The organism is Rhodovulum sp. BSW8 (genome assembly GCF_003314725.1).
Lineage (GTDB): Bacteria > Pseudomonadota > Alphaproteobacteria > Rhodobacterales > Rhodobacteraceae > Rhodovulum > Rhodovulum visakhapatnamense.
On sequence record NZ_QNVX01000038.1, the window covers coordinates 1 to 56,771 of the forward strand.

The 56,771-nt window shown below is 69.5% G+C and carries 46 protein-coding genes, 3 tRNA genes and 1 pseudogene (1 of these 50 running past the window's edge); 30 read left to right on the top strand and 20 right to left on the bottom strand.

The window, feature by feature from the left end; all coding sequences use genetic code 11:
* Positions 1–117: 117 nt before the first annotated feature.
* The 7 genes from trxC (at position 118) to DSD19_RS15480 (ending at position 7,957) form a co-directional block, all read left to right on the top strand.
* Entirely contained in the window at positions 118–561 is a 444-nt protein-coding gene (trxC, locus tag DSD19_RS15455) for a thioredoxin TrxC (protein ID WP_113670246.1), read from the top strand.
* A gap of 35 nt (positions 562–596) precedes the next feature.
* Positions 597–672, top strand: a tRNA-Ala gene (locus DSD19_RS15460).
* A gap of 280 nt (positions 673–952) precedes the next feature.
* Positions 953–2,716: a hypothetical protein gene (locus DSD19_RS15465; protein ID WP_133260450.1), complete on the top strand. Its 1,764-nt coding sequence runs from the start codon at positions 953–955 to the stop codon at positions 2,714–2,716.
* A 346-nt stretch (positions 2,717–3,062) separates the two neighbouring features.
* Entirely contained in the window at positions 3,063–4,727 is a 1,665-nt protein-coding gene (locus tag DSD19_RS15470) for a glucan biosynthesis protein (RefSeq protein WP_113670248.1), read from the top strand.
* Positions 4,724–4,894: a hypothetical protein gene (locus DSD19_RS21865; protein WP_158272371.1), complete on the top strand. Its 171-nt coding sequence runs from the start codon at positions 4,724–4,726 to the stop codon at positions 4,892–4,894. The genes DSD19_RS15470 and DSD19_RS21865 overlap by 4 nt, the downstream gene beginning before the upstream one ends.
* 11 nt (positions 4,895–4,905) lie before the next feature.
* Positions 4,906–6,675 carry a glucans biosynthesis glucosyltransferase MdoH gene (mdoH, locus tag DSD19_RS15475; protein WP_243628043.1) on the top strand — a complete coding sequence of 590 codons (1,770 nt, stop codon included), beginning with the start codon at positions 4,906–4,908 and terminating at the stop codon, positions 6,673–6,675.
* On the top strand, positions 6,662–7,957 hold the full coding sequence (locus DSD19_RS15480) for an OpgC family protein (RefSeq protein WP_113670249.1): 1,296 nt from the start codon (positions 6,662–6,664) through the stop codon (positions 7,955–7,957). The genes mdoH and DSD19_RS15480 overlap by 14 nt, the downstream gene beginning before the upstream one ends.
* Before the next feature lie 97 nt (positions 7,958–8,054).
* On the opposite strand, the gene DSD19_RS15485 is transcribed toward DSD19_RS15480, so the two are convergent.
* The 5 genes from DSD19_RS15485 to DSD19_RS15505 form a co-directional block, all read right to left on the bottom strand.
* Positions 8,055–8,723, bottom strand: a complete 669-nt coding sequence (locus tag DSD19_RS15485; protein WP_113670250.1) for a D-lyxose/D-mannose family sugar isomerase — start codon at positions 8,721–8,723, stop codon at positions 8,055–8,057.
* Positions 8,720–9,379, bottom strand: a complete 660-nt coding sequence (locus DSD19_RS15490; protein WP_113670251.1) for a nucleoside/nucleotide kinase family protein — start codon at positions 9,377–9,379, stop codon at positions 8,720–8,722. Before DSD19_RS15490 ends, DSD19_RS15485 begins: the two co-directional genes overlap by 4 nt.
* Entirely contained in the window at positions 9,376–10,155 is a 780-nt protein-coding gene (locus DSD19_RS15495) for an ATP-binding cassette domain-containing protein (RefSeq protein WP_113670252.1), read from the bottom strand. Before DSD19_RS15495 ends, DSD19_RS15490 begins: the two co-directional genes overlap by 4 nt.
* On the bottom strand, positions 10,152–11,231 hold the full coding sequence (locus DSD19_RS15500) for an ABC transporter permease (RefSeq protein WP_075785252.1): 1,080 nt from the start codon (positions 11,229–11,231) through the stop codon (positions 10,152–10,154). Before DSD19_RS15500 ends, DSD19_RS15495 begins: the two co-directional genes overlap by 4 nt.
* A 77-nt stretch (positions 11,232–11,308) precedes the next feature.
* Positions 11,309–12,340 carry a sugar ABC transporter substrate-binding protein gene (locus DSD19_RS15505; protein ID WP_113670253.1) on the bottom strand — a complete coding sequence of 344 codons (1,032 nt, stop codon included), beginning with the start codon at positions 12,338–12,340 and terminating at the stop codon, positions 11,309–11,311.
* A gap of 166 nt (positions 12,341–12,506) precedes the next feature.
* On the opposite strand from DSD19_RS15505, the gene DSD19_RS15510 reads away from it, so the two are divergent.
* The 5 genes from DSD19_RS15510 to DSD19_RS15530 all read left to right on the top strand — a co-directional run bounded on the left by DSD19_RS15510 (position 12,507) and on the right by DSD19_RS15530 (position 17,469).
* Positions 12,507–13,712, top strand: coding sequence for an ROK family transcriptional regulator (locus tag DSD19_RS15510; RefSeq protein ID WP_371412615.1), 1,206 nt, complete (start codon positions 12,507–12,509; stop codon positions 13,710–13,712).
* Positions 13,713–13,776: 64 nt separating this feature from the next.
* Positions 13,777–14,421 (top strand): CerR family C-terminal domain-containing protein, encoded by a 645-nt coding sequence (locus DSD19_RS15515; protein ID WP_113670254.1) that lies wholly within the window; start codon positions 13,777–13,779, stop codon positions 14,419–14,421.
* Positions 14,418–15,407, top strand: a complete 990-nt coding sequence (locus tag DSD19_RS15520) for an HlyD family secretion protein (RefSeq protein ID WP_113670255.1) — start codon at positions 14,418–14,420, stop codon at positions 15,405–15,407. The genes DSD19_RS15515 and DSD19_RS15520 overlap by 4 nt, the downstream gene beginning before the upstream one ends.
* Positions 15,404–16,348, top strand: coding sequence for an ABC transporter ATP-binding protein (locus tag DSD19_RS15525; RefSeq protein ID WP_113670256.1), 945 nt, complete (start codon positions 15,404–15,406; stop codon positions 16,346–16,348). Before DSD19_RS15520 ends, DSD19_RS15525 begins: the two co-directional genes overlap by 4 nt.
* On the top strand, positions 16,348–17,469 hold the full coding sequence (locus DSD19_RS15530) for an ABC transporter permease (RefSeq protein ID WP_113670292.1): 1,122 nt from the start codon (positions 16,348–16,350) through the stop codon (positions 17,467–17,469). The genes DSD19_RS15525 and DSD19_RS15530 overlap by 1 nt, the downstream gene beginning before the upstream one ends.
* An 18-nt stretch (positions 17,470–17,487) precedes the next feature.
* Here the strand turns inward: DSD19_RS15530 and DSD19_RS15535 are convergent, their stop codons facing one another.
* The 4 genes from DSD19_RS15535 to DSD19_RS15550 all read right to left on the bottom strand — a co-directional run bounded on the left by DSD19_RS15535 (position 17,488) and on the right by DSD19_RS15550 (position 21,041).
* Complete coding sequence (locus DSD19_RS15535) at positions 17,488–18,846, bottom strand: TRAP transporter large permease (RefSeq protein ID WP_113670257.1); 1,359 nt, start codon at positions 18,844–18,846, stop codon at positions 17,488–17,490.
* Positions 18,839–19,330 carry a TRAP transporter small permease gene (locus DSD19_RS15540; RefSeq protein ID WP_113670258.1) on the bottom strand — a complete coding sequence of 164 codons (492 nt, stop codon included), beginning with the start codon at positions 19,328–19,330 and terminating at the stop codon, positions 18,839–18,841. Before DSD19_RS15540 ends, DSD19_RS15535 begins: the two co-directional genes overlap by 8 nt.
* Positions 19,327–20,370, bottom strand: a complete 1,044-nt coding sequence (locus DSD19_RS15545; protein WP_113670259.1) for a TRAP transporter substrate-binding protein — start codon at positions 20,368–20,370, stop codon at positions 19,327–19,329. The genes DSD19_RS15540 and DSD19_RS15545 overlap by 4 nt, the downstream gene beginning before the upstream one ends.
* Before the next feature lie 464 nt (positions 20,371–20,834).
* Complete coding sequence (locus DSD19_RS15550) at positions 20,835–21,041, bottom strand: cold-shock protein (protein ID WP_075785262.1); 207 nt, start codon at positions 21,039–21,041, stop codon at positions 20,835–20,837.
* A 387-nt stretch (positions 21,042–21,428) separates the two neighbouring features.
* Here DSD19_RS15550 and DSD19_RS15555 point away from each other — a divergent pair, with 387 nt between their 5' ends.
* From DSD19_RS15555 to DSD19_RS15565, 3 genes are all read left to right on the top strand, one after another.
* Positions 21,429–22,580, top strand: a complete 1,152-nt coding sequence (locus DSD19_RS15555; protein ID WP_113670260.1) for an efflux RND transporter periplasmic adaptor subunit — start codon at positions 21,429–21,431, stop codon at positions 22,578–22,580.
* Between the two features lie 12 nt (positions 22,581–22,592).
* The gene (locus tag DSD19_RS15560; RefSeq protein WP_113670261.1) at positions 22,593–25,697 is read left to right on the top strand and encodes an efflux RND transporter permease subunit; all 3,105 of its coding nucleotides are present in this window, start codon (positions 22,593–22,595) and stop codon (positions 25,695–25,697) included.
* Between the two features lie 365 nt (positions 25,698–26,062).
* The gene (locus DSD19_RS15565) at positions 26,063–26,752 is read left to right on the top strand and encodes an NnrU family protein (RefSeq protein ID WP_113670262.1); all 690 of its coding nucleotides are present in this window, start codon (positions 26,063–26,065) and stop codon (positions 26,750–26,752) included.
* Between the two features lie 14 nt (positions 26,753–26,766).
* Here DSD19_RS15565 and DSD19_RS15570 read toward each other — a convergent pair whose 3' ends face one another.
* The 7 genes from DSD19_RS15570 to DSD19_RS15600 form a co-directional block, all read right to left on the bottom strand.
* The gene (locus tag DSD19_RS15570; protein ID WP_113670263.1) at positions 26,767–28,284 is read right to left on the bottom strand and encodes a tripartite tricarboxylate transporter permease; all 1,518 of its coding nucleotides are present in this window, start codon (positions 28,282–28,284) and stop codon (positions 26,767–26,769) included.
* Positions 28,285–28,294: 10 nt separating this feature from the next.
* The gene (locus DSD19_RS15575; protein WP_113670264.1) at positions 28,295–28,732 is read right to left on the bottom strand and encodes a tripartite tricarboxylate transporter TctB family protein; all 438 of its coding nucleotides are present in this window, start codon (positions 28,730–28,732) and stop codon (positions 28,295–28,297) included.
* A 115-nt stretch (positions 28,733–28,847) separates the two neighbouring features.
* Positions 28,848–29,813, bottom strand: a complete 966-nt coding sequence (locus DSD19_RS15580) for a tripartite tricarboxylate transporter substrate binding protein (RefSeq protein WP_075785268.1) — start codon at positions 29,811–29,813, stop codon at positions 28,848–28,850.
* A 141-nt stretch (positions 29,814–29,954) separates the two neighbouring features.
* Positions 29,955–30,029, bottom strand: a tRNA-Gly gene (locus tag DSD19_RS15585).
* Between the two features lie 169 nt (positions 30,030–30,198).
* Positions 30,199–30,273: transfer RNA gene (locus DSD19_RS15590), tRNA-Gly, on the bottom strand.
* A gap of 183 nt (positions 30,274–30,456) precedes the next feature.
* A complete protein-coding gene (locus DSD19_RS15595; RefSeq protein WP_113670293.1) occupies positions 30,457–33,900 on the bottom strand; it encodes a pyruvate carboxylase in 3,444 nt (1,147 codons plus the stop codon).
* Positions 33,901–34,101: 201 nt separating this feature from the next.
* Complete coding sequence (locus DSD19_RS15600) at positions 34,102–34,428, bottom strand: hypothetical protein (protein WP_075785269.1); 327 nt, start codon at positions 34,426–34,428, stop codon at positions 34,102–34,104.
* Between the two features lie 139 nt (positions 34,429–34,567).
* On the opposite strand from DSD19_RS15600, the gene DSD19_RS15605 reads away from it, so the two are divergent.
* From DSD19_RS15605 to murD, 13 genes and pseudogenes are all read left to right on the top strand, one after another.
* Positions 34,568–37,009, top strand: a complete 2,442-nt coding sequence (locus DSD19_RS15605; RefSeq protein WP_113670265.1) for an ATP-dependent helicase — start codon at positions 34,568–34,570, stop codon at positions 37,007–37,009.
* Positions 37,010–37,132: 123 nt separating this feature from the next.
* Positions 37,133–37,369: a hypothetical protein gene (locus DSD19_RS21870; protein WP_165828151.1), complete on the top strand. Its 237-nt coding sequence runs from the start codon at positions 37,133–37,135 to the stop codon at positions 37,367–37,369.
* Positions 37,366–38,220, top strand: a complete 855-nt coding sequence (locus DSD19_RS21875; protein WP_165828152.1) for a Hint domain-containing protein — start codon at positions 37,366–37,368, stop codon at positions 38,218–38,220. Before DSD19_RS21870 ends, DSD19_RS21875 begins: the two co-directional genes overlap by 4 nt.
* 442 nt (positions 38,221–38,662) lie before the next feature.
* Entirely contained in the window at positions 38,663–39,745 is a 1,083-nt protein-coding gene (locus DSD19_RS15615) for an Mrp/NBP35 family ATP-binding protein (protein WP_113670266.1), read from the top strand.
* A 667-nt stretch (positions 39,746–40,412) separates the two neighbouring features.
* Entirely contained in the window at positions 40,413–40,937 is a 525-nt protein-coding gene (gene mraZ, locus DSD19_RS15620; protein WP_113670267.1) for a division/cell wall cluster transcriptional repressor MraZ, read from the top strand.
* 4 nt (positions 40,938–40,941) lie between these two features.
* On the top strand, positions 40,942–41,937 hold the full coding sequence (gene rsmH, locus DSD19_RS15625; RefSeq protein ID WP_113670295.1) for a 16S rRNA (cytosine(1402)-N(4))-methyltransferase RsmH: 996 nt from the start codon (positions 40,942–40,944) through the stop codon (positions 41,935–41,937).
* Positions 41,938–42,219 (top strand): annotated as a pseudogene (locus tag DSD19_RS15630) (cell division protein FtsL); the annotation flags it as partial. It lies immediately after the preceding gene.
* 179 nt (positions 42,220–42,398) lie between these two features.
* Complete coding sequence (locus DSD19_RS15635; RefSeq protein WP_113670268.1) at positions 42,399–44,177, top strand: penicillin-binding protein 2; 1,779 nt, start codon at positions 42,399–42,401, stop codon at positions 44,175–44,177.
* Between the two features lie 13 nt (positions 44,178–44,190).
* Entirely contained in the window at positions 44,191–45,678 is a 1,488-nt protein-coding gene (locus DSD19_RS15640) for a UDP-N-acetylmuramoyl-L-alanyl-D-glutamate--2,6-diaminopimelate ligase (protein ID WP_113670269.1), read from the top strand.
* A complete protein-coding gene (gene murF / locus DSD19_RS15645) occupies positions 45,675–47,123 on the top strand; it encodes a UDP-N-acetylmuramoyl-tripeptide--D-alanyl-D-alanine ligase (protein WP_113670270.1) in 1,449 nt (482 codons plus the stop codon). The genes DSD19_RS15640 and murF overlap by 4 nt, the downstream gene beginning before the upstream one ends.
* Complete coding sequence (mraY, locus tag DSD19_RS15650; RefSeq protein WP_075785279.1) at positions 47,123–48,208, top strand: phospho-N-acetylmuramoyl-pentapeptide-transferase; 1,086 nt, start codon at positions 47,123–47,125, stop codon at positions 48,206–48,208. The genes murF and mraY overlap by 1 nt, the downstream gene beginning before the upstream one ends.
* Before the next feature lie 31 nt (positions 48,209–48,239).
* Positions 48,240–48,641, top strand: a complete 402-nt coding sequence (locus DSD19_RS15655; RefSeq protein ID WP_075785280.1) for a hypothetical protein — start codon at positions 48,240–48,242, stop codon at positions 48,639–48,641.
* A gap of 195 nt (positions 48,642–48,836) precedes the next feature.
* Positions 48,837–50,240, top strand: a complete 1,404-nt coding sequence (murD, locus tag DSD19_RS15660; protein WP_113670271.1) for a UDP-N-acetylmuramoyl-L-alanine--D-glutamate ligase — start codon at positions 48,837–48,839, stop codon at positions 50,238–50,240.
* 6 nt (positions 50,241–50,246) lie between these two features.
* On the opposite strand, the gene DSD19_RS15665 is transcribed toward murD, so the two are convergent.
* Positions 50,247–51,179, bottom strand: a complete 933-nt coding sequence (locus tag DSD19_RS15665) for an L-lactate dehydrogenase (RefSeq protein WP_075785282.1) — start codon at positions 51,177–51,179, stop codon at positions 50,247–50,249.
* A gap of 331 nt (positions 51,180–51,510) precedes the next feature.
* Here DSD19_RS15665 and DSD19_RS15670 point away from each other — a divergent pair, with 331 nt between their 5' ends.
* Complete coding sequence (locus DSD19_RS15670; RefSeq protein WP_371412617.1) at positions 51,511–52,683, top strand: type III PLP-dependent enzyme; 1,173 nt, start codon at positions 51,511–51,513, stop codon at positions 52,681–52,683.
* Here DSD19_RS15670 and DSD19_RS15675 read toward each other — a convergent pair.
* Genes DSD19_RS15675 through DSD19_RS15685 form a run of 3 tightly spaced genes read right to left on the bottom strand, consistent with a single transcriptional unit; the run spans position 52,629 to position 56,233 of the window.
* Complete coding sequence (locus DSD19_RS15675; RefSeq protein ID WP_113670273.1) at positions 52,629–53,315, bottom strand: ATP-binding cassette domain-containing protein; 687 nt, start codon at positions 53,313–53,315, stop codon at positions 52,629–52,631. The genes DSD19_RS15670 and DSD19_RS15675 overlap by 55 nt on opposite strands.
* Positions 53,312–55,000, bottom strand: coding sequence for an ABC transporter permease (locus tag DSD19_RS15680; protein WP_113670274.1), 1,689 nt, complete (start codon positions 54,998–55,000; stop codon positions 53,312–53,314). The genes DSD19_RS15675 and DSD19_RS15680 overlap by 4 nt, the downstream gene beginning before the upstream one ends.
* Positions 55,001–55,003: 3 nt before the next feature.
* Complete coding sequence (locus DSD19_RS15685) at positions 55,004–56,233, bottom strand: ABC transporter substrate-binding protein (protein ID WP_113670275.1); 1,230 nt, start codon at positions 56,231–56,233, stop codon at positions 55,004–55,006.
* 146 nt (positions 56,234–56,379) lie between these two features.
* On the opposite strand from DSD19_RS15685, the gene DSD19_RS15690 reads away from it, so the two are divergent.
* A protein-coding gene (locus DSD19_RS15690; RefSeq protein WP_113670276.1) for an MOSC domain-containing protein crosses the window boundary here: on the top strand, positions 56,380–56,771 show its 5' portion. 151 nt of this gene lie beyond the right edge of the window; only the first 392 of its 543 coding nucleotides appear in the window; the start codon lies at positions 56,380–56,382; its stop codon lies beyond the right edge, outside the window.

The window sequence follows — 56,771 nt, forward strand, 5'->3', positions numbered from 1 at the left end:
CTTTCGCATGCGTCTGCTCCTTCGCGGTTGAGCAGACTCTACATCAGACTGAGGGATCTCGCGGGGGGCAGGTCACCCGATATATTCACAACACGGAATGTCTCGGAGGCTCGCCCGATGGCCGATGCGCTGAAACTGACCTGCCATGCCTGCGGAACCGCCAACCGACTGCCCGCCGACCGGCTGGACGCGGCGCCCAGATGCGGCGTTTGCGGCACCCGGCTGGCCGACGGGCGGGTGCACGAGATCGACCTCGCCACGCTCGAGAAAAGCCGCAAGGACGATCTGCCGTTGCTGGTCGATTTCTGGGCCGCCTGGTGCGGGCCCTGCCGGATGATGGCGCCGCAATTCTCGGCCGCGGCGCGGATGCTGCTGCCCGAGGCGCGGCTGGCCAAGCTCGACACCGAGGCCCATCCGGGGGCGTCGGACCGTTACGATGTGCGCGGCATTCCGCTTCTGATCCTGTTTCACCGGGGCCGCGAGGTCGCCCGGCTGGCCGGGGCGCGGCCCGCGGAGGAGATCGTGAAATTTGTGCGCCATCACGTGGGGCAGACCGCTTGACATCCCCGGCGGCATACTGCAAATGACCGCTCACCGGGGCCGTAGCTCAGTTGGGAGAGCGCGTCGTTCGCAATGACGAGGTCAGGGGTTCGATCCCCCTCGGCTCCACCAGATCACCCGCAGAATTTTGGCAGATCAAGCCCCTCGGGGCTCGTCCGGCAGGTCGCTGCCGGTCAGCGTTGCGCTTTTGCGCCTTGTTCCGCTTATCGGACGGCGCAGCGCATGACGCGTCTTTGCCGAGGTCCCGTCCTGTGCTTTGCTGATGCCGGTTCGGCCGCGTCGGCACCCCCTGCCATCGGGCCGGACCGGGGCGCCGGTGCGGCAGGCCCCAGTTTTGCCTTAGCCGAGTTGCCGTGTTTTTGGACCCTCAGACAGCCGCGGATCGCCAGCCATGACATACCCTTCCCGGGAGGGCGGAGCCGTGGTGCCATTGCGCCATGAGGCGGTGCTTGAGGCGGTGGCGGCCATCCGTGCCGCCGGAGTGCTCGGGCGCAGCCCGCGCCGCGCGCGCCTGCTGGATTACCTGATCGACCGCGAGCTTTCGGGCCATGGCGAGGATATCAAACCCCATGCCATCGCGGTCGAGGTGTTCGACCGCGACCAGCGCTTCGACCCCGGCCGCGACAGCATCGTGCGGACCGAGATCGGTCGGCTGCGCGAGGCGCTGGCGCGGTTCTATGCGCTGGCCGATCCCGAACTGCCGGTGATCGAGATCCCGAGGGGCAGCTGCCGCCCGACGCTTCGGCCCGGGCCGGGCGAATCCGGGCCGCCGCCGTCGCCCTGGCCGCGCCGCTTCGTGGCTCTGGCCGGGCTGGCGATGCTGATCGTGATCGTGCCGATGCTGTGGCAGGCCCATGTCCGCCACGCGCAGGAGCGGGTCTTTGCCGCTGCGGCGCGCCCGATCGAGGAGGCGCCCTATCGGGTGCTGCGGGTCGCGGTGCTGCCGTTCCGGGCCGAGGGACGGCTCGCCGGGATCGAGGATCTGGCCTACGGCTTCGGGGCCGAGATCGCCACCGACCTTGCCGCCCATCCCTGGATCGCGACCAGCGCGCCGCGCGATGCCGCGCGGGCGGCCGAGACCGCCGACTATCTGCTGCGGGGGCGGCTGATGTGGCGCCGCGACACGCTGCTGGCCCAGCTCGAGCTGATCTCGTTTCCCGGCCGCCGCACGGTCTGGACCACCTTCCAGCGGGTCGGCGACTCGGCGGGCGCGCTGCAGGAGACCGAACGCACGGTGCTGGGGCAGATCGTGCGGCGGCTGGGGGCGGCGCATCGCGTGAGCCCCGAGCTGATGCGCGCGCCGCCCCAGCGCTATGCCGAGTCGGACCTGCCCGACCTGTCCTGCCTGATGGGCATTCACCGCTATCTTGCCGCCCCGGCCGCGCCCTCGCATGCGGCGCTGAGCAGTTGTCTGGGGCGGGTCGTCGACAGCCATCCCCGCTATGGCGAGGCCTGGGCGGCGCTGGCGCTGCTGCGGCTGGACGAGGCGCGGTTCGGGCGCAACCTGCGGTCCGGTCCGGGGGCGGTGGCCTCGGCCTGGGGCGATGCGGCCCGGGCGACCTCGCAGGCGCTGCGGCTGGCGCCCCAGGGGCTGATGACCCTGCACGCGGCCGCGGGGCTGGCGCTTGAGGGTCCGGGGCGCGACACGGAGGCGTTTCAGGCCCATGCCGCGCGCCTTCTGGAGCTGTACCCGCACCATCCGCCGAGCCTCGCGCTGGTGGGCTCGGGGCTGGCCGCCCATGAGGGGCGCTGGGACGAGGGGCTGGCGCTGGTCGCGCAGGCGCTGCGGCTTGAACCCGATGCGCCGGGCCGGTTCCATGTCGCGCCTGCGTTGAAGGCGCTGATGGGGGCCGACGATGCCGCCGTGTCGGCGGCGGTCGCATCGCTCGATCCGGCGGGCTCGCGGATCGAACGTCTGCTGGTCGCGCTGGCGCGGGCGCGGCTGTCCGCGGGCGCCCCGGCCGGGCCGTCCGCCGCGCCGGCCCCGAACGCGACCGCCACCGACGCGCTGCCTGTTTTGGCGGGCACGTTCGACCGCGCCGAGGCCGAAGCCTTCGTGCGCGGGCGGCGCTATACGCCCGGGCTCGAGACCGCATTGCTGCGCCAGATTGCCGCTGCCGACCCGGTTCCGGCCACGACTGCGGCCTTGCCGTGACCGGGGGCGCGCGCCTCGCGGCCCGAGGCCGGTGCTGCGGCTCGTGGCGGGGCCTTTCGGTCCCGGACGGCGGCGGCGTTCCGGCGCATTGAAGTCGGCAATTGTGTGCTTATTATTTTCGCGCTATGGCAGAGTCTTGCGCATCCGGCGTATGGCGATGACTGGAAATCCGCTTGCCGCCGTGCGGGGGAATTGCAGCCGTTGTCAGATGCTCCAGATTCTGCGTAAGCATCGGTTTTTTCCGGCATGATTCTGCCACGCAGCACCCCCGTGGTGCGGCGGGTCGGGACAAACGGAGAGTAAGGTGGCAATCAAGAATGACGAGCCTTGGTTAAGGGGTCCATTAATGTTTCCAGTCAGTTCCAGTACTGCGGTCCGTTCCGGACGTTTCGGACCGTCCCGTCGTCGCCTGCTGGCGGCGCTGGCTGGCTCTGCTGCGTCCGTTGCCTTCGGTCTTCCGCGTTTCGCTGCGGCGCAGGAGGCGCCGCCCGAGCCCGAACCCGAGGCGCCCCCGCCGGTCCCCGAAGCCGCGCCCGAGCCGGTGCCCGAACCGGTCCCGTTCTCCTTTGACGTGTTGAGCGACCAGATGCAGGCCCGGGCAAAGGAGGCCCACAAGGCCGCCTCGCTGCCCGAGGGGCCGCTGTCGGGGCTCGATTACGATGCCTACCGGTCGATCCGCTTCCGGCCCGATCACGCGCGCTGGGCCGGGGACGGGTCGTATTTCCAGCTGCACGCCTTCCATCCGGGCTGGCTGTACAAGGAGCCGGTCGAGATCTTCGAACTGGTCGAGGGTATCGCCCAGCCGCTGCATTTCTCGGGGGCCGATTTCCAGTATGACGGCAAGGCCGCCGATCTGATCCCGCCCGATTTCGAGATGCCGGGCGTCGCGGGCTTCCGGCTGCATGCGCCCATCAACCGCGCCGACACCTTCGACGAGGTCGTGGTGTTCCAGGGCGCCAGCTATTTCCGCGCCCTCGGCCGGGCCAATGTCTACGGGCTGAGCGCGCGCGGGCTTGCCGTCAACACCGCGTCGGGCAAGACCGAGGAATTCCCGCGCTTCAGCACCTTCTGGCTGGAACGCCCGGCGCCCGGTGCGACCTCGATCACGATCTATGCCGCGCTCGACAGCAAGTCGCTGACCGGCGCCTACCGGTTCATCATCACCCCCGGCGCGACCACGGTGATGGACGTGACCGCGCGCCTCTTCATGCGCGAGGATGTCGATCAGCTGGGCATCGCGCCGCTGACCTCGATGTTTCTGCTGGGCGACAACGACCGCGGCGATTTCGACGATTTCCGCCACCGGGTGCATGACAGCGAGATGCTGATCCTGAATACCAGCGAAGGCGGCACCTTCGTGCGGCCCTTGAACAACCCGCCCCGGCTGGCCAGTTCCTATTTGGCCGCCCGCGATCCGGAAAGCTTCGGGCTGATCCAGCGCAACCGGAACTTCGATGACTATCTCGATGCCGGCGCCCATTACGAGCGCCGCCCCTCGATGATGGTCGAGCCGGTGGGCAACTGGGGCCGCGGCACCGTGCGGCTGGTCGAGATCCCGTCGGATCTCGAGGCCAACGACAACATCGTCGCCTTCTGGGTGCCCGAAGAGAAGGCGCGCAAGGGCGACGCGATGGAATACGATTACCGCCTGCACTGGGGAACCAACCCTCCCGGTGCGGTCGGGGAACGCGCCCATGTGGTGCGGACGCTTGTGGGACGGGGCGGTGTCGCAGGCGCCGCCAGCGGTCCCGGACTGCGGAAATTCGTGGTCGATTTCGAGGGGGGAACGCTCGGGGAACTTCCCGACGATGCGGACGTTAAGGCTGATGTATACGCAAGCACGGGACGAATGGAGAAGCCCGTCTTCAGCCGAATTCCGGGGTCTGATACCTGGCGTCTCGTCGTCGATATAACGGCCGACACGGGCGCTCTGGTTGAACTTAAGGCCGAAATAACGGGGTACGGGCAGACCTTGACTGAAACCTGGCTCTACCAATGGATCAACGAATGAGTGCAGATTCCACCTTCGATGCGCAGAACGCGATTGCGGTAGAAGGCCCGCATTGGGCCCCGCCGGTCGCTCCGATGGACATGCCCCAGCAGGTGCTGGAGGCGCGGCGCGAGCTGCGCCTGCCGATCTGGCTGGCCCGTCTGATGCGGCCGCTGCAGCTGGGCTGACGGCGGACCAGATGTCCCGCATCCTTGCGTCCGGCCTCCGGACCCGCGTGCTTCGCGGGCTCGCGATCGGCTTTTCCCTTGCAGCCGCGACCGTGGCCGCGTCGCTTCTGGCAGAGGCCTCCACGCAGGATGGCGTCGATGCCTGGGATGTGGCGCGCACGACGCTGATCTTCATCACCACGGCCTGGCTGGCCTGGGGCGCGGCGGGGGCCTTTATCGGCCTGCTCGGCCATCTGCGCCGCGCGCCCGAGCCGCAACTGCGGCTGCCGCACGAACCGACGGTGGTGCTGGTCCCGATCTGCAACGAGGACCCGGTGACGACCTTCGCCCGGATCGCCGCGATGGACGGGTCGATCCAGGCCGCGGGGCTGCGCTGCGACATCGCCGTCCTCTCGGACACCCGCGATCCGGTCAACGCGGCGCGCGAGCGCGACGCCTTCGCCCGGCTTCTGGCCGAGACCGGCGGGGCCGGGCGCATCTTCTACCGCCGCCGGACCGACAATCGCGGGCGCAAGGCGGGCAATATCGAGGACTTCATCCAAAGCTCGGGCGGCGCCTACGAGTTTGCCCTGATCCTCGATGCCGACAGCCTGATGGAGGGGGTGACCGTCCGCCGGATGATCGCGCGGATGCAGGCCGATCCCAGGCTGGGCCTGTTGCAGACGCTGCCGAAGATCATCGGTGCAGGCTCGCTGTTCGGGCGGGCGATGCAGTTCTCGGCCAGCTTCCATTCGCCGGTCTTCGCCCGGGGGCTGGCGCGGCTGCAGGGCAATACCGGGCCGTTCTGGGGCCATAACGCCATGGTGCGGGTCCGCGCCTTCGCCGAAAGCTGCGGCCTGCCCGCGCTGGAGGGCAAGCCGCCCTTCGGCGGCCATATTCTCAGCCATGACTATGTCGAGGCGGCTCTGCTGGCGCGGGCCGGATGGCGCGTGAAGCTCGACGAGACCATCGAGGGCTCGTTCGAGGAGGGCCCCGACAACATCCTCGCCTATGCCAAGCGCGACCGCCGCTGGTGCCAGGGCAACCTCCAGCACATGCGTCTTTTGCTGGCGCCGGGGCTTGCGGCCTGGAGCCGCTTCGTCTTCGTGCAGGGGATCTTCGCCTATCTCGTCTCGCTTCTGTGGGGGGCGTTCCTCATTGCCTCGCTGCTGGCCACGGTCTTCGCGCCGGCGCCCGACTACTTCCCCGAACCCTATCAGCTGTTCCCGGTCTTCCCGTCCGACCGCACGAAAGAGATCATCACCCTGGTGATCGGCATCTGCGGGCTGCTGCTTCTGCCCAAGCTGTCGATCCTCGCAGGCGCGATCGTCACGCGCCGGGCGCGGGGCTTCGGGGGCGGAGTGCGGGCCTCGGCCTCGGTGCTGACCGAAATCCTGCTCAGCTCGCTTCTGGCGCCGGTGATGCTGATGTACCAGTCGCGCGCGGTGCTGCAGGTGCTGTCGGGCAGCGATGGCGGCTGGCCCGCGAACCAGCGCGGCGAGGGCAAGCTGACCGTCCTGCAGGGGCTGCGCGCCGGGCTCTGGATCTCGCTGACCGGGGCGGCGGCGCTGGCGCTCGTCACCCGGATCGCGCCCGGCCTGACGGTCTGGATGCTGCCGGTCTGCCTGCCGATGCTGATCGCGCCGCTTCTGATCGCCTGGACCTCGCGCCCCCTGACCCACACGCTCTTCGCCGTTCCGCAGGAAGCCGACGCGGCCCCGGTCATCCGGGCCTACCGCGACTGTGTCCGCCGCTGGATCGCCGAGGACGCCCGCAAGGAGGCTCTGGATGCAGCGGCCTGACACGGTTTCCGTGCCGAAGAAGCGACCGCGCGATCCGCGGATCGACGCCTTCCGCGGCCTCGCGCTGGTGATGATCTTCATCGACCATGTGCCCGGCAACCCCTATGAAAACTGGACGATCCGGAATTTCGGCTTTTCCGACGCGGCCGAGGCGTTCTTCGTGATGTCGGGCATCGCCGCGGGGATGGCCTATTCGGGCCGCTTCGCCGCGCCGCAGATCCGGCTGAACGGGCTTTGGGCCGCGATCCGGCCGATCTGGGGCCGGTCCTGGACGCTTTACATCGTGCATGTGCTGCTGAGCGCCTGGGCCATCGCCATCTTCGCCTGGGGCGCGATGGCGTTCGACGTGCCGGACCTGCTGACCAAGATCAACCTGCGCCAGGTCTTCGAGAATACCGGAGAGGCGCTGATCGGCATTCCGCTGCTGACCCACCAGTTCGGCTATGTGAACATCCTGCCGGCCTATTCGGTGCTGCTGCTGTTCGCGCCGCTCGCGATCCTGATCGGCATGCGGGCGCCGCTTCTGATGGTGTCGATCTCGATCGCGATGTGGTTCGTGGCAGGCATGTGGCGGATCGACCTGCCGAACTATCCCAATCCCGGCGGCTGGTTCTTCAACCCGCTGTCCTGGCAGATCATCTTCGTGCTGGGCCTGTTGACCGGCATCCAGATGCGGCGTGGCGAACGCCTTGTCGCGCGGCGGCGCTGGCTGTTCTGGGCGGCCGCCGGGTTCCTGGGCTTCGTGCTGGTCTGGGCGCAGGTTCCGGCGCTGGGCGAGCGGCTGAACGCGATGATGCGTCAGGCGGGCGAGGCGGGGCTGCCCTTCCATCTGGTGGGCTTCGACAAGACCTATGTCTCGCTGCCGCGGATGCTGCATGTGCTGGCGCTGTTCTATGTGCTGTCCTGCCTGCCCTGGGTCACCCGGATCGCGGGCAGCGCGCTGGCCGCGCCGCTGCGGCTGATGGGGCGGCAGGGGCTTCTGGTGTTCTCCTTCGGCACGGTGGTGTCGCTGAGCTTCCAGGTGCTGATGGACGGGCGTCCCGACATGGCGCTGCTGCCCTGGCTGCTGCCGCCGCTGGGTGTGGCCGCGATGCTGGTCGCGGCTGTGCTGGGCGAGGCGTCCCGCCGGGACCGGCGGACCACCCCCGTGGCCGCGCCGGTCGAGGCGGCGGTCGAGGCGCCGGCCGCGGGGCCCGTGCCGCATCCGGGCCTGCCCGGCGATCCGCGCCCGGCGGCCGTTCCGGCTACGGACCGCGCCCCGGGGTTGCAGCCGGCCGAGTAGCGCCGGTCCCGGCCATGAGACCGCAAGGCGTTCGGCGATCCGGGCGCCTTTGTCTTGTCCGGGGGGGCTTGTCGGCGGTCTTGTCCGGGGATGCGGATCAGGCGTAGTCCGACACCAGCAGCCGGGTCGCGGGCACGTCTTCCTCGATCTCGGGAAAGCGTCCGACCGGGTCGGCGAAGACATTGTCGGTGCGGTCGTCATTGACCGTCGAGACCTCGGCCAGCAGGACGTCTTCGCCTTCGGCCCAGAAGGCATGCCAGATGTCGGGGGTCAGGGTCACGCTGCTGCCCGGCGCCAGCCGCAGCAGGCCGCCGGGCGGCAGGTCCTGCGCGATCCCGTCGGACATCACCCGCAGATCGGCGTCAGGGTCGATGTCGCCTTCGGCATCGGCGGCGTAAAGCTGCAGCACCAGCGTGCCGCCGCCGCGATTGATGATGTCCTCGGTCTTCAGCCGGTGCCGGTGCATGGGCGACAGCTGGCCCACCCGCGAGATCATGATCTTCTCGGCATAGACCATGCCGCGCCCCCGGGCGAGATCGGCGTGCCGCCCGTTTCGCGCGGTGAAAAGCACAAGCCCCAGCGTCGCGAACCGGCCCTGACCGTAATCGGTGATGTCCCAGCCCAGGCCCCGGCTGCGGATCTCGGCGGCCTCGGGCGCGGCGATCCTGTCGGGGCGCCAGTCGGCGAAGGGCGGCAAGGGCAGGCCGAAGGACCGGATGAAGGTCTGGCTGTCCGCAAGGATCGCGTTGATTTCGGATCGTTTCATGCGGGCGTCCTTGTGCCGGGCAGGGGCTCGGCCGTCCCGAGCGCCAGATCGGCCGGAAGACGCCGCGCGGCGACCAGACGGGCATTGGCCATGTCGTTGCGCTCGGCCCGGTCGCGCGCCGCCTCGGGGGCCAGCCCGTGGTCGAGCCAGCGGGTCGTGAGGCGGCTCAACAGGTCTTCCTCGGGGACGGCCAGGAAGACCGAGACATCCCAGAACCCGGCCAGCGCGCGCCAGGGCGGGGCATCGAACAGCAGGTAATTGCCCTCGAGGATCGCGGTCCGGTCGGTCTCGGCCACCGCCCCGGCCCCGGCGATGGCACTGTCGCGGGCACGGTCGAAGACCGGATGGATCACCTCGCCGCCCGCCGCCAGCGCGTCGACCAGCCTGAGAAGCCCGGCCACGTCGAAGCTTTCGGGCGCGCCCTTGCGCGCGAGAAGGCCCCGCGCGGACAGCAGCCGGTTGTCGAGATGGAAGCCGTCCATCGGCACCACCGGCGCGGCATGGCCCATTTCGGCCAGCTGCCCGGACAGCCGCCGGGCGAGGGTGCTCTTGCCGCTGCCGGGCGGCCCGGCCAGCGCCACCAGCCGTCGCGTGCGGCGGGGCGGGGCGGCCAGAACCCGGGCGGCCAGCGCCTGCAGGTCGGGCGGGGCGCTCATGCCGCCTCCATCACGTCGGGCGGGGTACGCGCCCCGGTCATGAAGGCCACCGCATCCGACATGGAATGATCGACCGGGCGGATCGTGCACAGCCGCCGCCCCAGCCGGTGGATGTGAATCCGGTCCGCAACCTCGAAGACATGGGGCATGTTGTGACTGATCAGGATGATCGGCAAGCCCCGCGCGCGCACATCGAGGATCAGGTCCAGCACCCGGCGGCTTTCCTTCACCCCGAGCGCCGCGGTCGGCTCGTCCAGAATGATCAGCCGGGACCCGAAGGCCGCGGCCCGCGCCACCGCCACCCCCTGACGCTGGCCGCCCGACAGGGTCTCGACCGGCTGAGCGATGTTCTGGATGGTCATCAGCCCCAGATCGTTCAGCTTTTCGCGGGCGAAGGCCTCCATCGCGCGCCGGTCCAGCCGCCGGAAGAGGGTTCCCATGATGCCGGAACAGCGCAGCTCGCGGCCCATGAACATGTTGTCGGCGATCGACAGCGCGGGCGACATCGCCAGCGTCTGGTAGACCGTCTCGATGCCCGCCTGCCGCGCCTCGATGGGCGAGGCAAAGCGGACGGGCCGACCCTCCAGCCGGATCTCGCCCGCGTCGGGGATCACCGCGCCCGAGATCGCCTTGATCAGCGTCGACTTGCCCGCGCCGTTATCGCCGATCACCGCCAGGATCTCGCCCGGCATCAGGTCGAAGTCGCAGCGGTCGAGCGCGGTGACGCGGCCATAGCGCTTGACCAGTCCGCGGGCGGAAAGAACCGGGTCCGTCATGCCGACACCTTTCTGATCCATTGGTCCACCGCCACCGCGCCGATGATGAGCGCGCCGATCAGCAGGAAGGTCCATTGCGGGTTGGCCCCGGCCATCCTGAGCCCAAGTTCGAACACGCCGACGATCAGCGCGCCGAAGAACGCCCCGAGGATCGAGCCGCGCCCGCCGAAGAGCGAAATCCCCCCGATCACGACGGCGGTGATCGACTGGATGTTGCCGATGACGCCGGTGGTGGCCGAGGGCGAAACCGACCCGAACCGGCCGATCATCACCCAGCCCGCCAGCGCGCAGATGAACCCGACCAGCAGATAGACCGACATCAGCGTCCGGTGCACGTCGACCCCGGCCAGCGCCGCCGCCTCGGGATCGTCGCCGACGGCGTAGACGTGCCGCCCCCAGGCGGTCGAGCGCAGCGCATAGGCCAGGACCAGCACCAGCAGCAGCATCAGGATCACGCCGAAGGTGAGGGTGGCGCCCCCCAGTTGCAGCTTGCCGCCGAGGAATTGCAGGAAGGGGGCGGTCGCCTCGATGTCCTGGGCACGGATGGTTTCGTTGCCGGAAGAGAGATAGGTCGCGGCCAGCACGATCTGCCACATCCCGAGCGTCACGATGAAGGGCGGCAGGCGGACCCGGCTGACAAGCCAGCCGTTCAGCCCGCCGATGGCGGTGCCGGCGATCAGCCCGGCCAGCACCGCCAGCGGCGCGGGCAGGCCGGTCTCGAAGACCAGCTTGCCCATGATGACCGAGCAGAAGACCGCGGTCGCGCCCACCGACAGGTCGATGCCCGCCGTCAGCACGATCAGGCTTTGCGCCGCGGCCAGCACGCCCACGATCTGCACCTGCTGCAGGATCAGCGTCAGCGCGAAGGGCGAGAAGAACTTGCCCCCCAGCACCAGCCCGAAGACCGCGACGGCGGCGATCAGCACGATCATCGGCACCAGCGCCGGGGTGGCATGCAAGAGGTCGTGCGCGCGCCCCATCGCGCCCTTGCGATGCGGCTGGAAGGCCGCATGCCGGTTCGGGGCGCGGGCCGCGATGCCCTCGAAATCCTCTGTCGGCTCGGCTTGCGACGACATGGTTCCTCCTTCCCCTGGAGCGGTCCGGCTCCGGCAGGGCGGTTGGTGCCTCCCCGCCCGGGCGGGGAGGGGGGCGGTCAGCCCCAGCAGAGGCCGAGCGCCTCTTCGGCCGAGATCGACTCGACCCCCTCGACCGGCGCGTCCGTGACGAGGGTGACGCCTGTGTCGAAGAAGTTCTTGCCCTCGGTGGCCTCGGGGCGGGTGCCGTCCCGCGCGAAGGCGGCGATGGCCTCGATGCCCTTCGAGGCCATCAGCAGCGGGTATTGCTGCGAGGTGGCGCCGATCACGCCCGCCTTGACGTTTTCGACGCCGGGGCAGCCGCCATCGACCGAGACGATGGTGACGGCGCCGTCGCGACCGACCGCCTTCAGCGCCTCGAAGGCTCCGGCGGCGGCCGGTTCGTTGATGGTGTAGACAAGGCTCAGCGACGGATCGGTCGCCAGCAGGTTTTCCATCGCGCGCCGTCCGCCCTCCTGATTGCCCTGGGTGACATCGTGTCCGACGATCCGCGGGTCGCTTTCGTCGCCCCATTTCTTCGGATCGGCAATGTCGATGCCGAAGCCCTGCAGGAAGCCCTGGTCGCGCAGCACGCCCACCGTGGGCTGGCTGATGTCGAGATCCAGAAGCGCGATCCGGGCGGTGTCCGCCTCGGCGCCAAGCCGGGCGCGCGCCCATTGGCCGATCAGCTCGCCCGCCTTGAAATTGTCGGTGGCGAAGGTCATGTCCGCCGCCTCGATCGGGTCGAGCGGCGTGTCGAGCGCGATCACCAGAATGCCCGCATCGCGCGCCTGCCGCACCGCGGGCACGATGGCCGAGGTGTTCGACGCTGTCAGCAGGATGCCCTTGACCCCATTGGCGATGCAGGTCTCGATGGCCGCGACCTGGGTCTCGTTGTCGCCGTCCACCTTGCCGGCATAGCTGTCGAGGTCGATGCCCAGTTCGCGGGCCTTGGCGGCCGCGCCCTCGCGCATCTTGACGAAGAACGGGTTGGTGTCGGTCTTGGTGATCAGGCAGGCCCCGACGGGATCGGCTGCGGCCGCCCCGGAACACAAAAGCGCAAGGGCAATACCCCCCAGCGCCAGGCCCGGCCTTCTGGCGGGTCGTGGCATTGTCTTACCTCCCAAAGCAGCGACTCGGCCGGTCTTCCGGTTCCGGGTCGAGGGAATTTGGCGGCAGTCGGAGGGCTTTTGTCAATAAATAAGACTACATGAATTATTTATTGACAAGCTGGCATGCCATAGGCATTTTGGCGGGGGTTTTGGGATGGAGACGCCTGTGAACAAGCTTGCGCTGCTGCAACGGCCCATGGTCCGCGGGACCAATCAAAGCGGGATGCGGGCGCATAACGAACGGCTTGTGCTGACCATCCTGCGCCGGACCGGACCGTTGCCCAAGGCGCAGATCGCGCGCATGACCGGGCTGTCGGCGCAGACCGTTTCGGTGATCATGCGGGCGCTCGAGGCCGACGGGCTGCTGGTGCGCAGCGAGCCGGTGCGCGGCAAGGTGGGCCAGCCCTCGGTCCCGATCGGGCTGGCGGCGGACGGGGCCTTCTTCTTCGGGCTCAAGGTCGGGCGGCGCAGCCTGCAACTGGTGCTGACCGATTTCCTGGGCGATGTGCTGGCCCGGGTCGGCGCGCGCCATGCCTATCCGACGCCCGATTCGGTGCTGCGGTTCGCGCTGGCCGGGATGGACGAGATCATGGGGCAGTTGCCGCAGTCCCATGCGGACCGGATCTCGGGTCTGGGCATCGCGATTCCGTTCCAGATGTGGGACTGGATCCAGTCGATCGGGGCGCCGCGCGCGGACATGGATGCCTGGCGGGTGCGCGATGTGCGGACCGAACTGGCCGAGCGGGTCGAATTTCCGGTCTATCTGCAGAACGATGCCTCGGCCGCCTGCGGTGCCGAGCTTGTGCTGGGCAGCGCCGAGGTGCCGCCCGATTTCGTCCATTTCTTCATCGGCTATTTCATCGGCGGCGGCATCGTGCTCAATGGCAGCCTGTTCACCGGCAGCACCGGCAATGCCGGGGCGCTGGGCTCGATGCCGGTTCAGTCCGAAAGCCGCAAAAGCGCGCAGCTTATCGACGTGGCCTCGCTGGCGACGCTGGAACGGATGCTGGCCGAGAACAACGAGGATGCCGAGGCGCTTTGGACCTCGCCCGACGCCTGGGCGATCGACGAGATCATCTTGCAGGAATGGATCCTGCTGGCCGCGCAGGCCATCGCGGTGGCCATCGCCGCCACCGGATCGGTGCTCGATATCGGCGCGGCGCTGATCGACGGCTGGATGCCGTCCTCGGTCCGGGCCCGGCTGGTCGAGGAGGTGCGCGTGGCCTTCGGCCGGATCGACACGACGGGCATCCGGCCGCCGGCGATCCTGGCGGGCACCGTCGGCCCCGATGCGCGCGCCCTGGGCGGCGCCTGTCTGGCCATGTCGGAACGCTTCCTCGTCGACCAGAACGCCTTGCTGGCGCCGGTCTGAGGGGCTGCGGGCCGGGGTCAATCAAACGATTGAATTTGGTCAATCGTTTGATTAATGTCCGGCCATGTCCGACGATCCCGCCCCCCGCAGCACGCCCGAGACCCTGATCGGGGCCGCCCTCCATCTGTTCGGCCATCGCGGTTTTGCCTCGACCTCGACCCGCGAGATCGCCGCGCGGGCCGGAACGAATGTCGCCTCCATCGCCTATCATTTCGGCGGCAAGGCCGGGCTGCGCCGGGCCTGTGCCGAGGCCGTGGCCCAGCGGATCGGCAGCGCCATCGGGCCGCTTGGCGGGGCCGGGGAGTTGCCCGAGACGCCCGAAGCGGCGCAGGCGCTGCTGGACGCCGCGCTGCGCCGCTTTGTCCGCTTCATCGTCGCGGACCCGGCGGCCGCGGATGCGGTGGCCTTCATGCTGCGCGAGCTGACCGACCCGGGCGAGGCCGCCGACGTGATCTATGCCTCGGTGCTGGAACCCCGCCACCGCGCGCTTTGCGCGCTCTGGGGGCGGGCGACCGGGCAACCGGCCGAAAGCGATGCGGTCAAGCTGGCGGTGTTCGCCGCCATCGGCCAGGCTGTCTATTTCCGCATCGCCCAGCCAGTGATCGCCCGGCGGCTGGACTGGGCCGCCGTCGGGCCGGACGAGGCCGAGGCCATCGCCGGGCTGCTGGCCGCGAACCTTTCCGCCATGATCGAAAGTCACCGCCGATGATCGGGTTTCTCTGCGCGCTTCCCGTCCTGTCCGCGCTGCTCCTGGCCTGTGTGCCGCCGCCGCTGGCGACCGGCTATGTCGAGGGCGAATTCACCCTGGTCGCCCCGGTCGAGACCGCGCAGATCGTTTCCGTCGCTGTGGCGCGCGGCGACCGGGTCCCGGCGGGCGCGGTGCTGGCGCGGATGGAACGCCGCGATGCCGAGATCGCGCTGACCGAGGCTGCCGCCGCCGAGGCCCAGGCCGAAAGCCATCTGGCCGACCTGCGCCAGGGAAAGCGCCCCGAAGAGATCCGGGTGATCGAGGCGACGCTGGCCTCGGCCCGGGCCGAGGCCGCCGAGGCCGACCGACAGCGCGAACGGATGACCCGGCTGGCCGCCCGGGGCGTTGCCAACGAGGCCGACCGCGACGACGCGATCACCGCGGCCGAGGTCGCCCATGCCCGCGTGGCCCAGGTCGAGGCCGATCTGGCGGTCGCGCGGCTGCCCGCCCGCCCGCAGGCCATCGCCGAGGCCGAGGCTGCGGTGCTGGGCGCTCGCGCCGCCCGCGACAGGGCCAGCTGGGCCCTGGACAAGCGGACGCTGAGCCTCGACCAGCCGGTGACCGTCTTCGACGTGATCCGCACGGCGGGCGAGATCGCCGGACCCTCGGCGCCGGTGCTGTCGGTTCTGGGCGAGGGCGCCGTCAAGCTGCGGCTTTATATCCCCGAACCCGCGCTGTCATCGGTGGCGGTGGGCGACCGGCTGGCGGTCGGCTGCGACGGCTGCGCGCCGGGCCTGTCGGCCCGCATCACCTATATCTCCGAGGCCGCCGAGTTCACGCCGCCGGTGATCTACTCGCTCGAGAGCCGCCAGAAGCTGGTCTATCTGGTCGAGGCGCGGCCTGAGCAGGGGACCGAACCTGAGGCCGAACCGGGGGCCGAACCGGGGGCCGGGGGGCTGAAGCCCGGCCAGATCGTCGATGTGCGGCTGGCGGAGCCCGGCAGATGACCGACCCCTCCCCCGAACCTGTTCCCGAACCTGCGATCGCCGTCACCGGTCTGACCAAGCGTTTCGGCGGCCGGGTGGTGGTGGACCGGGTGACGCTGTCGGTCGCACGCGGCGAGATCGCGGGGTTTCTGGGGCCGAACGGGTCGGGCAAGACCACCACGATCCGGATGATGTGCGGGCTTCTGGAACCCGATGGCGGCGAGGGCCGGGTGCTGGGCCATGACATCCGCCGCGAACGCCGGGCGATCAAGCGCCGGGTCGGCTACATGACCCAGCGGTTTTCCTTCTACGAAGACCTCACCATCGAAGAGAACCTGCGCTTTGTCGCCGGGCTTTACGGTATGCGCCCGGTGGCCCGCGCCGTGCGCGACACGCTGGCCGATCTGGGGCTGACCTCGCGCCGGGGCCAGTTGGCCGGGGCGCTGTCGGGCGGCTGGAAGCAGCGATTGGCGCTGGCGGCCTGCCTCATGCACAAGCCCGACCTGTTGCTGCTGGACGAGCCCACCGCCGGGGTCGACCCCAAGGCCCGGCGCGAATTCTGGGACGAGATCCATGCCCGCGCGGCCGAAGGGCTGACGGTGCTGGTCTCGACCCATTACATGGACGAGGCCGAGCGCTGTCACCGCATCGCCTATATCTCTTACGGCAGGCTGGTCGCGCATGGCACGGTGGCCGAGGTGGTGGCGGGCGCGGGGCTTTCGACGCTGGTGCTGACCGGCGGGCGGACCGCAGAGGCGGCGCGCGCGCTTGACGGCGCCGAGGGCGTCGAGCAGGTCGCCCATTTCGGTGCGACGCTGCATGTCGTGGGCCGCGATCCCGACCGGTTGCGCCGGGCGGTCGCCCCGGTGGCGGCCGAGATGGGCGCGCGGATCGACCCGGCCGAGACCAGCCTCGAGGACGTTTTCATCAAGCTGATGGGCGAGGCGAGGGATACCGCATGATCGGGCGGGTGCTGTCCTTCGGGCGTCTCATGGCGCTGCTGGCCAAGGAGACGATCCAGATGCGCCGCGACCGGCTGACCTTCGGCATGATGCTGGGGATCCCGCTGGTCCAGCTGATGCTGTTCGGCTTTGCCATCAACACCGACCCCAAGGAGCTGCCCGCCGCGCTTGTCGCGCCGACCCAGGACCGGTTCACCCGGGCGATGGTCTCGGCGCTGGAACTGACCGGCTATTACCGCTTCGTCGCGCCCGACGCGACCGCGGCCGAGGCCGAGCGGATGATCGCGCGGGGCGACGTGTCCTTCGTGGTGACGATCCCGTCGGATTTCGGGCGCCGGGTGATGCGGGGCGAAAGCCCCTCGATCCTGATCGACGCGGACGCGACCGACCCCTCGGTCGCCTCTGGCGCGATCTCGACCCTGGGCACGGTGGCGGGGCAGGCGCTGTCGCGCGAAGCCGGGGTGGCGGCGCCCGCGCCCGGGCTGTCGGTCGTCGTGCATCGCCGCTACAACCCCGAGGGGGTCACGCAATACAACATCGTGCCGGCGCTTCTGGGGGTGATCCTGCAGCTGACCATGGTGATGATGACCGCGATGGCGCTGACCCGCGAGACCGAGCGCGGCACCATGGAGAACCTGCTGTCGATGCCTGCGACGCCGCTTGAGGTCATGCTGGGCAAGATCGTACCCTATCTCGGCGTGGGGGCGGTGCAGGTCGTGGTGGTGCTGGCGGCGTCAAGGCTGGTCTTCGGCGTGCCCTTCGTCGGCAGTCTGACCCTGATCCTCGCGGGGGTCTTCGTCTTCGTGATGGCGCTGGTGATCCTCGGCTATCTGATCTCGACGGTGGCCCGGACCCAGATGCAGGCGATGCAGATCACCTTTTTCTTCTTCCTGCCCTCGCTGATGCTGTCGGGGTTCATGTTTCCCTATCGCGGCATGCCGGGCTGGGCGCAGGCGCTGGGAGAGATCTTTCCGCTGACCCATTTCCTGCGGCTGATCCGGGCGGTGATGCTGAAGGGGGCTGGGCTTGCGACGGTTTCGGGGTCGTTCCTGGTGCTGGGGCTTTTCGTGCTGGTGCTGGCGCTGGCGGCGCTGACGCGGTTCCGCAAGACGCTGGACTGATACGCTGGACTGATCCGCTCAGCCGCCAAGGACGCGCGGCAGCCACAGCACCAGCGCCGGGAAGGCCAGCAAGAGGCCCACGCGGAAAAGCTCGGCCAGGAAGAAGGGCAGCACGCCCCGGAAGGTTTCGGCCATCGGCACGTCGCGGGCGAGCGACGAGATCACGAAGACATTCATGCCGACCGGCGGGGTGATCAGCCCCAGTTCCACGACGATCAGGGCGAGGACGCCGAACCAGATCTTCAAGTCCTCGGTGCCCATGCCGAAGCCCGAGCCCTCGGCCATCTGGTAAAGCCCGCCATTGACCTCGACCAGCACCGGCCAGAAGAACGGGACCACCAGCAGGATCATCGACAGGCTGTCCATCAGGCAGCCCAGCACGATCAGCGCGGCCAGCAGAAGGACCAGCACCGCGAGCGGCGCAAGCCCGGCGCCCGCGATCCACTCGGCCCCCGCCTGGGGCAGGCCCGCGCGGGCCATGAAGATCTTCATCAGCTCGGCGCCCAGCAGGATCAGGTAGATCATGCCCGAGGTCGCGGCGGTCTCCAGCACCGAGGCGCGCAGCGCGGCAAGGCGCAGACGTCCCCGGAACGTGCCATAGGCCCAGACCAGCGCGACGCCCATGGCGGCGCCCGGCGTCGGGTTGTAAAGCCCCAGATAGATGCCGCCCAGAACCAGCGCGAAGATGCCCAGAACCGGCAGCACGCCCAGGGTCGCGGCGCGGAACTCGGCCCGCCCGGCCGGGGCATGGGCGGGCCCGGACCCGGGTCGCAGCGCGACATAGCCCGCGATGGTCAGCAGGAACAGCAGCACCGCCAGCGCGCCGGGCAAGAGCGCGGCCATGAACATGGTGACCACATTGGCCTCGACCAGGATCGCATAGAGGATCAGCACCACCGAGGGCGGGATCAGGATGCCGAGCGTGCCGCCCGCCGCCAGCGTGCCGGTGGCCAGCGCGCCCGAATAGTTCTGCCGCCGCAACTCGGGCAGGGCGACCTTGCCCATGGTCGAGGCGGTGGCGAGCGACGAGCCGCAAACCGCGCCGAAGCCCGCGCAGGCGGCGATGGCGGCCATCGCGGTGCCGCCGCGCATCCAGCCCAGCCAGGCCGCGCCCGCCCGGAACAGCGCGGCCGACAGTCCCGCCCGCCCGGCAAGCGCGCCCATCAGCACGAAGAGCGGCACGACCGAGAGGTCGTAGATCGAGAACTGGCCCCAGGCCAGCGTCTTGAGCTGATTGAGCAAGAGCGCCGGACCGTTCAGCGCGGCGATACCCGCGCCGCCCACCAGGATCATCGCATGGGCGATGGGCATCCGCGCCGCGATCAGCAGGACCAGCGCGCCAAGCCCGATCAGGCCCAGCATCATCGGGTCAGGCATTCCGCCTCCCGCGCGCGGTGGCGGCGTCCTCGGTCAGCGTCGCCACCGCGGCCAGCGCCAGCAGCGCCAGCGACACCAGCACCGGCAGGAAACAGGGCCAAAGCGGGATCTGCAGGATCGCCGTCGTGTAGCCATAGGCGCGCTGATCGCCGAGTCCGAGGCTCATGCGCCACAAGAGCACCCCGGCGACAGTCAGGGCGGCGAGCGATCCGGTCAGGCTCATCCGCGCGACCCAGATCCGCGAGGCGCCCATGGTGAAGACATCGGCGGTGACATTGGCGCGGGTCAGCTGGCACCAGGGCAGGAAGGCGAAGACGGCGATGGCGGTGCCGATCTCGGTCAGCTCGAAATCGCCCGGGATCGGGTGGCCGAGCAGGCCGCCGAGGATCGAGGCGAGGTTCAGCCCGACCACGCCCGCCAGCACCAGCCCGCCGAGGATCGCCCAGATCTCGGCCGCGGCGGCCAGCGCGCGCCGCAGCCTCATCGGCTGGCATGGGCCGCCACTGCGGCGCGGGCGCGGGCGACCAGACCCGCGCCGTCGATGCCGCGGCGGTCGGCATCCTCGATCCAGCGCTCGACAACGGGCTCGAGCGCGGTGCGGAAGGCTTCGGTTTCGGCGGGGCTCAGCACCTGATGGGCCTTGCCCACAGCAGTGGTGAGGGCAACACCGGTCTCTTCGGTGGCACGCCAGATCCGGCCCAGCTCGGCCAGCCATTCGGGCCCCGAGGCCTCGCGGAACGCGGTCTGGATCTCGGGCGGCAGGCTGTCCCAGCGCGCCTTGTTCATCGAAAGCTGGAAGGTGGTGGTGCCGAAGCGGGTGTTGCGGTCGCCCTCGATCAGCCGGTCGGTCTGGTCCTGCAGCTTCAGCGCGGGCACGATCTCGAAGGGCACCAGCGCGCCATCGACCACACCCTTCTGCAGCGCCTGCGGCAGCTCGGGCACCGGCATCGCCACCGGCACCGCGCCCAGCGCCTCAAGCACCCAGGCGCCGGTGCGCGACGGAATGCGCATCTTGCGGCCCGCCAGATCGGCGGGCGCATGCACCTCGGGGCCTCGCAGCGCGATGCCGTTGCCGGCATGGACATGCAGGAACATCACCTCAAGGCCCTTGTAGTCGGGCTTGAGGTCGGTCTCGAACAGATCGGCCAGGGCCAGATTGGCCGCGCCCGGATCGTTCACATAGACGTTCGGAAGTTCCATCACCTCGGTCCGGGGGAACAGCCCCGGGGTGTAGCCGTTCACCACCCAGATCAGGTCCACGACCCCGTCGCGGGCCTGGGTGACCAGTTCGGGCGGGCGCCCGCCCAGCGTCATCGAGGGATAGATCTCGATCCTGACCCGGCCGCCCGAGCGGGCCTCGACCGCGCGCGCCCAGGGGGCCAGCGTCTCGGTCTGGGTGGGCGAGGTCGCGGGCAGGAAATGGTGCAGCTTGAAGGTGTAATCCTGCGCCAGCGCGGCCCCGGCGGTCCAGATCGCGGCGGCGGCCGTGGCCAGCAGCCCGGCAAGGCGTCGTCCCGGTTCCATCCCTGTCTCCCCCGTCTGCGGCCGCATGCGGCCGGTCGCCTCGGCCTACACCGGGACGGGAATCCGGTCAACGGCGGGGGGGCGGGGCGGGATTGACCATGCGTTGACGCGGAGGGGGCAGGATCGTCCGGTCCGCAGCCGGGAGCGGGGGGCACAGGGCGGGGCTGACAGAATTGTGAGCCGCTGTGACTTCGTCCGGGCAACGGGATCGCGCCGGGCCGCGTTGAGGATCTGTCGCGACCGCAAAAACCATAGAAGGGAGACGAAAATGACCCGCAAACGCGAACGCCGCGCCCCGAAGCCCCGGGACGAACGGGAAACGCCGCCGACCTGGCGCTTTACCGACTGGGCCATGATCTGATCGTAAAAACACCGGATCTCACCACCCGGCAGGGGCGGTGGATCAACGGCAATCGGGCCGGGCTGCGCGAAAGGCGCGTCCGGCCCGTCGTGTGTCTGCGGTCTTAGAGAGCGACCAGCTTGACAGCCGATTCACGGCCGTCGCGGCCGGCTTCGATCTCGAACGAGACCTTCTGGCCGTCCTGCAGGCCGGTCAGGCCCGAGCGTTCCACGGCAGAGATGTGCACGAACACGTCCTTCTTGCCGCCGTCCGGGGCGATGAAGCCGAAGCCTTTGGTGCTGTTGAACCATTTCACGGTGCCGGTAGCCATATCCGTGTGTCTCCTCATGTGGTGCCGCTCGCGGAAGTGCAGCGGCTCGGCTCGTCAGGGATCGATCGAGGTACTGACGGCCGCTTGAGCGAAGACAGTGGTCGATAGAGGTAACGTCGCGCCGTGCCATATGGGGCTTTTCGTGAGTCGCTGCAAGAAAATTCCGTGACAATGGCCTGTCTTTGCGGTCGCGGGACGCGCTGCCGCAGGGGGCATCCGGTCGCACGGCTGTCGCGCGACGGTTGCGCGACGGTTGCGGGGCAGATGACGTGCTGCGGCGAAAGCGGACCCGGCAAGGCGTTGTCGCGTCTGTTAATCGCGCAATAGCTCCCTATCTTGCGCAGGAGCGATTAGGATCGTCTCGGGACCGCTTCCACGGGAAGGTGCATGGTACGGCAAATCGGGTTCTCCGTCCTGCTCCTGGCAGGGACGCTCGCGCTCTGGATCGCCTTCGTGCCCGGGGCGCGGCCGGTGCTTGACCGTCTGGGCGTGTCCGCGCTGATCGGGCTCGATCCGGCCGCGCCTGCCGGGACCGCGGGGTCGGGTGCCCGGCCGGGCGGCCCCGCCGCTGTCACCGTGTCCGAGGTCGGCGAGGGCCGCATCCAGGACCGGGTGGCCGCCATCGGCGACGGCCGGGCACTGCGCGCGGTGACGGTGCGGTCCAAGGTCGCGGGCGAGGTGGTCGAGATCGGCATTCGCGACGGCGAACGGGTGGCGGCGGGCGCTCTGATCGTGCGGCTCGACGACGAGGCCGAGCGGATCGCACTCGACCGCGCACAGTTGGTGCTGGAGGATGCCCGGGACGAGGCCGACCGGGTGACCCGGCTGGAAACCACCGGCGCTGTGACCGAGGTGCGGCGGCGCGAGGCCGATCTGGCGCTTCGCACCGCCGAGCTGGAACTGCGCCAGGCCGAATTCGATCTGTCCGAACGCACCGTGCGCGCGCCCTTCGCGGGCTGGGCGGGGGTTCTCGACATCGCGGTGGGCGACCGGGTGTCCAGCCAGGACGCGCTGGCGACCATCGCCGACCGCAGCCGCATCCTGATCGACTTTCACGTCCCCGAACGGGTGGTGGGCCAGATCAGGGAGGGGCTGCCGCTGACCGCGCGGCCGCTGGGCATGCCCGACCTGACCCTGAAGGGCCGGGTTCATGCCATCGACAATGCCGTCGACGCGGCCAGCCGCACGCTGCGGGTGCAGGGCGAACTCGACAATACCGACGATCTTCTGCGCGGGGGCATGTCCTTCGAGGTGACGCTGAGTTTCGAAGGCGAACCGCTTCCCGTGGTCGATCCGCTGTCGGTGCAATGGTCCAGCGCGGGCGCCTATGTCTGGGCGGTGCGCGACGGGCGCGCGGCGCGGGTGCCGGTGGCGATCCGCCAGCGCAACGCCGACAGCGTGCTGGTCGAGGCCGATCTGACGGTCGGCGAGCCGGTGGTGGTCGAGGGGTTGCAGACGCTGCGCGAGGGCGCCGAACTGCGCATCGTCGGGCCGCAGGCGGGGCTTGGCCTGCCGCGCCCGCCGGGCGATGCGGGCTAGGGAGGCGACGCCATGCTGCAAGAGGCGATGCGCGAGGCGGAATCCGGCGGCACGTCGCTGTTCGTCCGCCGCCCGATCCTGGCGCTGGTGGTCAGCGCGCTGATCGTCCTGGCGGGGCTGGCCGCGCTCTTCGGGGTCGAGATCCGCGAGCTGCCCAATGTCGACCGCCCGGTCGTCACCGTCACCACCGAGTTCACCGGCGCCGCCCCCGAGACCATCGACCAGGAAATCACCAGCCGGATCGAGGGGGCGGTCGGCCGGGTGTCGGGCATCCGCTCGATCGAATCGAATTCGCGCTTCGGGCGCAGCCGGGCGACGCTGGAATTCGCCGAAAACGTCGATATCGACGTCGCCGCGAGCGACACCCGCGATGCCGTCGCCCGGATCCAGCGCGACCTGCCCGACGAGGCCGACGATCCGCGCGTGGTCAAGGCCGATGCCGATGCCCAGCCGGTGCTGCGGGTCGCGGTGACCTCGTCCCGGCGCTCGGCCGAGGCGCTGACCGAGATCGTCGAGGACCGGATCGAGGACCGGATCGTGTCGCTGCCGGGCGTGGCCGATGTGCAGGTCTATGGCGACCGGGCGCCGATCTTCCGGGTCGATGTCGATCAGGCCCGGCTGGCGAGCCGCGGGCTGACGCTGGCCGATCTGGCCGAGGCGCTGTCCGATGCGGGCTTCAATGCCGCCGCGGGCGATCTGGAGGGCGGGCGGCAGAGCCTCAGCGTGCGCACCACCGCCATGGTCGTGTCGGCCGAGGCCTTCGAGGATCTGCGGATCGCCCCCAACGTCTTCCTGCGCGACGTCGCGCGGGTCGATCTCGGCCCCGAGCCCAATACCTCGGTGCTGCGCGCCAATGGCCGGACCGGGATCGGCATGGGCGTGATCCGGCAGGCGGGCAGCAACACGCTCGACATCTCGCGCGAGGTGCGCCGCACGGTGGCCGAGCTGGACCGCAGCCTGCCCGACGACATCTCGATCTTCGTCACCTCGGACGACGCGGTCTTCATCAAGGGCGCCATCGCCGAGGTGCTGTACACGCTGGGGCTGGCGGTCGCCATCGTGGTTCTGGTGATCTTCCTGTTCCTGCGCGACATCCGCGCGACGCTGATCCCGGCCTTGACCATGCCGGTTTCGCTGATCGGCACGCTGGCCGCGATCTATCTGGTGGGCTTCTCGGTCAATATCCTGACGCTGCTGGCGCTGGTGCTGGCGACCGGCATGGTGGTCGACGACGCCATTGTGGTGCTGGAAAACATCGTTCGCCGCCGGGCCGAGGGGATGGGGCCGCGCGCCGCCGCCGTGCTGGGGACCAAGCAGGTCTTTTTCGCGGTCGTCACCACCACGGCGACGCTGGCCGCGGTCTTCGTGCCGCTGTCGTTCCTGCCGGGGCAGGCGGGCGGCCTGTTCCGCGAATTCGGCTTCACGCTGGCGATGGCGGTGGCGATTTCCTCGGTGGTGGCGCTGACGCTGTGCCCGGTGCTGGCCAGCCGGATGCTGGCCCGCGCGCCCGGGACCGAGCGGGGCCTTGGCGCGCGGATCGGCGCCGCGCTGGGCGGGCTGTATCGCCGCACCCTCGGCTGGGCGCTGGCCATGCCCGTCGTGGTCGTGCTGGGCGCGGGGCTGTTCGCGGCGACCGCCGTCCTTGTGGCGGGGGGCGTGCGGCAGGAGCTGACGCCCAAGGAGGACCGGTCGGTCGCGCTTTTGCGCATCCAGGCGCCGCAGGGCGTGTCGCTGGACTATACCCAGTCCAAGATTGCCGAGATCGAAGACGCCATCGCGCCGCTGCGCGACAATGGCGAGATCGTCAACATCTTTTCCATCGCGGGCTCGGGCGGGTCGGACAGCCGCGGGTTCATGGTCTTCACGCTTGCCCCCTGGGAGGCGCGCGCGCGCAGCCAGGACGAGATCGTGACCGATATCAACGCCCGGCTGCGCGGCGTGATCGGGGTGCGCGCCTTTGCGATCCAGCCCAATTCGCTGGGCATTCGCGGCGCTGGCAGCGGCATCAGCGTGGCGCTGACCGGAGAAAGCTACGACCGGCTGGCCGAGACCGCCCAGGCGCTGGTCGAGCGGATGCAGGATGATGGCGCCTTCGGCGAGGTCCGGCTCGATTTCGAGCGCACCCAGCCCGAGCTGTTCGTCGAGGTCGACCGCACCCGCGCGGCCGATCTGGGCATCGACATCTCGGGGCTGGGCGAGGCGCTTCGGGCCTTTCTGAACGGGCGCAGCGTCGTTTCGGTCTTCGTCGGCGACCAGAATTACGACGTGCAGCTTGTGTCCTCGGCCGAGCCGGTCGATGACCCGGGCGATCTGGAGAACATCTTCGTCAAAAGCGCGGGCGGGCGGATGGTGCCGATGTCGACCTTCGTGCGGCTTGAGGAACGGCCCGTCGCGCCCGATCTCGACCGGCTGGATCAAAGCCGCGCGGTGTCGATCTCGGCCGATCTGGGGCCGGGCCAGTCGCTGGGCGGTGCCTTCGAGCGGATCGTCCAGCTGTCGGACGGGCTTTTGTCCGATGACAACCGCATCCTGCCCAAGGGCGCGGCGGCCACCATGGACGAGACCAATTCCGGGCTGTTGCTGATCTTCGGCTTTGCCATCGCGGTGGTGTTCCTGGTGCTGGCCGCGCAGTTCGAAAGCTTCATCTCGGCCATCGTGGTGATGGCGACGGTGCCGCTGGGGCTGGCCTGCGCCATCTTCGCGCTGCTCGTGACCGGGCAAAGCCTCAATGTCTACAGCCAGATCGGGCTGGTGATGCTGGTCGGCATCATGGCCAAGAACGGCATCCTGATCGTCGAGTTTGCCAACCAGCTGCGCGACGGCGGCGCGACGGTGCGCGACGCGATCTATGACGCGGCGACGATCCGGCTGCGGCCGGTGATGATGACCATGGTCTCGACCGTGCTGGGCGGCGTGCCGCTGATCCTGTCCTCGGGGGCGGGGGCCGAGGCGCGCGAGGCGCTGGGCTGGGTCATCGTCGGCGGGCTGGGGCTGGCCACGCTCTCGACGCTGTATCTGACGCCGGTCGCCTATCTGCTGCTGGCGCGGTTCTCGCCGCCCCGGGCCGAGGAAAAGCAGCGTCTGGCGCGCGAGCTGGAAGAGGCGCTGGCGGGCTGAGCGGGGGCGCGGGGCGATATGTTCTGGGAGGTCGGGGAAATACGGCCCGGGCGGGGACGTGCGCCCGGGCCGCGACGGCGGGGGGAGGCCATTCAAGAGGCCGGCGAGGGGGCCGGCCCGAGGTGCATCCGTGAACGTGACCCTGTCCGCTATCGTCCCGGTTCAACGCCTTGGCGCGCCATCGGTTCCCGGCCCCGTGCAAAATTCGGGTGGGGCGGGGCGCGGGGGTTTCCTTCCGTGGCGGCGGCTGAGATGCTGGGCGTCGCCCGAAATACCGCGAAAGGGACCGGAATGATCGGCCGACCCCGTGCAAGATCCGCCTGTGCCCGCCCACCGGGGCGGGTGGGCGTTGTCGGGGGGCTCTGATGGGCGGCTGGGCGGAATTCGCGACGGCCTTCGCGCTGTTTCTTCTGTCCCATGCGGTGCCCGCGCGGCCCGGGGTCAAGGCGCGGCTGACCGGGGCACTCGGGCAAAAGGGCTATCTGGCGGCCTATGTCGCGGTCTCGCTGGCGCTTCTGGCCTGGCTGATCGTGGCGGCGGGGCGCGCGCCTTTCGTCGCGCTCTGGCCGCCCGCGCCCTGGCAGCCCTGGCTGCCCAATCTGGTCATGCCGGTCGTCTGCCTGCTGATCGCGGGCGCGCTGGGCGCGCCGAACCCGCTGAGCTTTGGCGGCGCGGGCGATGCGCGGTTCGATCCGGCGCGGCCGGGCATCGTCGGGGTGACCCGGCATCCGCTGCCCGTGGCGCTGGCGCTCTGGGCGCTGGCCCATGCCGTGGCCAACCCCGATCTGGCGCATCTGCTGCTGTTCGGCGGCTTCGCGGGATTTGCGCTGGCCGGAACGGTCGTCATCGACCGGCGGAACCGGCGCCGGATGGGCCGCGACTGGGACCGCCTTGCCGCGCGCACCGCGACCCTGCCGCTGGCGGCGCTCGTTTCGGGGCGCTGGCGCCCGTCGGGGCCGCCGCCGCTCTGGCGGCCGGGACTGGGCCTTCTGCTGTGGGCGGGGCTTCTGGCGGCCCATCGCCCGGTGATCGGGGTCTCGCCGCTGCCCTTCTAGCCAAAGCGCCTCCGTCAGTCCTCGACGGCGTCGGCCGCGGCGCGCGCGCTGCGCCGGCCGGCCCAGGCGGGCAGGATCACGACGAGAGCCGCCAGGCCGTACAGCGCGATGCTTTTCCAGTCCTCGATCAGGATCCCCCAGTCGCCCGCCGAGATCGACAGCGCCCGGCGCAGGTTGTTTTCGAAGAGGCTGCCCAGCACGAAGCCCAGGATCACCGGGGCCAGGCTGAAATCGAGCTTGCGCAGCACCCAGCCGAAGATCCCCAGCAGGATGATGAGGTACAGGTCGAACGGGTTGCCGACGATGGAATAGACGCCCACGAAGGCCAGCATCGCGATCAGCGGCGTCAGGTAATGCTGTGGCAGGGTCAGCATCCGCGCGAACAGCCCGACCAGCGGCAGGTTGATGATCAGAAGCGCCACATTGCCCAGATACATCGAGGCGATCAGGCCCCAGGCGATCTCGGGGCGCTGGGTGAACATCAGCGGTCCGGGCTGGACGTTGAACATCAGAAGCGCCCCCAGCAGGATCGCCGTGGTGCCCGAGCCGGGGATGCCCAGCGTCAGCATCGGCACCAGCGCGCCGCCCGCCGCGGCGTTGTTGGCCGCCTCGGGCGCGGCCAGCCCGCGCATGTCGCCGGTGCCGAAGCTTGCGCCCGACTTGCCCGCGAGCCGCTTTTCGGTGCCATAGGCCACGGCCGAGGCGACCGAGGCGCCGGTGCCGGGCAGAATGCCGATGAAGAAGCCGATCACCGAGCAGCGCAGGATCGTCCAGCGGGTGCGCAGCAGATCGGCGCGGCGCAGGAAGGACCGGTCGACCGGCAGCGTCTTCAGCCGCCCCGAGACCTGCTGTTCGACCAGGTGCAGAAGCTCGGCCATGCCGAAGAGCCCGATCACCACCACCAGAAAGTCGATGCCCGCCAGAAGGTCGGGGATGCCGAAGGTGTAGCGCGGCACGCCGGTATTGGCGTCGATCCCCATGGTGGCCAGCATCAGCCCGATCACCGCGCCAAGAAGGGTCTTGATCCCGTTCCGGCCGACCAGCGAGGCCAGCGAGGCGAAGGCGAAGACCATCAGTGCGACATAATCGGCGGGCGAGAAGGTGACCGCGAACTTCGCCAGCAGCGGCCCGAACAGCGACAGCCCGATCACCGCCAGCGTGCCGCCGACGAAGGAGGCGACGGCCGACAGCGACAGCGCCCGTCCCGCCTCGCCCTTCAGCGCCATCGGGTGGCCGTCGAGCGTGGTCATCACCGCGCCCGCATCGCCCGGCACATTCAGCAGGATCGACGAGATCCGCCCGCCATATTCGGCGCCGTAATAGATGCCCGCCAGCAGGATCAACGCGCTTTCGGGCGGCAGTCCCAGCCCGTAGGCGATGGGCAGCAGGATCGCCACGCCGTTGATCGGCCCGATCCCGGGCAGCGCGCCGATCAGGGTACCGGAAAAGCAGCCGATCAGCACCAGGAAGATGTTCAGCGGGGTCAGCGCGACGGCAAAGCCGGTGGCAAGGCCGCTCAGGACGGTTTCCATCGAGGGTCTCCTATAGCCTGGGCAGGGGGCCTTCGGGCAGGTTGAGGTCCAGAAGCCCGGCGCAGAGAAGATAGCCCAGCACCCCGGTTGCAAGCCCGAAGACACCCGCCCGAACGAGCGTCGCGCCCAGAAGTCGGGCGGCGATCGTGCCGAAGAGGAGCGTTGCCAGCACAAAGCCGAGCGGCTCGTAGAGGCCGGCATAGCCGACCAGAAGCGCCACGATCGCGGCCAGCCTCAGCCAGGTGCCGCCCCGGGTGTCGAACCGGTCGACATCGGGTTTCCAGAGAATGCCCGCGAGGCAGAGCGCGGCCAGGACCGACAGGATCCGGGGCCAGCTTTCGGGGCCGAGCGGGTCGTATTGAAAGGGCGCCCGGATGACGGTGAAGGCAAGCCAGCCATAGCCCAGCGTGACGGCCAGCAGAAGCCCGGCAAAGATGCGGTCGACCATTCGGGGTTCTCCAGGAACGGGCAGGGATAGGGGCAGGGGTCGGGTCCGGCGCTGGCCGCACCCGGCGCGCGGGTCCGGATACGGAGCGCCGGACCCGGAGGTGGGGCTTTCGGGATTACTGGATCAGGCCTGCGTCGCGGGCGATGTCGCGCAGCTCGCCGATCAGCTGCTTGACCTGGGCATCCATCTCGGAACCCGACAGCTCGAGCGGCATCAGCCCCTTGCTTTCGCGGGCCTGCCGGTAGGCCTCGGTCTTGTAGGCCGCGGCGAAGGCGTCGGCCCAGGCCTGATAATCGGCGTCGGGCACGTTCTTGCCCATGTAGAAGCCGCGCATGATGGTCCATTCGGTGTCATAGCCCAGCTCTTTCGCGGTCGGATAGGCGTCGAAGGGCGGCTCCAGCCGCTCGGGCGCCAGCACCGCGAGGATGCGCATGCTGCCATCGCCGATATGCGCCGCCATCTCGCCCACATCGCCGGTATAGACCTGGATCGCGCCGCCCAGCAGCCCGGCAATGGCGTCGCCGCCGCCGTCATAGGCGACATAGCGCATCTGGCGCGGATCGGCGCCGACCGATTTCAGCAACAGCGCGCCCTTCATCCAGTCCTGCGACCCGACCGAGCCGCCTGCGCCGACCACGACGCTGCCGGGATCGGCCTTGAATGCGTCCATCAGCGCGCCGAGGTCGGCATAGGGGCTGTCGGCCCGCACGATCACCGCCCCGTAATCGGCGCCCGCGGTGGCCAGAAAGCGCACGTCGTTCTCGGTGAAGGTACCGAACTTGCCGGTGGCGATGTTCAGCAGCGAGCCCGAGGAAAACGCCACGATGGCGTTGGAATCGTCGGTGCGGGTGGTGTTGAACTGGTTGAAGGCCACGGCGCCGATGCCGCCTGGCATGAAGGTGACCTCGATGGGCCTGCCGAACGCGCCATCCAGCCCCTGCTGGGCGATCCGGCAGGTCAGATCGAACCCGCCGCCGGGCTGGGCCGGGGCGACGCATTCGGGGGCGTCGATTTCGGCGAGGGCAGGCAGGGCCGCTGCCAGCGAAATGCATGCCGCTGCCGCGGCGCTCTTCAGGCTCATGATAGTCCTCCCATCGAGACGGGCAGGGCCGAAGAGGTTGCCCGCGTCTTGCGATGGGTCATTGTTCGTCGGAGGAAGGGGTTGCGTCAAGCCGCCGCAGGCAGGGCATCGACACGTCTCTGCGCGCTGGCCGAGATCCCCTGGAGCGGGCGATGAGATTCGAACTCACGACCCTTACCTTGGCAAGGTAATGCTCTACCCCTGAGCTACGCCCGCATCCATTGGGTGAGGGGGGATTTATAAACTCCGGCCGGGGCCTGCAAGGGGAAAATCGCGGGAACGGACGGGCGCGTTCCGGCGCGCGGCAGAACGCCCGGGGGAAGCGCGCCAAAAGCCGCGAGAGCACCGGTCCGGTGCCGCGACTGTCGATCCTGTCGAGACAAATTGGAGCGGGCGATGAGATTCGAACTCACGACCCTTACCTTGGCAAGGTAATGCTCTACCCCTGAGCTACGCCCGCATCCATTGGGTGAGGGGGGATTTATAAACTCCGGCCGGAGCCTGCAAGGGGAAAATTCGGCCCGATGCGAAAAACCGCGGGAGATGCCGGGCGCAAGACCCGGTGCCGTCGTCGGGCCGGCCGCCCGAACCGCCCGAACCGCCCGAACCGCCCGGCGGGGGGGGCGGCCCGGGCGGGCAGCGATCACTCGAACTCGATCAGCAGGTCCTTGGCGTCGATCTGCTGGCCCGGGGCGACATGGACAGCCTTGATCTTGCCGTCGCGCTCGGCGTGAAGCCCGGTTTCCATCTTCATCGCCTCTATGGTCAGGAGCAGGTCGCCCTCCTTGACCTCCTGCCCGGCCGCGACCGCGACGGTGGCCACGGCCCCCGGCATCGGCGCGCCGACATGGGCGGGGTTGCCAAGCTCGACCTTCGGGCGGCGGGCCACGCTGGCCTTGGCCTTGCGGTTCGGCACCCGGATCACCCGGGGCTGGCCGTTCAGTTCGAAGAACACCCGCGCCTCGCCATCCTCGGCGGTCTCGCCCACCGCCTGCAGCCGGATTTCCAGCGTCTTGCCGGGGTCGATCTCGGCCTCGATCTCTTCGCCCGGCTCCATCCCGTAGAAGAAGGTGCGGGTCGGCAGGGTGCGGACCGGCCCGTATTGCAGGTGCCGCGTGGCGTAATCGGTGAAGACCTTGGGATACATCAGGTACCCGTTCAGGTCCTCGTTATCGAGGGTCAGGTCTTCGAACTGGCCTTCGACCTCGGCGCGGATCTTGTCGATATCGGCGGGGGGCACATGCTTGCCGGGCCGGTCGGTAAAGGGCTTTTCGCCTTTCAGGATCTTTGCCTGGATCGCCTCGGGGAAGCCGCCCGGAGGCTGGCCCAGATTGCCGCGCATCATGTCGATGACGGAATCCGGGAAGGCCACGTCGCGGTCGGGGTCCTCGACCTCGGCGCGGGTCAGGCCCTGGCTGACCATCATCAGCGCCATGTCGCCCACCACCTTCGAGGAGGGCGTCACCTTCACGATGTCGCCGAACATCTGGTTCACATCGGCATAGGTCTCGGCGACCTCGTGCCAGCGTTCTTCCAGCCCCAGACTGCGCGCCTGGGCCTTGAGGTTGGTGAACTGGCCGCCGGGCATCTCGTGCAGATAGACCTCGGAGGCGGGCGCCGAGAGGCCCGATTCGAAGGCCGCGTATTCCTGGCGCACGGCCTCCCAGTAATCCGAGATCTCGCGCACGGCGGCCATGTCGATGCCGGTGTCGCGGGGCGTGTTGCGCAGCGCCTCGACGATCGAGCCGAGGCAAGGCTGCGAGGTGCCGCCCGAGAAGGCGTCCATGGCGGCATCGACCGCATCGACGCCCGCCTCGGCTGCGGCCAGGATGGTGGCCGCGGCGATGCCCGAGGTGTCATGGGTGTGGAAATGGATCGGCAGGCCGACCTCGTCCTTCAGCGCCTTGACCAGAACCGTGGCCGAGGCGGGTTTCAGCAGACCCGCCATGTCCTTCAGCCCCAGGATATGGGCGCCAGCGGCCTTCAGCTCTTTCCCCATCGCGACGTAATAGTTCAGGTCGTACTTGGCCCGCGCCGGGTCGAGGATGTCGCCGGTATAGCAGATCGTGCCCTCGCAGACCTTGCCGGTTTCCAGCACCGCATCCATCGCGACGCGCATGTTCTCGACCCAGTTCAGGCTGTCGAAGACGCGGAAGACGTCGACGCCGGTTTCGGCGGCCTGCCTGACGAAGCCCTGCACCACATTGTCGGGATAGATCGTGTAGCCGACGCCGTTCGCGCCCCGCAGCAGCATCTGGGTCATCAGGTTCGGCATCGCCGCGCGCAGGTCGCGCAGCCGCTGCCAGGGACATTCCTGCAGGAAGCGGTAGGCCACGTCGAAGGTCGCGCCGCCCCAGCATTCGACGCTGAAGAGCTGCGGCAGGTTATGGGCATAGGCGGGCGCCACGCGGATCATGTCGATCGAGCGCATTCGCGTTGCCAGCAGCGACTGGTGCCCGTCGCGCATCGTGGTGTCGGTCACCAGCAGCTGTTTCTGCGAGGCCATCCAGTCGGCCAGCGCCTCGGGGCCGAACTGGTCGAGGATCTGGCGCGTGCCCGGGGCATAGCTTTCGCGCCGGGGGACCGGCGGGCGCAGGGCGCGGGCCTCGGCGGGCGGCTTGGCGCGGCCCGTCGTCTCGGGATGCCCGTTGACGGTGATGTCGGCGATATAGGTCAGGATGCGCGTCGCCCGGTCGCGCCGCTTCTCGAAGCTGAACAGCTCGGGCGTCTCGTCGATGAAGCGGGTCGAGTATTCGTTGTTCAGGAAAGTTGGGTGCTTCAGCAGGTTCTCGACGAAGGCGATGTTGGTCGAGACGCCCCGGATCCGGAATTCGCGCAGCGCCCGGTCCATCCGGGCGATGGCGGCCTCGGGGGTCGGCGCCCAGGCGGTGACCTTCTCCAGCAGCGAATCGTAATAGCGGGTGATGACCGCGCCGGAATAGGCGGTGCCGCCATCCAGCCGGATCCCCATGCCGGTCGCGCCGCGATAGGCGGTGATGCGGCCGTAATCGGGGATGAAGTTGTTCAGCGGGTCCTCGGTCGTGATCCGGCATTGCAGGGCATGGCCGCTGAGATCGACGTCATACTGGCTGGCGACGCCGGTCGCCTCGACCAGGCTCTTGCCTTCGGCGATCAGGATCTGGGCGCGGACGATGTCGATGCCGGTCACCTCTTCGGTGACGGTATGTTCGACCTGAACGCGGGGATTGACCTCGATGAAGTAGAAATTGCCCGTCTCCATGTCCATCAGGAACTCGACGGTGCCGGCGCATTCGTAATTCACCGCCTCGGCAATCTTCTTGCCGAGATTGCAGATGGTTTCGCGCTGGGCATGGGACAGGTAGGGGGCGGGGGCGCGCTCGACGACCTTCTGGTTGCGGCGCTGGACCGAACAGTCGCGTTCCCACAGGTGATAGATGGTGCCGTGCTGGTCGCCGAGGATCTGCACCTCGACATGGCGGGCGCGGGTGATCATCTTTTCCAGATAGCCCTCGCCATTGCCGAAGGCGGCCTCGGCCTCGCGGCGGCCCTCGCGCACCTTCTCGGCCAGCTCCTCGGGGCCCCTGATCGGGCGCATGCCGCGCCCGCCGCCGCCCCAGGAGGCTTTCAGCATCAGCGGATAGCCGATCTCGTCGGCCTGGCGGCGGATCTCGTCCATGTCATCGCCCAGGACCTCGGTCGCGGGGATCACCGGCACGCCTGCCTTGATCGCCACCTTGCGGGCGCTGGCCTTGTCGCCGAGCGCGCGCATGGTCTCGGCCTTCGGGCCGATGAAGGCGATGCCCTCGGCGGCGCAAGCCTCGACGAAAGCAGGGTTTTCCGACAGAAGCCCATAGCCCGGATGGATCGCGTCGGCGCCTGACATCTTGGCGACGCGGATGATTTCCTCGATCGACAGATAGGCCTGGACCGGGCCCAGCCCCTCGCCGATCTTGTAGGCTTCGTCGGCCTTGAACCGGTGCAGCCCCAGCTTGTCTTCCTCGGCGTAGACGGCGACGGTGCGCTTGCCCAGTTCGTTGGCGGCGCGCATCACGCGAATGGCAATCTCGCCCCGGTTGGCGACGAGGATCTTCTGGAAATCGGTCAAGGGCGGGGCCTCCATCGGGTCGGTTCGGGCTGCGACTGCGGCGCGCAGCCGATTGTTAACGGTATAAAGCTGCGTTGCAGCGAAGCAAAGGGCCAGCGGGGGCGGGGCCGAGACCGGGCATGCCTGTCTCGCGACGGGTGCCGGTCGGCACCGGTGGCCGCAAGGCACCCGCCGGTGCCGCTGTTTCGCGGCGCGGCCCGGTCAGGACGACGAGATCGGGGTGACGGTGACGACACGCCCCTCGCGCGTGGTCTGACAGCGCCAGGTGCCGTCGCGCCCGGCCATTTTCATGTCGATCCAGAACCCGGCCGCGGTGGGGCCGGTGCCGATCTGGAAGATCCCCGCCTCGGGCTGATGGAATCGCGCCGCCATTTCGGCGGTGCAGGCGGGCGCCGAGGCCGCGGGCGCATGGGGCAGCATCTCGGGGGTGATGACCTTGGGAACGCCGGTTTGCGGCCGCTCGGGCGTGCCGCAGGCGGCCAGCGTCGCCAGCCCCAGACCTGCCAGAAGGATGCGATATCGACTCATTCGCGCTTTCACCCCCGTTTGTTCCGACTATTCGCCTTATGCGCGAAATTGCAACTGCGATGGCAAAAAACGCTTCGGAACAGGAACGGACGGGGAACGCTTCTTTAACTCGTCGCCGGGGCGCGCTAGATTGGGCGCCATGTGTCCCATCGACGATTTCGACGCCTTCGAGGCCGCCGCCCAGGTCCCCCTGTCCGTCCGTGCCATGGCCGCGCGGCCGGCGCCCTATCTGGACGGGCTGAACCCCGCCCAGCGCCAGGCGGTCGAGACGCTGGACGGCCCCGTGCTGATGCTGGCGGGGGCGGGCACCGGCAAGACCCGGGCGCTGACCGCGCGGATCGCGCATCTGCTGGTCACCGGCAAGGCCCGGCCGAACGAGATCCTGGCGGTGACCTTCACCAACAAGGCCGCGCGCGAGATGAAGGTGCGCGTCGGGCGGCTGATGGGCGAGACGGTCGAGGGCGTGCCCTGGCTTGGCACCTTCCACGCGATCTGCGTCAAGCTGCTGCGCCGCCATGCCGAGCTGGTGGGGCTCAAGTCGAACTTCACCATCCTCGATACCGACGACCAGATCCGGCTGCTGAAGCAACTGATCGCGGCGGCCAACATGGATGAAAAGCGCTGGCCCGCGCGCCAGCTGGCCGGTCTTCTCGATCACTGGAAGAACCGCGCCTGGACGCCTGAGGCGGTGCCCGCGTCGGAGGCCTCGGGTTTCGACGGCCGGGGCGTGAAGCTGTACGCCGCCTATCAAGAGCGGCTGAAGACCCTGAACGCGGCCGATTTCGGCGATCTGCTGCTGCATGTGGTGACGATCTTTCAGGCCCATCCCGACCTGCTGGACCAGTACCGGCGCTGGTTCCGCTATATCCTGGTCGACGAGTATCAGGATACCAACGTGGCCCAGTATCTGTGGCTGCGGCTGCTGGCGGGCGGGCACAAGAACATCTGCTGCGTCGGCGACGACGATCAGTCGATCTATGGCTGGCGCGGCGCCGAGGTCGGCAACATCCTGCGGTTCGAAAAGGATTTTCCCGGCGCTGTGGTGATCCGGCTGGAACAGAACTACCGGTCCACCCCGCATATCCTCGCCGCCGCCTCGGGGCTGATCGCGGCCAACAAGGGGCGGCTGGGCAAGACGCTCTGGACCGAGGCGGAAGAGGGTGAGAAGGTTCGCCTGATCGGCCATTGGGATGGCGAGGAAGAGGCCCGCTCGATCGGCGAAGAGGCCGAGGCGCTGCAGGGCGGCAGCCGCGGGATGCGGCCCTTCTCGCTGGATGACATGGCGATTCTGGTGCGCGCAAGCCACCAGATGCGGGCCTTCGAGGACCGCTTTCTGACCATCGGGCTGCCGTACCGCGTGATCGGCGGTCCGCGCTTCTACGAGCGGATGGAGATCCGCGATGCGATGGCCTATTTCCGCCTCGCCGTCAGCCCTGCCGACGATCTGGCTTTCGAGCGGATCGTGAACACCCCCAAGCGCGGGCTTGGCGACAAGGCGCAGCAGAAGATCCAGTCCGTGGCGCGGGCCGAGGGCGTGCCGCTGGTCGAGGCCGCGCGGCGTCTGCTCGAGGCCGGCGGGCTGGGCGGCAAGGGCGGGGCCGAGCTGCGCAAGCTGATCGAGGCCATTGGGCGCTGGCATGGCGAGGTGCGGGCCGCGGGCCCGTCGGTCGTGCTGGATGAGGCCGCGCTGATCGATGACGAGACCGTGCCGCTTGGGCGCGGCGCCGCGTCGAGCCATGTGGAACTGGCCGAGCGCATTCTGGACGAGTCGGGCTATACGGCGATGTGGCAGGCCGACAAGACGCCCGAGGCGCCGGGACGGCTGGAGAACGTAAAGGAACTGGTCAAGGCGCTGGAGGAATTCGACAACCTGCAGGGCTTCCTCGAACATGTCGCGCTGATCATGGACAATGACAGCGAGGCGGCCGGGGCCAAGATTTCGGTGATGACGCTGCATGCCGCCAAGGGGCTGGAATTTCCGGTGGTGTTCCTGCCGGGCTGGGAGGACGGGCTGCTTCCCAGCCAGCGCGCGATGGACGAAACCGGGCTGAAGGGGCTCGAGGAGGAACGGCGGCTGGCCTATGTCGGGCTGACCCGGGCCGAAGAGCTGTGCACGATTTCCTTCGCCGCCAACCGCCGGGTTTTCGGTCGTTGGCAGTCGCAGCTGCCGTCGCGCTTTATCGACGAACTGCCCGCGTCCCATGTCGACGTGCTGACGCCGCCCGGGCTTTGCGGCGGCGGCTATGGCGCGGCGGCGCCGTCCCATGGCGGGGGCTCTGGGATCGAAGAGCGCGCCTCGCGCGCGGATGTCTACAAGTCGCCGGGCTGGCAGCGGCTGCAGGCGCGCAGCGCCGCCCGGCCGGTGTCGCAGCCAAGCCAGGCCCGCCACATGGTGATCGACGCCGAGGCGGTCCCGGCCTTCGAAACCGGCACGCGGGTGTTCCACCAGAAATTCGGCTATGGCGTCGTGACCGGGATCGAGGGCGACAAGCTCGACATCGATTTCGAGAAGGCGGGGAGCAAAAAGGTCGTGGCCCGATTCGTGGTCGCCGCGGCCAGCGCCGACGACATTCCTTTCTAGGCCCATCCTTACAGGTATCGGGCCGGGGCGCGGCAGCGATCCCGCTCACTGCGCCCGAATGGCGAGCAGCGTTAACCCTTCTTTCGAAGGCGCCGGGCAACAGTCGGCCGGAGGAGGGGCGCGATGCGTATCAGCGTTCCGGTCCGGGACACAGAATTCGCGATCTCCAGCGGCGCCAATGTCGCCAGCAATGCCGGTGGCGCGGGCACGTCGACGTTCGACGGCCCGCCGGGCGCGGCCTGTGGCCTGGTCGTGACCGCGCGGCCGGGCGACCCCGATCCCGGGCCGTTCGAGCCGGGCGACCGCCAGGATCTCGTCTGGCGGGGCCAGGGGGGCAGGAGCTGTGCGACGCGGCGGTGATCCGGTCGGATGAGGCGGCCGACGGGGCCGGGCATGCGGTGGTCTTCGAGGGCATCGACCGCACCGGTGCGCCGGTTCAGGTGGTCTGGACCCCCGGCGTCGATCTGGCTGCCTGGTACCGCACCCATGCTCGGGGCGGGCATGCGCCTGCGTTTTTCGTCCATGACGCCCGGCCGGGCGGCGATCCGGGGCTGTCCGGGCTTTGTTTCCCCGGCGAGACGGCGATCGCGACCCCGCGCGTGCCGGTGCGGGCCGCGAGCCTGGTGCCGGGCATGACCGCCCAGACGGTGGATCATGGGCCGCAGATGCTGGTCTGGGTCGGGCAGCGTGCGATGCCGGGCAGCGGCCGCTCGACCCCGGTCGAGATCCCGCCCGGCGCCTTCGGCAATACGCGTCGGCTATGGCCGGCCCGGCAGGCGCGGGGGCTTTATCGCGCGCCCCGGGCGCAGTCCCTGGTCGGGGTGCGCGAGGTGCTGGTGCCCGCGTGGGTGCTGGCGGTGCTGGGCGTAGCCGGCGCCGCGCTGCGCGGGGCTCCGGCTACGATCCGCACTGTCCATCTGCTGTTTGCACGGCATGAACTGGTGCGCGCCGGGGACGTGGCCTGCGGCAGTCTTTTCCTCGGCGATCTCTTCCGCCACCGCTCAGCCCGGCCGGTGCCGCCGGACCCGCTCGCGCGCGAGGTTCCGGGGCTTTTCCCCGATCTCGACCTCGACGCGGGCGAGGCCGTGCAACCGCCGCCGGTCCGCCCGGTGCTGCGCAGTTGCGAGGCGCGCCCTGTTCGAGCACGGCCCGGGGGTCGGCGCCGCCGCCTGACGCGGCCGCTGACCGGCTTCCGATCACAGGACTGCTGAAAAGAGAAACGGCGACGCCAGGGAGGAGGGGCGCCGCCGTTCCGCACAACGGCAGTGTCAGGGAGGAGGAGACAAACTGCCGTATTCCGATGGAGCCGGGGCCCCGAATGAAAAGTGCGGCGACACCTGGGAGGAGGTAGGTGTCGCCGCGAGATGAGGAAACCCAGGGAGGAGGAGGGGTTTCCTATCTCTGGGCGGGGGACCTTCGGCTGTGCCGACCAGTCCCAACCGCGCCGTTGGTCCTATAAATACGCTTTTGCTGCACCTGCACAATGGCTGGCGGCCGAATTGCTGCCATGCGGAAAATGCATAAGTCGTTCTGACGTTGTTTTGGGCGAGTTCGGGGCCGTTGGTGCAGGATCGGGCAACGGTGAAACGACTCTTGCCCTTTTGGGGTATCCGGCCAAGTAAATGGGAAGCCTCGCGTGAAACGGAGTCTCAGATGCCTCTTTCCAATGATGTCATCCTTGCCGAATTGTCCCGAATCGCTTTGCCCGGCGGGGGCGATCTGGTCTCGCGCGACCTGATCCGCGCGCTGTCGGTCGAAGGTGATACGGTGCGCTTCGTCATCGAGGCCGACTCGGCCGAGATGGCGCGCGGGATGGAGCCCGTGCGGGCCGCCGCCCAGGCCGCGATCGAGGCCATTCCCGGCGTTGGCCGGGCCTCGGTCGTGCTGACCGCCCATGACAGGGGGCAGGGCGGTGCGCCCGCGGCCCCTGCGCCCGGGCCGCGGATCGGCCGCCACCCGACGCCCGATGACGGCCCGCGCAACCCCTCGGGCGTCGACCGCATCCTGGCGGTAGCCTCGGGCAAGGGCGGGGTCGGCAAGTCGACGGTGGCCAGCAACCTGGCGGTCGCGCTGGCGCGGCAGGGGCGGCGCGTCGGTCTGCTGGATGCCGACATTTACGGCCCCTCGCTGCCGCGGATGATGGGCACGACCCGCCGGCCGGCCTCGCCCGACGGCAAGATCATCGAGCCGGTCCGGGCACATGGTGTGGCGATGATGTCGATCGGGCTGCTGCTGAAAGAGGACGAAGCGGTCGTCTGGCGCGGCCCGATGCTGATGGGCGCGCTTCAGCAATTGTTGGGCCAGGTCGACTGGGGGCGGCTCGACGTGCTGGTGGTCGACCTGCCGCCGGGCACGGGCGACATCCAGCTGACACTGTGCCAGCGGACCCGTCTGACCGGCGCGCTGGTGGTCTCGACCCCGCAGGACGTGGCGCTTCTGGACGCGCGCAAGGCGCTGGACATGTTTGCCAAGCTCGGCACGCCGGTTCTGGGGCTGATCGAGAACATGTCCACCTATATCTGCCCCAATTGCGGGCATGAGGCGCATATCTTCGGCCATGGCGGCGTCGAGGCCGAGGCCCGCAAGCTGGGCCTGCCCTTCCTTGGCGCGCTGCCGCTGGCGCTGGAGGTGCGGCAGGCGGGCGATGCCGGGCATCCGGTCGCGCTGGACGACGGCCCGATGGCCGACGCCTATGCGCGGATCGCCGCCCGTCTGATCGGCGGCGGCATGGCCTGATATCGCGGCCCGCGCGGGACCGGACGCCTCCTGGCCGGGATCGGGCCGGGTCTTACGGGAATTCATGGCCCCGCACGGAACCAGCCTCTCGCCCGCGTGATTCGGTGCGATTTTCCGGGAAGTTTCGCGGGGTGGGGCCGGGAATGGCCCGGTCAGCCGGGTGGGGCGCATTTTTCGCAACCATGGCGCGAAGAAATTTTTCAAACTTCGCGCAAACGTCGCAGAATGGCCGTTAACCACGACATCTAGAGGATTGGGGCCCGGCACTCGCAATTGGCGGTGTTCCGGCTGCTCCGAGCGCTTTTCGGGCAAGGCGTATTTCCGCCTTTGGAGGGGGCCGGGTCCACCATATTCCCGCCAAAGTCAGTTGATCTCCATGAAATCCCATGGCATAACGATCACACAAAGGCGATGGCGGTCGGACGGATCAAGGGGCGGATACAGCCTCCCAACGACAAGAAAGCAGTTTCATACAGGCACCCGCCATTGCCTCCATACGAGATCCGGCGCGCGGGCGAGCAGACATCCCCCAGGTGGCACGCGCAGCCGGGCACCCCGGAACGGGACGAGGGCGGCGGATTGGGCGGTGGCAGCAGCCCAATCCGCCGTTTTCGTTGAAACGGCCGTGCGGCGGTCGCGGACGGCGAGGCAAGGGAGCGTCGGACAGGTGGCGCGCAGGTTCAGAGGCGAAAGCCAGCACAAGGTGGATGCGAAGGGCAGGGTGTCGATCCCGGCCCTGTTCCGCCGTGTGCTTGAGGCCTGCGACCCGGACTGGACCGAGGGGCTGCGCCCGCAACTGGTCATCGTCTATGGCGATCACCGCCGCAAATATCTGGAATGCTACACCATCGAGGCGATCAACGAGGTCGACGACAAGATCGCGGCGCTGCCGCGCGGGTCGATGCAGCGGCGGATGCTGGAACGGATGTTCCATGGCCAGTCGCACCCGACCGAGGTCGACAATGACGGCCGTCTGACCCTGCCGCAGAAGCTGCGCGACAAGATCGGGCTGGAAGGCGAGGCCTTCTTCATCGCCTCGGGCGACACCTTCCAGATCTGGAAGCCCGAGACCTACGAGTCCGAGGAACTGGCCAAGACCGAGGCCTGGCTGGACGACCTGCCCGAGGATGTCGATCCGCTGAGCTTCCTCGACGGTGCCGGGGCGGTGGCCGGTCCGGCCGGGGATGGCTGAGGCCATGGCCGCCGCGGACCGTTCCGTTCCCGCCGATCCGCCGCATATCCCGGTCCTGCTGCGCCCCCTGCTCGAGGCGGTGTCGCCGGTCACGGGGCTCTGGCTGGACGGCACCTTCGGCGCGGGCGGCTACAGCCGCGGGCTGCTGGATGCGGGCGCGGACCGGGTGATCGGGGTCGACCGCGACCCCAGTGTCGCCGATCTGGCCGCGCCCTGGGCCGGGGCCTGGGGAGACCGGCTGCGTCTGGTCGAGGGCGTCTTTTCGGACCTTGACCGTCATGCCGAGGCGCCGCTTGACGGGGTGGTGCTGGATCTGGGCGTGTCCTCGATGCAGCTCGATCAGGCCGAACGCGGGTTCTCCTTTGCCAAGGACGGACCGCTCGACATGCGGATGGGGGCCGAGGGGATGTCGGCCGCCGATCTGGTCGCCACCGCCTCCGAGGCCGCGCTGGCCGATATTCTGTTTCATTACGGCGAGGAACGCGCCTCGCGCCGGATCGCGCGCGCCATCGTCAAGGCCCGCACGGTCGCACCCATCGTGACCACGGCGCAACTGGCCGAGGTCGTGGCCCGCTGCCTGCCGCCGCAGCGCCCGGGCCAGAGCCACCCCGCGACCCGCAGTTTCCAGGCGATCCGCATCGCGGTGAATGACGAGCTGGGCGAGCTGGTGGCCGGGCTCGAAGCGGCCGAGCGCGCGCTCAACCCCGGCGGCAAGCTGGCGGTCGTCACCTTCCATTCGCTGGAGGACCGGATCGTCAAGCGCTTCCTGCAGGTCCGGTCGGGTCAGGCCGCGGGCGGCAGCCGCTATGCGCCCGAGGCGAAGCCCGAGCCCGCGCGGTTCGATCTGCTCACCCGCCGCGCGGTGGCCCCCGATCCGGCCGAGCTTGACGCCAACCCGCGCGCGCGATCCGCCAAGCTGAGGGTCGGGGTCCGCACCGACGCCCCGGCGGGGCCGGTCGACCGCGGTCTGCTGGGGCTGCCGAAGATCATGGAGGACTAGATGCGCAGCTTCGTCTATGTGCTGACGGCCCTGGCGGTGATGGCGCTGGCCTTCTGGGCCTATCGCGAGAATTACCGCACCCAGGCCGCGCTCGACAATGTCGAGCGGCTGAACCGCGCGATCGGATCGCTGCGCGAGCAGCTGGCGATGCAGAATGCCGAATGGGCCTATCTGAACCGGCCCGAGCGGCTGCGCGAGCTGGCGGCGCTGAACTATGACCGGCTGGCGCTTGGGCCCCTCGCGCCCGAGCAGTTCGGCCAGATCGACCAGGTCTCCTACCCCGAAATGGTGCTGCCCGACATCGTCCTGCCCGACGAGCTGTTCAAGTCGATCCTGGCCGAGGCCGACCAGCCGGCCCAGAGCGCCAGCCCGACCGTGCCGGTCGAGGAGGCGGCCTCTGCTTCGGCCGTGCCCGAGGCGCTTGAGGAGGCGCTTGAGGCCCAGGACGAGGAGGCCGAGCAATGATCCGCACGCCGCTGCGCCCGCTGGCCCGCATTCTCGAGGCCCGCGCCCGGGGCGAGAATCCCGACGCCATCGAGCGCGAGAACAAGCGCTTGCGCCACGAGACGATGCGCGATCAGGCCCGGGTCCGGGCCGAGGGGCGGCTTCTGGTGCTGGGCGTGGTGTTCTTCGCGGCTTTCGCCGTCGTCGGGGTGCGGATGGGGCTTCTGGCGGGGTCGGACCCGTCCGAGCCGCGTGCCATCGCCCCGGGCGCCTCGATCGTGGCGCAGCGGGCCGATATCGTCGACCGGAACGGCAACATTCTTGCAACCAACCTTGCCACCCATTCGCTTTACGCCCAGCCGCCGCTGATGATCGACCCTAAGGCGGTGGCGCGGGAACTGGCCCAGATCTTCCCCGATCTCGACGAGGCGCGGATGGTCAAGGACTTCACCGGCAGCCGCAAGTTCGTCTGGATCAAGAAGAAGATCAGCCCCGAACAGATGCAGCAGGTGCACGACATCGGCGATCCCGGGCTCAGCTTCGGTCCGCGCGAGATGCGGCTTTACCCCAACGGGGCGCTGGCCGCGCATATCCTCGGGGGCGCCGGGTTCGGGCGCGAGGGCGTGCAGTCGGCCGAGGTGATCGGCGTCGCCGGGGTCGAGAAGTACTTCGACGACTATCTGCGCGACCCGGCCAATGGCGGTCAGCCGCTTCGGTTGTCGCTGGATCTGACGGTGCAGGCCGCGGTCGAGCGGGTGCTGGCGGGCGGCATGAAGCTGATGGATGCCAAGGGCGCGGCCGCCGTGCTGATGGATGTGCATACGGGCGAGATCCTGTCGATGGTCTCGCTGCCCGATTTCGACCCGAACGAGCGGCCCCGCCAGCAGGTGACGGGCGATCCCTCGGACAGTCCGCTTTTCAACCGGGCGGTGCAGGGGCTTTACGAGCTGGGCTCGACCTTCAAGACTTTCACCCTGTCGCAGGCGCTGGACGAGGGCATCGTCAACCCCAACACCATGATCGACACCAAGGGGCCGCTGGTCTGGGGACGTTACCGCATCCGCGATCTGCACAATTACGGGTCCAGCCTGTCGGTGACCACGGTGCTGGTCAAAAGCTCGAACGTGGGCACCGCGCGGATCGCCCAGCGGATCGGCGGGGTCCGGCAGAAGGAATTCCTTGGCAAGCTCGGCCTTCTGGAGCCGACGCCGGTCGAACTGGTCGAGGCGGCGGGCGCCAAGCCGCTTTTCCCGGCGAAATGGAGCGAGATCTCGACCATGACGATTTCCTACGGGCACGGTCTGTCGGCCAGCCCGCTGCATCTGGCGGCGGGCTATGCGACGCTGGCCAATGGCGGCCAGCGGGTGCGGCCGACGCTGCTGGCGGGGGGCGGGCCGCTGGGCGACCGGGTCGTGTCGGAAGAGACCTCGCGCCAGATCCGCTCGATGCTGCGCGAGGTGGTGGTGCATGGCACCGCGACCTTCGGCGACGTGCCAGGCTACCGGGTCGGCGGCAAGACCGGCACCGCCGACAAGCCCAAGCCCACCGGCGGCTATTACGAGAAGAAGGTGATCGCGACCTTCGCCAGCATGTTCCCGGCCGAGGCGCCGCAATACGTGCTGATCGTCACCCTCGACGAGCCGCAGGACACCACCGGCCCGCAGCCGCGCCGCACCGCGGGCTGGACCGCCGTGCCGGTCGGCGCCGAGATCATCCGCCGCGCCGCGCCGCTTCTGGGGCTCCGGCCGGAGATTGAACAGGCGCAGGGCTTCGGGGTAACACTGACCGCGAACTGAAGGCGCGGGGATCATGACAATCCGGACTGAAACGACGCTCGCCGACCTGGGGCTGACGGCCCAGGGCGGGCGAGAGGCGCATATCACGGGGCTGTCGGTCGACAGCCGCCACACGAAACCGGGCCATCTTTTCGCGGCGATGCCGGGGACGCGGGCGCATGGCGCCGAATTCGTGTCCTTCGCGCTGCGGATGGGGGCTGTGGCGGTGCTGACCGACCGCGCGGGTGCACGCATTGCGGCCGAGGCGCTGGCGGGCAGCGAGGCCGCGCTGGTGGTGGCCGAGGACCCGCGCCAGGCGCTGGCCTGCGCGGCGGCGCTGTTTTACGGCGCCCAGCCCGCGACCATGGTGGCGGTCACCGGCACCGCGGGAAAGACCTCGGTCGCGAGCTTTACCCGTCAGATCTGGACCGGGCTTGGTCGCGCGGCCTGCAATCTGGGGACGATGGGGGTGCAGGGCGCCTATGAGGCGCCGCTGTCGCATACCACGCCCGAACCCATCACCCTGCACCGGCTTCTGGCCGAGATGGCGCGCGCGGGCGTGACCCATGCGGCGATGGAGGCCTCGAGCCACGGGCTTGAACAGCGGCGGCTGGACGGGGTGGCGCTGAAGGCGGCGGCCTTCACCAATTTCAGCCAGGATCACCTGGATTATCACGCGGGGTTCGAGGAATATTTCGCGGCTAAGGCGGGGCTGTTCGACCGGGTGCTGCCCGAGGACGGGACCGCGGTGATCAATATCGACGACCCGCGCGGGGCGCAGATGCTGGGCCATGCCCGGGCGCGCGGCCAGGCCATCCTGACCGTCGGCCGCGCCGAAGAGGCGGATCTGCGCATCCTGGCGCAGCGTTACGACGCCACCGGCCAGGATCTGCGCTTTGCCTGGGAGGGCCGCCCGCAGCAGATCCGGCTCGACCTGATCGGGGGGTTCCAGGCCGAGAACGTGCTGGCCGCGGCCGGGCTTGTCATCGCGGCGGGTGAGGCACCCGGGCGGGTCTTCGCGACCCTGCCCGAGCTGGTGACCGTGCGGGGGCGGATGGAGCTGGCGGCGACCCGTGCGAACGGGGCCACCGTCTTTGTGGACTATTCGCACAAGCCGGGCGCTCTGGCCGCCGCCATCGCCTCGCTGAGGCCCCATGTGATGGGCCGGATCGTGGTCGTTTTCGGCGCGGGCGGGGATCGTGACCGGGGCAAGCGGCCGCTGATGGGGCAGGTCGCCTGCGAACAGGCGGATGTTGTGATAGTGACAGACGACAACCCGAGATCCGAAGAACCCAAGGGTATCCGTGCAGAAATACTGCAAGGCTGCGCCGAGGCGATCGAGGTCGGAGACCGCGCCGAGGCGATCCTGCGCGGCGTCGATGCGCTGGAGCCGGGCGATGCCCTGCTGATCGCGGGCAAGGGCCACGAGACCGGCCAGATCGTCGGCGACGCGGTCTATCCCTTCGACGATGCCGAACAGGCCAGCGTGGCCGTCGCGGCGCTTGACGGGCGGCTTTCGTGACCGCGCTCTGGACGTCGGCCGAGGCGGCCGAGGCGACCGGCGGGCGCGTCACCCGGGACTGGTCGGTCACCGGCGTCAGCATCGACACCCGCAGCCTCAAGCCGGGCGATCTGTTCGTTGCGCTGAAGGATCAGCGCGACGGCCACGATTTCGTCGCCGATGCGCTGGCGCGGGGCGCGGGGGCTGCGCTGGTGTCGCGGCTGCCCGAGGGCGTGGACGAGACCGCGCCGCTGCTGATCGTACCCGATGTGCTGGCGGCGCTGGGCGCGCTGGGGCGGGCCGGACGGGCGCGCAGCGACGCCCGGGTCGTTGCTGTCACCGGGTCGGTCGGCAAGACCTCGACCAAGGAGATGCTGCGCGCCGTGCTGGCCGGGCAGGGGCGGGTCCATGCCGCCGAGGCGAGCTTCAACAACCATTGGGGCGTGCCGCTGACGCTGGCGCGGATGCCGCGCGACGCCCAGTTCGCCGTGCTCGAGATCGGCATGAACCATCCCGGCGAGATCGCGCCGCTGGCGCGGCTGGCGCGGCCGCATGTGGCGCTGATCACCACCATCGCGCCCGCGCATCTGGAGGCCTTCGACGGGCTTGCGGGCATCGCCGCCGAGAAGGCCGCGATCTTCGAGGGGTTGGAGCCGGGCGGTATCGCGATCTATCCGGGCGATCTGGACACCAGCCCGGTGCTGGCGGCGGGCGCCGCCGCCCATGCCGCGGCCGAGACCCGTTTCGGCGCCGCCGAGGGCTGCGAGTTCCGCCTGATGCGGGCCGATCTGCATGCCCACTCGACGGTCGTGCAGGCCGAGGCGCGCGGGCACGAGATTCTGTTCAAGATCCACGCCGCCGGGCGTCATTTCGCGACCAATGCGCTGGGTGTGCTGGCGGTGACCGAGGCGCTGGGCATCGATCTTGTGGTCGCGGCCTGCGATCTGGGCCAGTGGCGCCCGCCCGGCGGGCGCGGCGCGCGGCTGAGGATCCCGCTCGATCCGGTCGAGGAGAGCCTGTCGGTCGAGGTCATCGACGACGCCTTCAACGCCAACCCGGCCTCGATGGCCGCTGCGCTCGAGGTGCTGGCCGCCACCCGGCCGACCGACGGGCTTGGGCGGGTGGCGCGCGGGCGGCGGATCGCGATCCTGGGCGACATGCTGGAGCTTGGCCCCGAGGAACAGACGATGCATGCGGGCCTGGCCGATCTGGCCGCGATGGCGCGCGTCGATCTGGTGCATTGCGTCGGGCCGCGGATGCGCGCCCTTTATTTTGCCCTGCCGCTCTCGCAGAGAGGGCAGTGGTTCGACGAAGCCGATCCCCTGGCCGCCAAGGTCCATTCGCTGGTCGATGCCGGCGATGTGGTGCTGGTCAAGGGATCGAAAGGCAGCCGCGTGTCGGTCGTGGTCGACGCGCTGAAAAGGCTGGGGCAAGGCGGCTCCGGCTCCGACGAGGATCTTTCGTAATGCTCTACTGGCTTGCCGACCTGTCCGATGGCGGTGGCGTCTTCAACCTGTTCCGCTACATCACCTTCCGGGCAGGATGCGCGTTCTTCACCGCGCTCGTCTTCGGCTTCCTGTTCGGGCGGCCGCTGATCAACCTGCTGCGCAAGCGGCAGAAAAACGGCCAGCCGATCCGGGCGGACGGCCCCGAAAGCCATATCACCTCGAAGGCGGGCACCCCCACCATGGGCGGTGTGCTGATCCTGGGCGGGCTGATCGTGTCGACGCTGCTGTGGGGGCGGCTCGACAATGCCTATGTCTGGCTTTTGCTGTTCGTGACGCTGTCCTTCGGCGCCATCGGCTTTGCCGACGACTATGCCAAGGTGTCGAAGAACAACACCAAGGGCGTGCCCGGGCGGGTGCGCTTCGGGCTGGGGCTGCTGATCGCGGCCATTGCCGGGCTCTGGGCCGCCTGGGTGCATCCCGCCGATCTGAGCTTCAACCTGGCGATGCCGGTCTTCAAGGACACGCTGATCCATATGGGGGTGCTGTTCATCCCCTTCGCGATGCTGGTGATCGTGGGCTCGGCCAATGCGGTCAACCTGACCGACGGGCTGGACGGGCTGGCGATCATGCCGGTGATGATCGCCGCCGGCGCGCTGGGCGTGATCGCCTATGCGGTCGGCCGAGTCGACTTTACCGAGTATCTCGATGTGCATTACGTGCCGGGCACCGGCGAGATCCTGGTTTTCACCGCAGGGTTGATCGGCGCGGGGCTTGGGTTCCTGTGGTATAACGCCCCACCTGCCGCCGTCTTCATGGGCGATACCGGGTCGCTGGCGCTGGGCGGCGCGCTGGGCGCCATCGCCGTCGCGACCAAGCACGAGATCGTTTTGGCCATAGTTGGCGGGCTTTTCGTGGTCGAGGCGATGTCCGTCATCATCCAGGTGGCCTACTTCAAGGCGACCGGGAAACGTGTGTTCCTGATGGCACCGATCCACCACCACTTCGAGAAGAAGGGCTGGGCCGAGCCCCAGATCGTGATACGATTCTGGATCATCAGCCTGATCCTTGCGCTGATCGGTCTGGCGACCCTCAAGGTCCGGTGAGTGGTCGGGCGGGGGTCCGAGGAGAAGAGATATGCAGATGAACCCGGTCGAAAACACCTACAACTATCTTGCGCCGGCCGCGCGGCTCGGCACCCCGTCCCTGCACGCGGTCACGCCCGACGTGAAGCTCAGGTCCTGGAACGGCGTTCCGCCCTATGCGGTCTGGGCAGGCATTGGCTACCTGCTGGTCCTGGCGGTGATCTTCTCCGACCAGATCGTGCCCTATTGCGAGGCGAATTTCGCCCAGCCGCAGAACTGCGCACCGATCTTCGGCAAGATCATCCCGATCTTCGTGGCGGGCATCATCCTGGCCCCGGCGCTTGCGGGCGCGGTGCAGCGGATGGGCGGCAACAAGGCCACCGGCCTGGCCTTTTCCTTCGCCGTGGCGGTGGTGCCGCCGGTGATGCTGGGCTGGTCCTACCTGCTGGGCTGAGTTTTCCGGTCCCGGTCCGGGGGTCGGCCCCGGAGGTGCGTTGCGACGCGTGATCCCTGGCGCCCGCCTCCTGACCGGAGCGGGCGCCTGTCCGTTCCGCCATCCCGTGTTCGGGGCCGTCGCCCGGCCCGCCGCCGCTTGCGCCCGGCTGTGCCCGGGGGCATCGTCGCGCCGCTGACAGCGAAAGGACAGGGCATGATTCCGGTGCGTGGGGTAGAGGGCCAGAGGCTGGCCGTGCTGGGGCTGGGCCGCTCGGGCCTGTCGGCCGCGCGGGCACTGCGCGCGGGCGGCGCCGAGGTTCTGGCCTGGGACGATAACGAGACGGCCCGCGCCGCCGCCGAGGCCGAGGGCTTCCAGCCCGTCGATCTGACCCGCGCGGGCGCCTTCGAGGACGTGGCCGCGCTGATCGTGAGCCCCGGCATCCCGCATCTCTATCCCGCTCCGAACCGCGTGATCGCGGCCGCATGGGCGGCGGGCGTGCCGGTCGACAACGATATCGGGCTGTTCTTCCGGTCCTTCGCGACGCCCGACTGGGACCGGCTCGAGGTGACCCCCAAGGTGATCGCGGTGACCGGTTCGAACGGCAAGTCGACCACCTCGGCGCTGATCCATCACGTGCTGGAAAGCGCGGGCCGGCCCAGCCAGCTGGCCGGGAATATCGGCCGGGGCGTGCTGGATATCGACCCGCCGGGCGAGGGCGCGGCGGTGGTGCTGGAGCTTTCGTCCTACCAGACCGATCTTGCCCGGGCGCTGACGCCCGACATCGCGGTCTTCACCAATCTCTCGCCCGACCATCTGGACCGGCATGGCGGCCGGGGCGGCTATTTCGCGGCCAAGCGCAGGCTATTCGCCGAGGGCGGGCCGGACCGCGCCATCATCGGCGTCGACGAGCCCGAAGGGATGTTCCTGGCCAACCAGCTGGCCGAGGGCGCGGCCGACGACCGGGTGATCCGGATCTCGTCCGGGCAGAAGCTGTCGGGGCCGGGCTGGCTGGTCTTTGCCCGCAAGGGTTTTCTCAGCGAATGGCGCAAGGGGCGGCAGGTGGCCAGCATCGACCTGCGCGCCATTGCCGGACTGCCCGGGGCGCATAACCACCAGAATGCCTGTGCGGCCTATGCCGCGGCGCGCTGTCTGGGGATCGGGCCGAAACAGATCGAGGAGGCGCTGGGCAGCTTCGCGGGGCTGCCCCATCGCAGCCAGCTGGTGGCCGAGGCGGAGGGCGTGCGCTTCGTCAATGACAGCAAAGCCACCAATGCGGCGAGCGCCGCGATGGCGCTGGCGGCCTTCCCCGAGATCCGCTGGATCTGCGGCGGGCTGGAAAAGGAGGGCGGTCTGGGGCCGCTTCTGCCCTATCTCGGCCATGTCGCGAAGGCCTATGTGATCGGCCGCGAGGCGGCGGGTTTCGCGCTGCACCTCAAGGACATCCCGCATGAGGTCTGCACCACGATGGAAGCCGCTGTCGCCCGCGCCGCCGACGAGGCCAAGCCCGGTGAGGTCGTGCTGCTGGCTCCCGCCGCGGCCAGCTTCGATCAGTATGACAGCTTCGAGCGCCGCGGCGAGGATTTCATCGCCCGGGTGCGGGCGCGGATCGGCGGCTGAGGCGCCTTACAGCCCCAGCGCGTCCGAGGTGTCGCGCAGCATCCGCGCACTGGCCGTCAGCGCCGCGATCTCGTCGGCGTCGAGCGTCGGCATCAGGGTCGAGCGGATGCCCTGCGCGCCGACCACGCGCGGCAGCGACAGCGCCACGTTCTGCACCCCCGCGAGTTCGGGCGTGACCAGCGACAGCGACATCACCGCGCCCTCGTCGCGGCCGATGGCCTGCACGATGCGGGCCAGCCCCGCGCCGATGCCGTAATTTGTGGCGCCCTTGCCCTCGATGATCCGGTAGGCCGCGCGCCGCACCCCGTCGTCGATCCGGGCGCGCACATCGGCGGTGATGGCGCAGCCAAGCTGGGCCGCGACCGAGGCCAGAGGTTCGGACCCCACCCGCGCGCCCGACCAGCCCAGCACCTCGCTGTCGCCATGCTCGCCCAGCACATAGCCGTGGATCGACTGCGGCGCGAGCCCGAGGTGATGCGCGACGAGGCTGCGGAACCGCGCGGTGTCGAGGATCGTGCCCGACCCGAAAACCCGTCCCGGGGCAAGCCCGGCAAGCTTCGCCGTCACATGGGTCATCACATCGACCGGATTGGTCGCGACCAGCAGGATCGGATCGACGGCCGCCCGCAGCACCGCCGCGATCACGTCCTCGAAGACCGCGGCGTTGCGTTCGAGCAGCGCGAGCCGGCTTTCCCCGGGCTTCTGCCCGACGCCCGCCGCCAGGATCACCACATCGGCCCCCGCCAGCGCCTCGTAGCCGCCCGCCTCGACCGCGACCGCCGAGGCGAAGGGCACCGCATGGGCGATGTCCTGGGCCTGGGCCAGCGCCAGCGCCTCGCTGCGGTCGACCAGCACGATCCGGCTGGCGGCCCCGGTCAGCGCCAGCGCATAGCCCGCCGCCGACCCCACCATGCCCGCGCCCACGATCCCAACCTTCATCCGCCTCTCCTTTCTGACAGCGATACAACCGGGCGTGGTCTGACTGCCAGCGGCCCCGGGCGTAACGGAAACTTAAACAAACCTCGGTTCTTCTTGGCAAAAATACCCGATTCTCCGGCCGGTCCCGTGCGCTTCGGATCACGCTTTCGTGTCGGGGCAAAAAAACCGGAACGCGTCTCAGATTTCCTCTTGCGTCGACTCAGGTCCGGCCCTATTTGGCCGATTTACAGACGCCAACGCACGCGCCTCTGGCCCTCATGGTCACGTAGCGACGGTAACGTCTCCCTTGGAACTGAGCGGTCATAGATGGCCGGGTCTATTGGAGATGACCATGTACGCTACGCAAGCCGACTTCGTCGGCGGCACCGATGTGCTGTCGACTTCCCGCGTGGAATCCTACATTCGTGCCAACAGCTTCGAGCGCCCGACCCTGGTGCTTGACACCGATCGCGTCGCCGACCGCTTCCACGCGCTGCGCGCGGGCCTCGGTCAGGCCGCCATCCATTACGCGGTCAAGGCGAACCCCGCCCGCGAAGTGATCGAGCGCCTCGTCGGCCTCGGCTGCCATTTCGACGCCGCCTCGCGCGGCGAGATCGAACTGTGCCTCGGGCTGGGCGCCGCGCCGCACCAGATCTCCTTCGGCAACACCGTCAAGCGCGTCGCCGACATCGCCTTCGCCCATCGCGCGGGCGTGACCCTCTTCGCGGCCGATGCCGAGGAAGAGCTGGACAAGATCGCCGAACATGCCCCGGGCGCCGAGGTCTATATCCGTGTGCTCGTCACCGCCTCGCAGGCCGACTGGCCGCTCAGCCGCAAGTTCGGCTGCGCGCCCGCGAAGGTCGCGCCGCTGATGGCGCGCGCCGTCGCGCTGGGCCTGCGTCCGGCCGGGCTGTCCTTCCATGTCGGCAGCCAGACCCGCCGCGCCGAGATGTGGCTGCCGGTGCTGAACGAGGTGGCCGAGATCTGGCATGCCGCGCGCGCCGAGGGCTATGATCTGGACCTCCTGAACATCGGCGGCGGCTTCCCGGCCTATTACGGCGAGGACGTGCAGCCGCCCGCGTTGTATGCGGCCGAGGTGATGCGCCTGGTGACCGAGCGTTTCGGCGCGGTGCCGCGGGTGATGGCCGAGCCGGGGCGCGGCATGGTGGCCGAGGCCGGCGCCATCGCGGCCGAGGTGATGCTGGTGTCGCAGAAATCCGACGACGACACCTATCGCTGGGTTTATCTGGACATCGGCAAGTTCTCGGGGCTGGCCGAAACCATGGACGAGGCGATCCGCTACCAGTTCGCGACCGACCGCGATCACGAGGCGACCGGCCCCTGCATCCTGGCCGGTCCGTCCTGCGACAGCGCCGATGTGCTGTACGAAAAGCGTCCGGTCCAGCTGCCGGTGGGTCTTCGCTCGGGCGACAAGGTCATCATCCGCAACTGCGGCGCCTATACGTCCAGCTATTCCTCGGTCGGTTTCAACGGCTTCCCGCCCCTGGACGTCGTCGTCATCTGATCTGACAGTGCGATCACCGGGCCGCCTGCCGCCTCGGCATCGGCCCGGTCATGGGTGACCAGCAGGACCGGCAGGCCCCGGTCCCGCGCGCGGGCAAAGACCAGCGCGCGGATCTGATCCCTCAGCGTCGCATCGAGCCGCGAAAAGGGCTCGTCCAGCAACAGCGCCTGCGGCTCGGCCAGGAGCATCCGCATCAGCGCGACCCGAGCCTTCTGGCCGCCCGACAGAGTGGCCGGGTCGCGGTCGGCAAACCCCGCCATGCCGATTTCGTCCAGCGCGGCCTCGATCCGCGCGCGGCGGGCCTTGCGGCCGCGCAGTGCGCGGGGCAGGGCGAAGGCGAGGTTGCCGCCGACGCTGAGATGGGGAAACAGCAGCTCGTCCTGATAAAGGATGCCGATCCGCCTGTCTTCGGGCGGCAGGGCGGTCACGTCGCGCCCGTTCAGCACCACGCGGCCGGTCATGGTGAAGGCCGGAGGCAGCGTGCCGATCACCGCGGCCAGCAGCGTCGACTTGCCCGAGCCCGAGGGCCCCATCACGCTGAGAACCTCGCCGGGGGCGACATGGGCCTCGACCGCGATCAGCGGTTCGCCCCCCCGGGCGAGGACGATAGTCTCAAGCCGCAGCCCGGTCATCCGGCCCCCCGCATCCCGCGGCGGTGGCGGTAGATCAGCCGGGGGGCGGCCAAAGCCAGTGCGAAGGGGGCTGCGACAAGTGCGGTCTGGACCAGAACGGTCACGCCGATGATCCGCCGGTCGCCGCCTGCGGCCAGAGCCACCGCCTCGGTCGTGAGGGTCCTGATCCGCCCGCCACCGGGCAGCAAGGTCGGCAGATATTGCCCGACCGAAACCGCGAAGCCTACCGCTGCGGCGGTCAGCACCGGCGCCAGCAGCATCGGCAGCCGCACGGTCCGGAAGATGCGGCCGGGACCGGCGCCAAGGGCCGCGGCCACGGTGGCGTGGCGCGGGTCCCAGGCCCGCCAGGGCGCCGAGAGCGCGAGAAAGACGTAAGGGAGCACGAAGACCAGATGGGCCAGCACCACCGTGCCGCGCCCGGTCCCCGCGCCGAGGCTCAGCGCAAGGGTCTGAAGCCCCGGCAGGAAGGCCACCTGCGGCACCAGCAGCGGCAGGTACAGAAGCCAAAGGCTGCGACTGCCGGGGGCAAGCCCGAAGCGATGCTCGGCCTCGAGGCAGGCCAGCGTCAGGGCCAGCGCCAGCGCGGTGGCCAGACCGGCCAGCAGCAGGGTCTCGCGCGCGGGCGCGATCAGCGCCGGGCCGTGGCGCGCCCAGCTTCGCAGCCCGATGCCGTCCGGCAGGGCGTCGGGAAAGCCCCAGAAGCCCGCGACCGACCAGAGCGCGAGCCCGGCAAACCCGAAGATCACCGCCGCTGCCGCCAGCGCCGCAAGCCCCAGACCGGCGGCGCGCAGCACCGGCTCGGCCATGTGCCGCGCGCCGCCCTCGGCCCAGCGGCGGCCGAGACGGGCCGCGCCCACCTCGCCCAGCCGCCAGAGCGCAAGGGCCGCGAGGACCAGCCCCAGTTGCAGGATCGCTCCGGCGGCGGCCCGGAACCTGAGGCTCAGGTCGGGATCGGACATCCAGCGGACCACCTGCACCGCCAGCGGCGGCGGCGTCGAGGGGCCAAGCACGATCGCCACATCGACCGCCGACATCGAATAGGCCAGCACCGCATAGACCGGCAGGCGGATCTGGGCATAGACGGCCGGAAAGACCGCCTTGAGCCAGCCGGTCGTCCGCCCGTATCCGAGCGCGCGCGCGATGGTCAGCCGCCGGGCGGGTGCCGCCTGCGGCAGCGCGGCCAGTGTCATCAGAAGCAGAAACGGGATCTCCTTGGCGGCGAGCCCCGCGATCATCGCCAGCCCCATCGGGTCCTGCAGGATCAGCAGATCGGGCGGGCGTTGCCAGCCGGTGGCCCAGGGCGACAGGGCGCGCGCGATCCAGCCCGAGGGGGCGATCAGGAAGGCCAGCCCCAGCGCGGCGGCCACATGCGGCACCGCCAGAAGCGGCGAGAGCAGCCGTTCAAGCAGGCCCATCGCCCGTGTACCCGCCCATCCGGCGGCAAACAGCGTGACCGCGCCAAGCGCGATCAGCGTCGCGGCCAGGCCGGTCCCGACCGACAGCGCCACCGCCTTCCAAAGGCCCGGCCAGGCGGCAAGCGCGCGGGCGGGCTCGAGGCTGAGCGTGTGGCCGCCCAGCGCCGGGAAGACCCCCAGCGCCGGGGCGAGGGTTCCGGCAAGTCCGGCCAATACCGGCCCCAGCATCAGGACAAGCGTCAGCGCGGGCGCGGCGCGCAGCGGGCGCATGGGCTACCGGGCCGTGCCGTAACGTGCGGTCCAGTCGGCCTCGATCCGGGTGGCCCAGGAGGGATGCGGCTCGGGCAAGGCGGGGCCAAGCTCGGCGGGCGAGAGGGTGGCGATGCCAAGATCGAGCGCCTCGAAGCGGGCGCGGTCGTCGGGGGCGAGCTTGTCCATCGCCAGCACCGTGCCATAGCCCAGAATGTCGGGGTCCTGGGCATGGGCCTGCGCCTCGGGCGACAGCAGGAAATTCGCCAGCACCATCGCGCCCGCCCTGGCCGAGGCGTTGTAGGGGATGGCGACAAAGCTGGCATTGCCGATGGTGCCGCCCTCCAGCACGAAGGTCCGCACCGTGTCGGGCAGTTGCCCATTGGCAATGGCGGTCGACGCCTCGCCCGGGCTGAACGAGATCGCAAGGTCGATCTCGCCATCGGCCATCAGTTGCAGCTGTTGCGGGCCGGATTGCGGATAGGCCCGGCCCTGCCGCCACAGATGCGGGGTCAGATCGTCGAGAAAGGCCCAAAGCGGTGCGGTCACGGCGTCATATCCGGCCTCGTCGGCGGGGGTTTGCAGAACCGACGGGTCGGGGGCCAGCTCGTACAGCGCCTGCTTGAGGAAGGTGGTCCCGAGGAAGTCGGGCGGCTGCGGATAGGTGAAGCGGCCCGGATGGGCGCGGGCCCAGTCCAGCAGTGCGGGCATGGTCCTTGGCGGATCGCCGAGCCGTGCCGTGTCGTGATAGAAGACCACCTGTGCCATCGCCCAGGGCGCCTCGAACCCGTCGGTCGGGACGGTGAAATCGGCGGTCACGGCGGGCTTGCCCACGGTATCGACGAAGCGCCAGTTGGGCAGATCCCCGGCCCAGGGGCCGAACAAGAGCCCTGCCTCTTTCATCGCGGCGAAATTGGCGCCGTTGATCCAGACAAGATCGACCGCGCCGCCCGTGTCCTTGCCGGCGGTCTTTTCGGCCAGCACCCGGCTGACCGCATCGGCGGTATCGGCGAGCTTCACATGCTCGACCGTCACGCCGTAGCGGTCCCCGACCTGGCCGGCGGCCCAGCGGATGAAATCGTTGGTGGCCGCAGCCCCGCCCCAGGCGTTCCAGTAGACGGTCTGGCCCCGGGCCTCGGCCAGCACGGCGGGCCAGTCGGCCGGGTCCGGGTCGGCGGCCAGCGCAGGCAGCGCAAGTCCGGTCAGCAGGCCCGGAAGGCAGGCCCGGGCAAGACGGGAGGCGGTCAGGCGCATGCGGCAGTCTCCTTCATGGCGGCCCGGCGCGGGGGCCGGGAAAGATCAAAAATGAAACGGACCTGTCGCACAAGCCCGTGTAAACCCGTCCCGCCGGGACCGGAAAGGTTCCCGCAGGTGTCATCTGTCAGGGTAAGGGGGCGAGGATGCAAGGCAAGGTGGTGACGGTCGCCCGGGACGGAACGCACCGGTTTTCCAAGACCTGCCAACCGTCGATCCGTCTGATCGCGGGGCTTGGCGTCGAGGGCGACGCCCATGCCGGGGTGACGGTGCAGCACCGGTCGCGGGTCCGGCAGGACCCGACGGTGCCCAACTTGCGGCAGGTTCACCTGATCGGAGCCGAATTGCTGGAAACGCTGGCCGCAAAGGGCTTTGCGCTGGCGCCGGGCGATCTGGGCGAGAACGTCCTGACGCGGGGGCTCGATCTTCTGGGCCTGCCGCAAGAGACCGTGCTGCATCTGGGCGCAACGGCCCGCGTCCGGCTGACCGGGCTGCGCAATCCCTGCGCCCAGATCGAGAGCTTTCGGCCGGGGCTTCT

What these genes read in the sequence shown, in the direction of transcription:
- DSD19_RS15535 (WP_113670257.1), bottom strand. Translation starts at nt 18,846, where the DNA reads ATGCCTGACCCGATGATGCTGGGCCTGATCGGGCTTGGCGCGCTGGTC.
- DSD19_RS15640 (WP_113670269.1), top strand. Translation starts at nt 44,191, where the DNA reads ATGACAATCCGGACTGAAACGACGCTCGCCGACCTGGGGCTGACGGCC.
- mraY (WP_075785279.1), top strand. Translation starts at nt 47,123, where the DNA reads ATGCTCTACTGGCTTGCCGACCTGTCCGATGGCGGTGGCGTCTTCAAC.
- DSD19_RS15615 (WP_113670266.1), top strand. Translation starts at nt 38,663, where the DNA reads ATGCCTCTTTCCAATGATGTCATCCTTGCCGAATTGTCCCGAATCGCT.
- DSD19_RS15580 (WP_075785268.1), bottom strand. Translation starts at nt 29,813, where the DNA reads ATGAGCCTGAAGAGCGCCGCGGCAGCGGCATGCATTTCGCTGGCAGCG.
- DSD19_RS15545 (WP_113670259.1), bottom strand. Translation starts at nt 20,370, where the DNA reads ATGGAACCGGGACGACGCCTTGCCGGGCTGCTGGCCACGGCCGCCGCC.
- DSD19_RS15575 (WP_113670264.1), bottom strand. Translation starts at nt 28,732, where the DNA reads ATGGTCGACCGCATCTTTGCCGGGCTTCTGCTGGCCGTCACGCTGGGC.
- DSD19_RS15600 (WP_075785269.1), bottom strand. Translation starts at nt 34,428, where the DNA reads ATGAGTCGATATCGCATCCTTCTGGCAGGTCTGGGGCTGGCGACGCTG.
- DSD19_RS21870 (WP_165828151.1), top strand. Translation starts at nt 37,133, where the DNA reads ATGCGTATCAGCGTTCCGGTCCGGGACACAGAATTCGCGATCTCCAGC.
- DSD19_RS15670 (WP_371412617.1), top strand. Translation starts at nt 51,511, where the DNA reads ATGTACGCTACGCAAGCCGACTTCGTCGGCGGCACCGATGTGCTGTCG.
- DSD19_RS15560 (WP_113670261.1), top strand. Translation starts at nt 22,593, where the DNA reads ATGCTGCAAGAGGCGATGCGCGAGGCGGAATCCGGCGGCACGTCGCTG.
- murD (WP_113670271.1), top strand. Translation starts at nt 48,837, where the DNA reads ATGATTCCGGTGCGTGGGGTAGAGGGCCAGAGGCTGGCCGTGCTGGGG.
- DSD19_RS15495 (WP_113670252.1), bottom strand. Translation starts at nt 10,155, where the DNA reads ATGACGGACCCGGTTCTTTCCGCCCGCGGACTGGTCAAGCGCTATGGC.
- DSD19_RS15570 (WP_113670263.1), bottom strand. Translation starts at nt 28,284, where the DNA reads ATGGAAACCGTCCTGAGCGGCCTTGCCACCGGCTTTGCCGTCGCGCTG.
- DSD19_RS15675 (WP_113670273.1), bottom strand. Translation starts at nt 53,315, where the DNA reads ATGACCGGGCTGCGGCTTGAGACTATCGTCCTCGCCCGGGGGGGCGAA.
- mdoH (WP_243628043.1), top strand. Translation starts at nt 4,906, where the DNA reads ATGTCCCGCATCCTTGCGTCCGGCCTCCGGACCCGCGTGCTTCGCGGG.
- DSD19_RS15540 (WP_113670258.1), bottom strand. Translation starts at nt 19,330, where the DNA reads ATGAGGCTGCGGCGCGCGCTGGCCGCCGCGGCCGAGATCTGGGCGATC.
- DSD19_RS15655 (WP_075785280.1), top strand. Translation starts at nt 48,240, where the DNA reads ATGCAGATGAACCCGGTCGAAAACACCTACAACTATCTTGCGCCGGCC.
- DSD19_RS15555 (WP_113670260.1), top strand. Translation starts at nt 21,429, where the DNA reads ATGGTACGGCAAATCGGGTTCTCCGTCCTGCTCCTGGCAGGGACGCTC.
- rsmH (WP_113670295.1), top strand. Translation starts at nt 40,942, where the DNA reads ATGGCCGCCGCGGACCGTTCCGTTCCCGCCGATCCGCCGCATATCCCG.
- DSD19_RS15520 (WP_113670255.1), top strand. Translation starts at nt 14,418, where the DNA reads ATGATCGGGTTTCTCTGCGCGCTTCCCGTCCTGTCCGCGCTGCTCCTG.
- DSD19_RS15565 (WP_113670262.1), top strand. Translation starts at nt 26,063, where the DNA reads ATGGGCGGCTGGGCGGAATTCGCGACGGCCTTCGCGCTGTTTCTTCTG.
- DSD19_RS15505 (WP_113670253.1), bottom strand. Translation starts at nt 12,340, where the DNA reads ATGCCACGACCCGCCAGAAGGCCGGGCCTGGCGCTGGGGGGTATTGCC.
- DSD19_RS21865 (WP_158272371.1), top strand. Translation starts at nt 4,724, where the DNA reads ATGAGTGCAGATTCCACCTTCGATGCGCAGAACGCGATTGCGGTAGAA.
- DSD19_RS15465 (WP_133260450.1), top strand. Translation starts at nt 953, where the DNA reads ATGACATACCCTTCCCGGGAGGGCGGAGCCGTGGTGCCATTGCGCCAT.
- DSD19_RS15500 (WP_075785252.1), bottom strand. Translation starts at nt 11,231, where the DNA reads ATGTCGTCGCAAGCCGAGCCGACAGAGGATTTCGAGGGCATCGCGGCC.
- DSD19_RS15605 (WP_113670265.1), top strand. Translation starts at nt 34,568, where the DNA reads ATGTGTCCCATCGACGATTTCGACGCCTTCGAGGCCGCCGCCCAGGTC.
- trxC (WP_113670246.1), top strand. Translation starts at nt 118, where the DNA reads ATGGCCGATGCGCTGAAACTGACCTGCCATGCCTGCGGAACCGCCAAC.
- DSD19_RS15685 (WP_113670275.1), bottom strand. Translation starts at nt 56,233, where the DNA reads ATGCGCCTGACCGCCTCCCGTCTTGCCCGGGCCTGCCTTCCGGGCCTG.
- DSD19_RS15680 (WP_113670274.1), bottom strand. Translation starts at nt 55,000, where the DNA reads ATGCGCCCGCTGCGCGCCGCGCCCGCGCTGACGCTTGTCCTGATGCTG.
- DSD19_RS15665 (WP_075785282.1), bottom strand. Translation starts at nt 51,179, where the DNA reads ATGAAGGTTGGGATCGTGGGCGCGGGCATGGTGGGGTCGGCGGCGGGC.
- DSD19_RS15480 (WP_113670249.1), top strand. Translation starts at nt 6,662, where the DNA reads ATGCAGCGGCCTGACACGGTTTCCGTGCCGAAGAAGCGACCGCGCGAT.
- DSD19_RS15485 (WP_113670250.1), bottom strand. Translation starts at nt 8,723, where the DNA reads ATGAAACGATCCGAAATCAACGCGATCCTTGCGGACAGCCAGACCTTC.
- DSD19_RS15550 (WP_075785262.1), bottom strand. Translation starts at nt 21,041, where the DNA reads ATGGCTACCGGCACCGTGAAATGGTTCAACAGCACCAAAGGCTTCGGC.
- DSD19_RS15490 (WP_113670251.1), bottom strand. Translation starts at nt 9,379, where the DNA reads ATGAGCGCCCCGCCCGACCTGCAGGCGCTGGCCGCCCGGGTTCTGGCC.
- DSD19_RS15525 (WP_113670256.1), top strand. Translation starts at nt 15,404, where the DNA reads ATGACCGACCCCTCCCCCGAACCTGTTCCCGAACCTGCGATCGCCGTC.
- DSD19_RS15470 (WP_113670248.1), top strand. Translation starts at nt 3,063, where the DNA reads ATGTTTCCAGTCAGTTCCAGTACTGCGGTCCGTTCCGGACGTTTCGGA.
- DSD19_RS15515 (WP_113670254.1), top strand. Translation starts at nt 13,777, where the DNA reads ATGTCCGACGATCCCGCCCCCCGCAGCACGCCCGAGACCCTGATCGGG.
- DSD19_RS15635 (WP_113670268.1), top strand. Translation starts at nt 42,399, where the DNA reads ATGATCCGCACGCCGCTGCGCCCGCTGGCCCGCATTCTCGAGGCCCGC.